Source organism: Aeromonas sp. QDB14, from assembly GCF_027707845.1.
In the GTDB taxonomy this organism is placed as follows: domain Bacteria; phylum Pseudomonadota; class Gammaproteobacteria; order Enterobacterales; family Aeromonadaceae; genus Aeromonas; species Aeromonas caviae.
This window is the reverse complement of the sequence record NZ_JAPCJD010000017.1, coordinates 1-56,594: the sequence shown is the minus strand read 5'-3', so window position 1 is coordinate 56,594 and position 56,594 is coordinate 1. Positions and strand designations below refer to the sequence as shown.

Sequence of the window (56,594 nt, the reverse complement as noted above, 5' to 3'; positions counted from 1 at the left end):
TCTGCAAGCCCTGGCCCGTTCAGGGCTTTTGTCTGATGGGTGCCCGGTGGCGCCGGGGCAAAAGGTTGCGCTGGATCCCAAAAAGCCTTTGCCCCCACGGGGGGCTGTCGTGTAAAAACGTTCGAGTCACCGATCACACACATCCATTCACGGAAAGCGTCATGAGCAAACAGATTTACAACTTCTGCGCCGGCCCCGCCATGTTGCCGGTTGAAGTCATGGAGCGCGCCCAGCGCGAATTTTGTAATTTCCAGGGGCTGGGAGCCTCGGTCATGGAGCTTTCCCATCGCGGCAAGCCCTATATGGCGGTCGCCGAGAAGGCCGAAGCGGACCTGCGCGACCTGCTGGCGGTGCCGGACAACTACAAGGTGCTCTTCATGCACGGCGGTGGCCGCGGCCAGTTCTCCGCCGTGCCCATGAACCTGCTGGGTGGCGCCAACAAGAAGGCGGATTACCTGGTGACCGGCGTCTGGGCCCAGAGCGCCGTGGATGAAGCCCAGAAATACGGTGACATCCAGACCTTCCAGGGGGTAGCCAAGAACGAGCAGGGGGTCTCCCACCTGCTGCCGACGCCGGCGTTTCGCGCGGATGCCGCCTATGTGCACTACTGCCCGAACGAAACCATCGATGGCATCGAGATGTTCGACATCCCGGCCACCGGCGATGTGCCCCTGGTGGCGGATCTCTCCTCCACCATCCTCTCCCGTCCCCTCGACGTGAGCCGCTTCGGCATCCTCTACGCCGGTGCCCAGAAGAACATAGGCCCCTCTGGTCTGGCCATCGCCATCGTGCGCGATGACCTGCTGAACCAGGCCCGCGCCGATGTGCCGTCCATCTTCGACTACCAGCTCACCGCCAAGAACGACTCCATGTTCAACACGCCCCCCACCTACGCCTGGTACCTGGCCGGTCTGGTGTTCGAGTGGCTCAAGGAGCAGGGTGGCCTGGCGGCGATGGAAGCACGCAACAAGGAGAAGGCCGACTTCCTCTACGGCTACCTCGATCAGTCGAGCTTCTATGGCAACAAGGTGGATGTGGCCTGCCGCTCCCGCATGAACGTGCCCTTCCAGCTGAAAAACGAGGCCCTGGACAAGCTGTTCCTGGCGGAGTCGGAAGCGGCCGGTCTGCTGGCTCTCAAGGGACATCGCATCGTCGGTGGCATGCGCGCCAGCCTCTACAACGCCATGCCCCTGGAAGGGGTCAAGGCCCTGGTCAGCTTTATGGATGACTTTGCCAAACGCCACGGTTGAGGCGTGTCTCCCCATTGCCAGACGCCGGGGACTCCCCGGCGTCTGTTTTTCAGACCCATCCTGACCCAGGCCGCCCTCTCCCGCGGTCGTGCCACTGTCGAACTTGCCGCGGGGGACGCGGGCTGTTAACGTCCGGTCAGGTGATTTAATTGAGATCGAACAGGAAGTCTATGAATTCGTTGCGTTTGGAACCCATTTCTAGCGTGGCCGGGGTGGTCAATCTGCCCGGCTCCAAGAGTGTCTCTAACCGGGCCCTGCTGCTGGCGGCCCTGGCCCGGGGCACCACCCGGCTGACCAACCTGCTCGACAGCGATGACATCCGCCACATGCTGGCGGCGCTGACCCAGCTTGGCGTCAAGTACAAGCTCTCCGCCGACAAGACCGAGTGCACTGTGCATGGTCTGGGTCGCAGCTTCGCGGTCTCGGCGCCGGTCAACCTGTTCCTCGGCAATGCCGGTACTGCCATGCGCCCCCTGTGCGCCGCCCTGTGCCTGGGCTCCGGCGAGTACACCCTGGGCGGCGAGCCGCGCATGGAAGAGCGCCCCATCGGCCACCTGGTGGATGCCCTGCGCGAAGCGGGTGCCCACATCCAGTACCTGAAGAAAGATGGCTATCCGCCCCTGGTGGTGGATGCCAAGGGGCTCTGGGGTGGCGATGTCCACATCGACGGCTCCGTCTCCAGCCAGTTCCTGACGGCGTTTTTGATGGCGGCCCCCATGGCGGCCGGCGACACCCGCATCCACATCAAGGGGGAGCTGGTCTCCAAGCCCTACATCGACATCACCCTGCACATCATGAAGCAGTTCGGGGTGGTCATCGAGCACGACGACTACAAGGTGTTCTACATCAAGGGCAACCAGACCTATGTCAGCCCGGGCGACTTCCTGGTGGAAGGGGATGCCTCCAGCGCCTCCTACTTCCTCGCGGCGGGTGCCATCAAGGGCAAGGTGCGGGTTACCGGCATCGGCAAGCACAGCATCCAGGGGGACATCCACTTCGCCGACGTACTGGAGAAGATGGGGGCACGCATCACCTGGGGTGATGACTTCATCGAGGCCGAGCAGGGGCCGTTGCACGGCATCGACATGGACATGAACCACATCCCGGATGCGGCCATGACCATCGCCACCACGGCGCTGTTTGCCGAGGGCACCACCACCATCCGCAACATCTACAACTGGCGGGTGAAGGAGACCGACCGCCTGCACGCCATGGCGACCGAGCTGCGCAAGCTGGGCGTGGAAGTGGAGGAGGGGCACGACTTCATCACCGTGATCCCGCCCGCACAGCTCAAACACGCGGCCATCGACACCTACAACGATCACCGCATCGCCATGTGCTTCTCCCTGGTGGCGCTCTCCGATACGCCGGTCACCATCAATGATCCGGGTTGCACCTCCAAGACCTTCCCGGACTACTTCGACAAGCTGGCCAGCGTCAGTCAGGCCTGAGCCCTTTCGGCCCGCTTCGTGCGGGCCTTTTCATCTCTGCCCCCCGCTTTTTTCATGCCTCCTAGCAGCATTATGCAAACTTGCAAGGTGCGATAATAAAATTCCTTGCCGAAGAATGTAATTTTCTATTTACACCGACCCGGCACAGGGCTAGATTGAGATCTCTTTATCGCAGTCATCTAGCAGGAAACTTGGTCATGCAGCATCAAACCGACGACGTTCGTATCAGTGAAATCAAAGAGTTATTGCCCCCGGTTGCGGTGCTTGAGAAGTTTCCGGCGACCGACACCGCCTCGGCCACCGTGTTTGAATCCCGTCAGGCCATCCACAACATCCTGGCCGGCGACGATGATCGCCTGCTGGTGGTGATCGGCCCCTGCTCCATCCACGATCCGGTCGCCGCCCTGGAATACGGCAAGCGCCTCAAGGTGCTGCGCGACGAGCTGAAAGATCAGCTGGAGATCGTGATGCGGGTCTACTTCGAAAAACCCCGTACCACAGTGGGCTGGAAGGGGCTGATCAATGACCCCTACCTCGACAACAGCTGCCAGATCAATGACGGCCTGCGCCTGGGTCGCAAGCTCTTGCTGGATCTCAACGACATGGGGCTGCCGACCGCCTCCGAGTTCCTCGACATGATCACCCCGCAATACGTGGCGGATCTGATGAGCTGGGGTGCCATCGGCGCCCGTACCACCGAATCCCAGGTACACCGCGAGCTGGCCTCCGGTCTCTCCTGCCCGGTGGGCTTCAAGAACGGCACCGACGGCACCATCAAGGTGGCCATCGACGCCATCGGCGCCGCCAGCGCCCCGCATCACTTCCTGTCGGTGACCAAGTACGGCCACTCCGCCATCGTCTCGACCGCTGGCAACCCGGACTGTCACATCATCCTGCGCGGTGGCCGCGAGCCCAACTACAGCGCCCGTCACGTGGATGAGGTGGTGAGTGGTCTGGACAAGGCCGGTCTGCCCCAGAAAGTGATGATCGACTTCAGCCACGCCAACAGCAGCAAGCAGTTCAAGAACCAGATGCTGGTGGCCGAGGACGTGGCCGGTCAGCTGCGTGCCGGCAGCAAGGCGGTGTTCGGCGTCATGGTGGAGAGTCACCTGGTGGAAGGGCGTCAGGATCTGGTGGACGGGTGCGAACTCACCTTCGGCCAGAGCATCACCGACGCCTGCATCGGCTGGGCCGATACCGAGGTGCTGCTGCGCAACCTGGCGGACGCCGTGGCCGCTCGCAACGCCCTCTGAGCTCAAGGCGCCCCGTTGGCGGGGCAATAAAAAAGCGCGACCCTGGGTCGCGCTTTTTGTTTGGCCATCTCTCGGCAGGTCGCGGTTTACTTGGCCCGCTCCTGGTGGCCGCGCAGGCGGATGTTGATCATCTCCACCACCAGCGAGAAGGCCATGGCGAAGTAGATGTAACCCTTGGGAATGTGCAGATCCAGCCCTTCGGCCATCAGCGCCACCCCGACCAGGATAAGGAAGGAGAGGGCCAGCATCTTGATGGTGGGGTGGGTATCGACGAAGTCGCCGATGGCCTTGGCGGCAAACATCATGACGCCGACGGCGATGATGATGGCCAGCACCATGACAGGGACATGATCCGCCATGCCCACGGCGGTGATGACGGAGTCCAGGCTGAAGATGATGTCGAGGATGGCGATCTGCACCAGAGTGGACAGGAAGCCCGCGGTCTTGCTCACCACACCCGCCTCTTCGGCGGCCCCTTCCAGGCTCTGGTGGATCTCGTGGGTGCTCTTGGCGATGAGGAACAGACCCCCCACCAGCAGGATGAGATCCCGTCCCGAGATGGCTTCCCCCAGCACGGTGAAGAGGGGCTCGGTGAGGCGCATCACCCAGGCCAGGGAGAGCAGCAGCAGGATGCGGGTGCCCATGGCGAGCCCCAGCCCCAGGATGCGCGCTTTCTGGCGCTGGGCTTCCGGCAGGCGACCCACCAGGATGGAGATGAAAATGATGTTGTCGATGCCGAGCACGATCTCGAGCAGGGTCAGGGTGGCGAGCGCGACCCAGGCGGAGGGGTCAGCAATCCATTCCAGCATGATTGAACCTTGGTTGAACAGTGATTGAGGTAGAAGTCGCGCATTTTAGCAGGGGGGTCATGGCTTGTCCCAGTGGCGGGAAAAGATAAAAATGGCGGCGATCCAACAGGAGGGAAACATGTTTCGATTAGGGCTCATCATCAACCCCGTCGCCGGCATCGGCGGGGACGTCGGTCTCAAGGGCAGTGACGGTATGGTCGCCGAGGCGCTGGCGCGCGGGGCCGTCCCCAAGGCCCGGGAGCGGGCCCGCCAGGCCCTGTTGCCCCTGTGCGAGCTGACCACGTCATTCGAGCTGCTGACGGTGGCCGAAGAGATGGGGGCCGACCTCGCCGCAGAGCTCGGGCTGCCCCATCGCATCGTCCATCGGCCTGCCGGGGCGCAGACGAGCGCCGAGGATACCCGGGCCGCCGCCCTGGCCCTGCGCGATGCCGGGGTGGATCTGCTGCTCTTCGCCGGTGGCGATGGCACCGCCCGTGACATCTGCGCGGCGGTGGGGGAGTCCTGCCATGTGCTCGGCATCCCGGCGGGGTGCAAAATCCACTCCGGGGTCTACGGGGTGACGCCGGCGGCAAGCGGCCGGGTGGCGGCCAGAATGATCGCAGGGGAGCTCCTGAGCCTGGTGGATGCGGAGGTGATGGACATCGACGAGGAGGCGTTTCGCGCCGGCAAGGTGCGCGCCCGCCACTACGGGCAGCTGCTGGTGCCCGGGGATCTGCGCTACGTGCAGGCGGTCAAGCAGGGGGGGCGGGAGTCCGAGGAGCTGGTGCTCGCCGATCTTGCCGCCGGTGTGGTGGAGCAGATGGAGCCCGATACCCTCTACCTGATGGGGTCGGGGAGCACGGTGGCCGCCTGCATGGGTGAGCTGGGTCTGGAAAATACCTTGCTCGGTGTGGATCTGGTGGAAAATGGCCAACTTATCGGGCAGGATCTCAGCGCCGCCGAGATCCTGACCCGGATCCGCGGCCGTCGCTGCCGTCTGATCATCACCCTGATCGGCGGTCAGGGACATCTGTTCGGGCGCGGAAATCAGCAATTGAGTCCAGACGTGATCCGGGCCGTCGGGCGCGAGCATATCCAGGTGCTCGCCACCAAAGCCAAGCTGGCGGCGCTAGAAGGCCGTCCGCTGCTGGTGGACACCGACGATCCGGCACTGAACCGGTCGTTGAGTGGTTATCTGCGCATAACCACGGGATACAAGGATCAGGTCATCTACCCGGTGGCCAACCCGGAATAGGACATCAAGGATGCGGCTGGCCTGGCGCCAGAGAGCCGCGATCAACCGGATCGCGGTTCCACTCCCCGAATTTTTTGCCGGCAACCCCGGAAATGAGGCTGCGTTAAATGACGATTCACGATTTTGAACACAAGTTGTTGGGACTGATCGACGCCATGGTCGCCACGGCCAGCGAAGACGAGCTGTTTGCGGGTGGCTATCTGCGAGGGCACATCTCCCTTGCGGTGGCGCGCGCCGAGCTGGAGGGCAAGACCCTGGTGCGGGACGTCAAGAGCTATGTGCTGCGCAGCCTGAACGAGGCCATCTTGCAGGGTGAGCTCTCCGAGCAGGACGAGGTGCTGGTGCAGGAGATGTGGAAGCGTCTGCAGGCCCAGGCGGAAGCTTGATCCCATTCGCAGTTCAAACACAAGTTTAAGTAATCTGCTTCCCTGAGTGTTATCAAAAGGTTAATAATGAGGCTCGCCTTTTGTTTCAGGGATTAAACCATGGCCTCCACCTCACGCATTGCCACCAGACTGCCGCTCGAGATGCTCTATCACTGGGAGCGGCAGTGTCCCGACCGAATCTACCTGCGTCAGACCATCCACCGCGAATACGTCGACTTCACCTGGGGTGAGGTTGCCGACGAGGCGCGGCGCATGGTGACGGCACTGCGCGCCCTGGGCCTGGTGCCCGATGACAAGGTGGCCCTGCTCTCCAAGAACTGCGCCCAGTGGTTCATCGCCGATCTGGCGATGCAGATGGGGGGATACGTGAGCGTGCCCATCTACCCCACCGCCAACGTCGACACCATCGAATACGTGCTGCGCCACAGCGAAACCAGGGCGATCTTCGTCGGCAAGCTGGACGACTGGAAGAGCCAGGAGGCGGGGGTGCCCGGGGATCTGCTGCGTATCGCCCTGCCTTACGACACCATGCCGGCCGCCCACCAGTGGGACGATCTGCTGGCGCAATACGACCCCATCCCGGACAGCCCGGTGCAGGCGCCGGATGCCCTGCTGAGCCTGGTCTACACCTCCGGCAGCACCGGCAAGCCCAAGGGGGCCATGCTGAGCGTGGAGCGCTACGCCTGGTCCTGCGAGAAGCTGGTGGAGGCGGTCTCCCTCACCGCCGAGGATCGCGGCTTCTCCTACCTGCCCCTTGCCCACATCACCGAGCGGGTCTACATCTACGGCGGCAGCCTGTTCAGCGGTGCCACCATCGCCTTCCCCGAGTCCCTCGACACCTTCATCGAGGACGTCAAGCGCTGCCGTCCCACCGTCTTCATCTCGGTGCCGCGGCTCTGGGCCATGTTCCGCATCAAGATCCACGAGAAGCTGCCCCAGAAAAAGCTGGCGCTGCTGCTCAAGATCCCCCTCGTCTCCAGCCTCATCAAGAGCAAGCTGCAAAAGGGGCTGGGGCTGGATCAGGCGCGGGTGCTGGGCTGCGGCTCGGCGCCGGTGGCCCCGGCGCTGCTGGAGTGGTACCACAGCATCGGCCTCGAGATCACCGAGGCATGGGGCATGACCGAGAACCACGCCTACTCCACCCTCAACTACCCGTTCCGGGCGGACAAGATAGGCACCGTCGGCAAGGCCGGGCCCGGGGTGACCATCAAGATCTCCGACGAGGGGGAGATCCTCTGTCGCTGCGACGGCATGATGGTGGGCTACTACAAGGATCCCGAGCACAGTGCAGAGGCCATCGACGCCGACGGCTGGCTGCACACCGGTGACATGGGTAAGCTGGACCGGGAGGGTTACCTCACCATCACCGGCCGCATGAAGGACGTCTTCAAGACTGCCAAGGGCAAGTACGTGGCCCCGGTGCCCATCGAGGGGATGCTCGGGCAGGAGCCCATCATCGAGCAGCTCTGCGTCATCGGCTACGGCATGCCGCAGCCGGTCGCCCTGGTGCAGCTCGCCGAGAGCGCCATGAAGGGGGACAAGGCCGGGGTGGAAGCCCAGCTGGAGGCCGCCCTCAACCGGGTCAACGACAAGCTGGAATCCCATGCTCGCCTGCGCGGCATCCTGGTGGTCAAGACCCCCTGGAACATCGAGAACGGGGTGCTGACCCCCACCATGAAGATCCGCCGCCACCTGCTGGAGCAGAAGTACGCGGACATCGGCGAGCGCTGGTCCGGCAGTCAGCGCATCCTGTGGGAGTCCTGACAGGGGTCGGTGCCGCCATATCGGCCACATCAATGACAGTCGGGGGAGCCAGTGGCTCCCCCGCTGTATTTCAGGGGGGAAGCAGCCGACAGGGGGCTGGGGCATTGACCCCTTCCCCGACGTTTCCCGCCGCCGTCATACCGCCCCGCGTCGAGGGAACGGCAGGGAAAGGTATTTGCAAAATCCATGGAGAGGGGTGATCCCAGTGGCTGGGCAAATGCATCTTGAGGTCACACACGGGGGCCGCAAGGGGCGGGGTGGGGCATTGGCCCCTTAACCTGGGCTTCCCGCTGCCGCAGAGGAGGTCTGCCAATAAGGTCATCGGAGGGAGACCGCCCTCACATGGGGCAGGGGGGCATCTGATGCACGGCGCCAGAGGCGCAGAGAAAGGGGGGTGAGGGGCAGGATGAGAGCCGCAGAGAGCAAGAAGGGGAGCCGCAGCTCCCCTTCCCGTTGGCGGATGCCGGGGTCAGACGGCTTTGTACTCAAGCTCGACCGAGCCCAGGGCCTTCAGGGTGGACTGGGCCGAATCCCGCTGGCTGATCTGGCCATCCTTGCTCTCCAGCAGCACGGCGCGGCGCACGGTGGCGAGATCCTCGCCACCCAGCACAGCGTGGGCGCAGGCCATCTGCATCGGCGGCAGGCTCGGGTTGAAGGCGGCGTTCTCGGCATAGCGGCCGCAGAAGATGCGCCCGTCCTCGAACTGCAGCGCCACCGCGGCATAGCCCTGGCTGTAGGGGGCATAGCTCTGGCGGGCGGCGGCGAGCGCAGCCTGCCACAGGGGGTCGTCGCTCTCGAGCACCAGCTCGTCGTGAGCCTGGGGGCTCATCAGGGCATCGGTGATCTCGAGATCGGCGGGGCCGAAGGAGTGGGGCAGGAAGGATTGCAGCTCGCTGAGATCGTCCGGCAGGGAGACCTTCAGGGTCTTGGCGGTGCTCAGCTCGTTCATGAACTGGCGGCAGTGGCCGCAGGGGGTGTAGTTCACGGTGATCTCGGAGATCCCGGTCTCGCCACCCAGCCAGGCGTTGGAGATGGCGGACTGCTCGGCGTGGACCGAGTGGAACAGCCCCTGGCCCGCGAACTCCATGTTGGCGCCAAAGTACCAGGTGCCGCTCAGGCCGCAGGCGATGGCGCCGACGAAGAACCTGGAGATGGGGGCCACCGAGCAGGCGGCCGCCAGCGGCAGCAAGGCCAGACGCAGGGCCCTGTCATCCAGCCCGGTGGCGGCTTTCAGGGTCGCGACCTGGTCCGGGGTGAAACGGGCCTGGAAATCGTCCCCCAGCATGGGCAGCAGGGCAGCCTGGAGCGGGGCGGAAAGGGTCTCGAATGGCTTGGCAAAGCGGGGATGCATACTGTGTCCTCAAAGGCCAATTGGGGGGCCATTGTAGGGAGCAAGCGCGGCGAATTGTGTGAGCGCGCTCACGCCTTGATGGGCAAAGGGGCGGGGATGGTAAAGGAAACGTTTGTCTTTCGCAATCTGTGCGCCAGCTCCCGGCATCAGGGAGGCGAGGGTATCGGATGGAAACGGTGAAAGGGCACAGAGGCCATGGCCGCAGGGGCGGCCACGGCAGCGGGGATCAGGTCAGCCAGTGGTAGAGGGCGAACAGCAGGGGGGCGATGGCCGCGGTCAGCACACCGCACACCACCATGGCCAGCGACGAGAAGGCGCCCTGGGTCACCCCCTGCTCGGCGGAGGCGGCGGTGCCGATGGCGTGGGCGCAGGCACCCATGGCGAGCCCCTGGGCCTCGGGGTCGGTGACCCGCATCAGCTTGAGCAGGGGGTAGCCCGCCAGGGCCCCCAGGATCCCCACCACCACCACCACGGCGGCGGCGATGGCGGGAATGCCGCCGAGGGACTGGCTGACGCTCATGGCGAGCGGCGTGGTGATGGACTTGGTGGCGATGGAGGCGAGCAGCGCCGGATCCGCCCCCATCAGGTGGCCGACCCCCAGGGTGGTACAGACCGAGATGAGCACCGCGGTGAGGGTGCAGGCCAGGATGGGTGTGAGCTTGTCGCGGATCTGGCGCGCCTGCTGGTACAGCGGCAGGGCCAGGGCCACCACGGCGGGTTCCAGCAGGGCGGTCAGGGGCGAGGCCCCCTGCTGGTACTGATCCAGGGGCAGATCGAGCCAGAGCAGCAGGCCGATGATGACGGCGGTGGGGATCAGCACCGGATTGATGACGGGCCAGGGCAGGCGGCGGTAGAGGGCCCGAGTCATGAAATAGAGGGCCAGGGTGAGGGGCAGGGCGAACCAGAGGATCATGGCTTGTTCATCCTTTGATAGAGGTGGCCGACCGCGCCCAGGATGAGCACGATGCCGAGCACGACGCAGAGCATGATGAGACCGAAGGATTGGCGCAGGGGCTCGAGCCAGGCCACCAGGCCCACCGCCACCGGCACGAACAGCACCCCCATGTGGCGCAGCAGCAGGCCGCCCCCCAGCTCGACCCAGGAGAAGCGGACGATCTGCAAAGAGAGCAGCACGAACAGCAGCAGCATGCCGATGATGCTGCCGGGGAAGGCGAAGGGCAGGATGGCCGCCACGGCCTTGCCTGCCAGCAGACAGGCGATGATGACCAGAAAATCACGAAGGTAGCGCAGGGTGCGTTGCAGCAGCACGGGGGCCTCATCTTGGCAAGTGTGAGCGAGGTCGCAGTTTAACAGGCACGGGGGGGAGGGAACAGGGTCAACTGGCCCGCAGGGGATACAATTGCCCGGCTTCAACCCCATTCACAAGAAGGAGTTCCCATGTCGACACCCTCTCTCCTGGCCCGGTTGCGCCAACTGCCCGCCGATCCCGCCTTCCCTGACACCCTGCTGCAAACCCGCCAGTGGGAGGGGCCGCTTTGCCGGGTGAGGCTCGACAACACCGGGAAGCAGTCCGAGGCCGTCCACCACTGGCGGCTGTTTGAGGGGGATCTCGGACTTGCGCCCGACGCGGCCATCTACGGGGAGGGGTTCCAGATGCTGGCCCAGACCGGGGGACGCTGGAATGCCCCCGAGCACCTGGGCCGCTGCCCCGATGCGTCTGTCTATCGCATCACCGCCGATCATGGCTACCACACGGTGCACAACCTGCTGCTGGTGGCGCAGGAGGGGGGTTGGCTGCTGCTGGCCTTTGCGAGCTGCCAGCGCTTTGGCGGGGAGTTTCGCCTCCATCCCGACGGGCGCCTCGAGATCGTAATGAACACCGAAGGGCGCACCCTGGCGCCGGGTGAGTACTGGCAGAGTGAGGCGCTGATCTGCCTGGAGGGGCCGGACAGGGAGGCCCTGCTCGCGACGCTGGTGCAGCATATCGCCGCCGAGCACGGCTCCCTGGTGGGGGAGGTGCCCACGCGCCCGAGCGGCTGGTGCTCCTGGTATCACTACTACGCGAACGTGAGCGCGGCGGACATTCGCGAGAACCTGGCGGTGCGGGCCGAGCGTTTCCCGGCCCTGCGCTACGTCCAGATAGATGACGGCTATCAGGCCAGGATGGGGGACTGGCTCACCCCTTCCGCCAAGTTCGAGGAGGGGGTGGCGGCCCTGGCAGGGGAGATCCGCGCCGCCGGTTGCGAGCCTGCGCTCTGGGTCGCCCCCTTTATCGCCGAGCCCGGCTCCCGAGTGTTCCAGCAGCACCCTGACTGGTTCGTGAAAGGGGAGGATGGCCTGCCGCTCCCCTCGGAGCGGGTCACCTACGGGGGCTGGCGCTGCACCCCCTGGTACGTGCTGGATGGCACCCACCCCGAGGTGCAGACGCACCTGGAGCAGGTATTTCGCACCCTGCGTACCCAGTGGGGCATCCACTACTTCAAGCTCGATGCCAACTTCTGGGGGGCCATCCACGGTGGTCGCTTCCACGACCCCGCCGCCACTAGGGTGGAGGCCTATCGGCGCGGCATGGCAGCCATCCTGCGCGGCGCCGGGGAGGGGGCCTTCCTGCTCGGCTGCAATGCACCGCTGTGGCCGAGCCTCGGCATGGTGCACGGCATGCGGGTCAGCGATGACGTGGAGCGCCAGGGCCCCCGTTTTCGCCAGATAGCGCGAGAAGCCTTTTGCCGCGCCTGGCAGCACGAGCGGCTCTGGGTGCTGGACCCCGACTGCGTCTGCCTGCGGGATATCCCGGGCCAGCATGGGAGCCGCGCCGAGTACGACTTCCACCTGGCCGCCCTGGTGGCGAGCGGTGGCATGGTGCTGGCGGGGGACAGATTGCAGGATCTGGACGAGGCGCAAGGGGCGCGCCTTGGCAAGCTGCTCGCCCTGTGCGCCGCGCGCACCCCGGCGGCCCGCTTCGAGGGGATGGCATTCGAGCGCGGGCGGGTGGCGTTGCCCGGGGGCGGCGAGCTGCTCTGCCTGTTCAACTGGGGGGAGCACGCCTGCGAGTTCCCGTTGGCGCCGGGGGGCACGGACTTCTGGGACGAGACGCCCCTGGGGAGCACCCTGGTGCTGCAAGGGGGGCAGGGGGCGGTGATCCGCTACCCCTGATGGCGTTGCACTGCAAAAAGGCTCCCTCGGGAGCCTTTTTTACGTGGCGAAATGGTCTCTAGAAGTGCCACTCCATCCCGATGGCGTAATTGGCGGAGCCATAGCCCGGGATCTCGTTGCTGGAGGCGAGCGCCTTGACGGTGAGGCGGGTTGTCAGGGGGATGCCGAGCCCCATGCCGATGGCGATCTCGTCGCTCTGATCCCCCATCATGTCCACCCGCAGGGTGCGATAGAGGGAGAGATCCTGGCTCATCTGGGCATAGATCTGGGACGACTTGTTGTAGAGCTGGCCGAACACCTCCATCTGGAAGCCGTTTTGCGGCGTGATGGCCAGGGGAATGCCGGCGAAGCGGTAGAGATCCGAGTGGTTGAAATAGCTGTTGGTGATTTGCGGGGTGAAGTCGGTCTGCTGGTAGAGGGTGCTGAAGTTGTGCTCGATGAGCCGGTAGGTCTGCTCCGGCAGGCGCAAGAGGTAGTCTGGCACCTCGAACCGGGCGCCAGCGAGGGCGGCCTGGGGCAGCAGGGCACAGACGACGAGTGTCAAAGCAGGCAGAGCTGAACGCATAAAACGAGAGTTCCCCAACAGTCGAAAGCACGGCATCCATGCCGTCAGCGCATCTAAATATTCACACTATCAGGAGCTTGGGCTCCCTGCCCATTATGTCGCGAGCTGGGGAAACGCATTGGTTTTTAACTGTGAAACGGCTCACATCTCACAGATTTTCAAGGTAGTGATAGAGACTCTTTAGAATCGCAAAGTTCCGTTCGTTCCCCTGGTTCTGTTCCGCCAGGGCTTCCAGGCGCGGCACATAATCCGGCAGGCGGCGGCTGAAGTAGTCGCTGCAGTGCAGGCGCCAGCGCTTCTGCTCCGCTTCGCTCAAGGTGTGGGGCCAGTTGCGGGCGCGGTAACGGAACAGCATTTCCGGCAGCCGTGGATCTGTGAAGGCAAACTCCCGCTCCCCCAGCAGATCCGCCGGGGTGGCGCGCACCAGATCCATGGTGGATTTGTCGCCGTGGCCGAAGAAGCCGGCGTAGAGCTGGGTATCGGGATCCGCATCGCTCTGGCCTGCAAACTCCTGGTTGAACACCTCCACCAGTTTTTCCCGCACCTCGGGGTGGGCGCGCAGCAGATCCAGGCTCTTGCGGCACTGCTCCCGATCGATGCCCAGCTCGTCGGCGCGCTCCGCCGTCAGGGTGGCGGCAGGGGCCAGCACCGGGCACTTGTTGATGTGTACCAGTTTCACCGGAATGGCCGCCAGCTCCCCCAAGTCCTCTTTCCTGGTGTAGAGGCGTTCCCTGATCTCCTCGCTGGTGAGCTCGATGAGGGGGGTGGGGTCGCGGGTCAGATCCACCATGATCACCGCGTTCTGGTTGCTCGGGTGCCAGGCGAGCGGCGACACCCAGCTCGCGCACCCCTGCCAGGGGGAGAACATGCCGGAGACGTGCACCAGGGGCTTCATGGTCACCACGTCGATGAGGGCCTTCACCTTGTTCTTGTTGCGCAGCTCAAAGAGATAGCCGAACAGCTTGGGCTGGGCCTTCTTCACCAGTTTGGCCATCTCTATAGTGGCCAGCACGTCGGAGAGCGCATCGTGGGCGTTGGCGTGGGCCACGCCGTTGGCCACCGTCAGTTTCTCCAGTCGGAAGCTCGGCTTGCCCTCCTCGTCAAAGGCCCACTCTATCCCTTCGGGGCGCAGGGCGTAGCAGGCCCGCAGCATGTCGAGGATGTCCCAGCGGGAGTTGCCGTTCTGCCAGGCGTAGGCATAGGGGTCGTAGAAGTTGCGATAGAGGGTGTAGCGGGTCACCTCGTCATCGAAGCGGATGCTGTTGTAGCCCAGCACGCAGGTGCCCGGGGTGGCGAACTCCCCGTGGATCTGGCGGATGAAGTCCGCCTCGCACAATCCGTCCTTCATCGCCTTCTGCGGCGTGATACCGGTGATGAGGCAGGCCTCCGGCTCCGGCAGATAATCCGCCGGCGGCTTGCAATAGATGACCAGGGGCTCCCCGATGACGTTGAAATCGGCGTCGGTGCGAATGCCCGCGAACTGCGCCGGCCTGTCTTTGGCCGGACTGATGCCGAAGGTCTCGTAGTCATGAAAGTAGAACGTGGGCCCGCTGGCCGGGTGCGCTGATGTGCTCATGTTGCTCGAAAGGAGTATCCGATGACGGCGGCGCCTGGCGCCTGGGTGGGGGTGCCATGCACCGCAATTGCCTGCATGGTAAACCATCGCGCTGGCAGAGCGAAGTCCGGGGCGTTCGCCTGGCGCTTTAATGGGCAGTGGGCGTTGTCCGTGAGCCTGGTCATCCCATCGGTCCGGCTCAGGGCTGGGGAAAGTGAGGAGTCAGGGTATTGAGGTCCAGCAGGGTGAAGTAGCCGCCTTCGTCTGGGTACCAGCCGCCGGTGTCGATGTAGTGGACGTTGCCAAGGCGCACCGGCACCCTCACCGGGGTGTGGCCCACCACCAGGGCGGCGAGATCCGCGACCCCGCTCTCGTCCAGCCGTTCGATACGGCGCCTTGACCAGAGGCAGACGTTCTTGATGGCCCGAAGCCGTCCGCCGCTCACCCCGGCATCGAGTTGGTCCAGCAGCCCCTGCCAGGAGGAGAAGGGGCAATCGGCGTGAAGCAGCCCGACCGGACCGGCCGGGGTGGCCACCTCGATGGCCAGGGGCAGGCTGCGGTAGAAGACGGCGAACGCCGCCTGCTCGGCAGGGGTCAGCTGCTGAAACCAGCCGCCGCCGTTTCGGACCCAGTTCTCCCGATCGCAACTCTCGTAACGGCAGACGTAGTCGTCGTGATTGCCGCAGACCGGGTGAAACCATGGCCTGGCCAACCAGTGGATCACCTCGCTGCACTCGGGCCCGCGATCCGCCAGATCCCCGACGCTGAAGAGACGGTCCCGGGCGGGATCAAAATCCAGGGTGTCGAGGGCCTGCTGCAACAGGGAGAAGTGGCCGTGGATGTCGCCGACGGCCAGATCGCGCCCCTGGGCGTTTTGGGGGAAGCGTCTTATCAGGGGAGAGGGTGTCATGGCGTCTCCTGCCTCTATCCCGGACGGGGATGTTTTGTCTGCCTGTACATAAGGTTACAGAAGAAAAGTGGCGAGCGGGCAGGGCCTGGTAAATCATGGGATTGCCCCCGTGAACGTGCGGCGTCACGCGCCGCCTGTGGGGGAGTCACTCCGGGAGGGCGCCTTGTCCGCCCGCTTTCGGAGGCTCTCTTTCTCCACGCTTTTTGACAGGAATCTTGAATGCGGCGTCAGCTGTTGATCTGGATAGGCCCCCTGTGCAGCCTGCTGCTGCTGGGGGCGGCCTTGACCGTCCTCTATCATTTGACCCACCTGTGGCACTGGCACGACATCCGCCAGGCCATCTGGTCACAACCCTTGCCGCAGTTGGGGGGCGCCCTGCTGCTCACCCTGCTCAGCTATGGTTGCCTCTGCTGCTACGATCTGCTGGCCCTGAAGGTGCTGGAAAAACGCCTGCCCTGGCAGCAGGTGGGGATGACCTCCTTCATCGCCTACACCTTCTCCAACACCCTGGGCTTTGCGCTGCTCACCGGCTCCTCGGTACGCTACCGGCTCTACTCCTCCCTGGGGCTTGGCACCGGGGAGGTGGCCAGGGTAATCCTCTTTTGCTCCATCACCTTCTTCCTTGGTCTGCTGGGCTGGGGGGGCAGTGCCCTGCTGCTGGGGCAGGGGGCGGCCCTGCTGGTGGACTGGCCCCGCTGGGCGACCGGGTTGTTGCAACTGGCGGGGGGCCTGGCCCTGCTGACGGTGCTGGCGTATCTGGTGTGGCCGGGGACAGCCCTAGTCTGGCGCGGGCACCTGCTGTTCCTGCCGCGCATCAGATACCGCCTGCTGCAACTGCTCATCGCCCTGCTCGACTGGATGGCCGCCGCCGCCGTGCTCTATGTGCTGCTGCCATCGGGCAGCGTGCCCTATCCGGTGCTGCTCAGTGCCTTCGTGCTCTCCAGCCTGCTCGGGGTGCTGGCCCATGTGCCGGGGGGCATCGGGGTCTTCGAGGCGAGCATGAGCCTGCTGCTCACCCACTATCTGCCGGTGGACAAGCTGCTCGCCTCCCTGCTTATCTACCGCTGCGTCTACTACTTCCTGCCCTTCCTCTGTGCTCTGCTGCTGTTCGCAGGTCAGGAGCTGCTGCAACAGCGGGCCCGCCTGCACCGGTTGCAGGGGGTGATGATGGCGACCCGGGAGTTCGTGCCCGCCCTGGTGAGCATGGGCACCTTCGCGGCGGGCACCCTGCTGCTCTGCTCCGGGATGATCCCGACCATGAAGGGGCGGATTGAAGCCTTCCTGCAGGTGCTGCCCCTGCACTTGCTGGAGCTCTCCCATGTGCTCGGCAGTGTCAGCGGCGTGTTGCTGCTGTTGCTGGCCCACAGCCTCTACCGCCGTCATGACGGGGCATTCAGGATCACCCAGTGGCTGCTGGGGCTTGGCATGCTGTTCTCCCTATTCAAGGGGTTTGACTGGGAGTCGGCCCTGCTGCTCGGGGGCTTCTTGCTCATCATCACCCCCTGCCGCCCTCTCTTTTATCGCAAGGGTTCCCTGCTTCACGCCCGGTTCACCCCTTCCTGGCTGATGTCGGTGGGAGCCGTGCTGCTGGGGGCCTTGTGGTTGCTGCTCTTCTCCTACCGCCATGTGGAGTACGACCCTTCCCTCTGGCTGCACGTCTCGGCCCACGGACCCGGGGCCGCTTCCCGTGCCCTGCGCGCCATGGGGAGCGTCATCGGGGTGCTGGCGGTGGTCGGGGTGGCCCATCTGCTGGCCCCCTTGCGCCTGGCCGCCGGCAAGCCGGATGCCGAGGCGCTCTCCCGTGCCCATGGGCTGGTGATGCGGGCAGGGGGAGGCCACGGCTACCTGGCCCAGCTCGGGGACAAGTCCCTGCTGTTCCACCCCAGCGGCGAGGCCTTCCTCATGTACGGGGCCGAGGGCAGCAGCTGGATAGTGATGGGGGATCCCGTCGGCCAGCCCTCCCTCGTGGAGGAGCTGCTCTGGCAGTTTCGCGAGCGCTGTGACGAGCACGACGTCAGCCCGGTCTTCTACCAGGTGTCGGCCCGATATCTGCCTGTCTATCTGGATCTCGGGCTCATCCCCTTCAAGCTGGGGGAGGAGGCCATCGTGGATCTGCCGAGCTTCGATCTCACCGGCAGTCGCCTGCGCAACCTGCGCCAGAGCCATGCCAAGGGCAAGCGGGAAGGGCTGCGCTTCGAGGTGGTGGCTCCCGGTGAGATTGCCCCCCTGCTGCCCGAGTTGAAGGGGATCTCCGACAGCTGGCTGCACAGCAAGCAGGGCAGGGAGAAGGGCTTCTCCGTGGGCAGTTTCGATCCTGCCTACCTCACCCTCAACCCGATGGCGCTGGTGCGGCGGGAGGGACAGATCGTCGGGTTTGCCAACCTCTGGACCAGCGACAAAAAGGAGAGCCTCTCCATCGATCTGATGCGCTACAGCCTGGACACGGGGGCGGCGCCCGTCATGGATTTCCTGTTTGTCGAGCTCCTGCTGTGGGGCAAGCAGGAGGGTTATGCCAGCTTCAACCTGGGGATGGCCCCCATGTCAGGCTTCAACGACAACCCCCTCGGCGGTTACTGGGCCCGCCTTGGCAACACCCTGTTCACCCGGGGCAGCCGTTTCTACAACTTCCAGGGATTGCGGCGTTACAAGGAGAAGTTCGGCCCAAGGTGGGAGCCCCGCTACCTGCTCTGTACCGGTCATCTGGTGCTGCCCCGCACCCTGACTCACCTCGTCTCCCTCATCAGTCACGGCCCCTTCGGGCTCATGAAGAAATAGGAGTTGGCCCATGAGAGCCATGTTGTTGCTGTTGATTTGCTGTTTCGTCTCCTCGTTCACCCTCCCGGCGGTGGCCGCCCAGCCGGGCCGGGTCGGTGCGGATCTGGGGCTGGTGGAGTTGCCCGTGGCACAAGCCTCGTCTTCCCCCATGGTGGTCTTCATGAGCGGGGATGGCGGCTGGGCGGCGCTGGACAAGGGGCTCAGCGCCCAGTTGCAGGCCCACGGCATGCCGGTGGTGGGCTGGAGCTCGCTCTCCTATTACTGGAAGAAGAAGACGCCGGAGCAGGCGACGGCGGATCTGGTGCGCATCCTCACCGAGTACCAGTCCCGTTGGGGGCGCCAGCGCTGGTTGCTGGTGGGTTTCTCCTTTGGTGCCGAGATAGTGCCCTTCGTCATCAATCGTCTGCCGCAGGCCTATCGCGACAGCCTGGCGGGGGCCGTGATGCTCTCCCCCTCGACGGCGTCGGATTTCGAGATCCACGTCAGCGACATGGTGGTGCACGACAAGGGGGGCCGCTATCCCACCCTGCCGGAGGTGACACGGATCCAGACTCTGCCGCTGCTCTGCGTGCAGGGCGCGGAGGATGACTCCCCGGTCAAACTCTGTCCGCGCTTGCAGCAGCCGAACGTGACGACGGTGACTCTGCCGGGCTCCCACCACTTCGACGACAACTACCAGACCCTGTACCAGCAGATTGCCGGGCACCTGGGCCTGGCCCAATAACGGCGAGAGGCCGGGAAAACGACACAGGGCGGCCAATGGCCGCCCTGTTGCCATGGCCCCTTGCAACTGTCCAGGGGGCCGACATGCCGGGATCAGAGCAGATCTTCGAGCTGGTACTTCTTGAGCAGGGTGTTGAAGGTGCCGTCGGCCTTGACGCTCTCGATGGCGGCATCGAAGCGGGCCTTGAGCTTGTCATCGTGCTTGCGAAGGGCCACCGCCACCCCTTCTCCTAGGATCTTGTCCTGGGTGCCGTTGAACTGGGGACCGACGAAGGCGAACTGCTTGCCCATCTCCTTGTCGAGGAAGCCCACCTTCAACTGCACCATGTTGCCGAAGGTGTAGTCGGCGCGGCCGGACTGCAGATCCAGCATGGGGGACTGGGCATTGACGTAGCGCTTGATCTTGGCCACCTCGCCATAGCGGGCGGTGACGAAGTTGTCCTGGGGGGTGCCCTCCTGCACCGCGATCACCTTGCCCTTGAAGTGGGCCGGATCGTCTGCAAAGTCGGCCGCCTTGTCGCTGCGCCCCACGAAGCGGTTCTGCATCATGTAGTAGACCTGGCTGAAGTCCACTTTCTGGCGCCGCTCGTCGGTGATGTTCATGGAGGACATGATGGCGTCGTACTTGCGCACCTGCAGGCCGGGCAGCAGGGCATCCCAGGGCTGGTTGATCACCTCGCACTCGGTCTTCATGGCCGCGCACAGGGCATAGGCGAGATCAACCTCGAAGCCGCCGAGCTGGCCGTTGCTGTCGACCATCTCGAAGGGGGGATAGGTGGCGTCGGTGGCGATCACCAGGGGTTTGGCGGCGGCCTGGCCGGCGGTGGCCAGGGCCATCAGCATCATCAGTGTGTTGAGTTTCATGGTCAGTCCCTTGAAGTGTGGTGTCATTCCTAGCGTGCTAAAGGGTGCCGGCCTCAAGGGCCGACGGCTATCTTGCGATGGGTGAGGGCCGGCAACTGGCTGCGCACCGTGCGCTGTGCTGCCAGATCCAGGGTGGCGATGGCCATGCCCTGACCCTCCTCTACCTGGGCCAGTATCCGGCCCCAGGGATCGATGATCATGCTGTGGCCGAAGGTGCGCCGCCCACCGGGGTGGTGTCCCCCCTGGGCACTGGCAAACACGAAGGCCAGGTTCTCTACCGCACGGGCCCGCAGCAGCAGCGCCCAGTGCGCGAGCCCGGTGGTGTGGGTGAAGGCCGCGGGCAGGGCGATGAAATCGGGGGCGGGCCCCAGGCGAAACAGCTCCGGGAAGCGCAGGTCGTAGCAGATCCCGAGGCGCAGCACGCCCCAAGGCAGGGGATGGCTCACCACCTCCCGGCCCGGGGTCATGGTCGCGGCCTCGTCATACTGCTCCTGCCCGGTGCAAAAGCCAAACAGGTGCAGCTTGTCGTAGCGGCTTGCGAGCTGCCCTTGCGGGTCGATGAGCAGGCTGCTGTTGTGCATCTTGCCGGGCTCGTGGCTGGCAAGCGGCAATGTACCGGCCAGGATCCAGACGCCGATCTCCCGGGCCAGCCCCTGTACCCAGGCAAGCAGGGGGTGATTGCCAACGGGGGCGGCCAGGGCCACCCGCGCCCGCTCATCGACCGGCATCAGGTAGAAATATTCGGGCAGCAGGGCCAGCTCGGCCCCCTCGGCCGCCGCCTGACGCAGCAACGCTTCGGCCTGGGCCAGGTTGTGGTCAAGGTCATCCCCGGAGACCATCTGAAGGACGGCAACGCGCAGTGAATCCATGGTGCCCCCTAGACGGCGCACAGGCGCTCGGCGCCCGCCAGCAGGGTGTCGTCATCCTTGGAGAAGGAGAGGCGGATGACCCGCTGATCCGTGCCGTCGTGATAGAAGGCGGAGACCGGAATGGTGGCGACCCCGTGATCGCGGATGAGCCGCTGCACGAACAGGCTGTCCGGCTCGTCGCTTACCCGCTCATAGCTCGCCAGCATGAAGAAGCTGCCCGCCGAGGGGAGCAGGGTCAGGCGCGAACCGGCCAGGGCCGAGGCGAGCAGGTCACGCTTGCGCTGGTAGAAGGCTGCCAGCCCCTGATAGTGGGCCGGTTGCTGCAACAGGTGGGCGAAGCCGTACTGCATGGGGGTGTCGGCGGCGAACATGGCGAACTGGTGCACCTTGCGGATCTCCTCCATCAGGGGACGGGGAGCCACGCAGTAGCCCACCCGCCAGCCGGTGACGTGGAAGGTCTTGCCGAAGGAGAAGACGGCGACGGAGCGCTCCACCAGCTCCGGATAGCGGATGACGCTCTGGTGCAGGGCGCCGTCGAACACCACGTGCTCGTACACCTCGTCCGAGAGGATCAGGATGTCGGTGCCGCGCACCAGGCGGGCGAGGCGCTCCTGATCCCCTGCCTGCCAGACGGTGCCGGTGGGGTTGTGGGGGGTGTTGAGCACTATCATGCGGGTGCGGGGGGTGATGCGGGCGGCCACCTCGTCCCAGGGAATGGCGAAATCCGGCGCCTTGAGGGCGATCACCACAGGGGTGGCTCCCTGCAACTGGATCATGGGGCGGTAGCTGTCAAACGCCGGCTCGAACATGATCACCTCGTCGCCGGGGTGAACCAGGGCGGTGATGGCGCAGAACAGGGCTTCGCTGGCGCTGGCGGTGATGGTGATCTCCTCGCCCGCGTCATAGTGATGGCCGTAGCTGGCTGCAATCTTGGCCACCAGTTGTTCGCGCAGGGCAGGCAGCCCCGTCATGGGGGCGTACTGGTTTTCACCGGCCAGCATGGCCTCGTGGGTCACCCGGATGAGCTCGGGATCGCAGGGGAAGCTCGGCGCCCCCTGGGAGAGGTTGATGCTGGGGTGGCGGGCGGCCAGATCCCCGATCACGGTGAAGATGGTGGTGCCCACCTGGGGCAGTTTGCTGGAAACCTGGGGGATGGACATGGGGCCGTCACCTGCGTGTGTGAAAGAGGTCCCTTTTTAGCCCCCCCAAGGCTTGCCGGACAACGGATTATTCGGCATGGTACGCATGAGTTTTTCTCAAGCATGGAGGCTTGTCATGTTGTCTACCCAGCCGCGTACTCAGTTGCCTCTCTATGGCCTGCAGGTCTTCGAGTGTTCTGCCCGCCACCTGAGTTTTACCCTGGCCGCCGACGAGCTGTGCGTGAGCCAGGGGGCGGTGAGCAAGCAGATCGCCCAGCTGGAGGCGCGCCTGGGCCACCTGTTGTTCGTGCGCGGCACCCGTTGCCTCACCTTGACCCCCGCCGCCGAGCGGCTGCTGCCTTTCGTTCGTGAAGGGCTGGCCCGCATGGGGGAGGGGCTCAGCGCCTTGCAGGCCCTGCCCCACGAACAGGCCATCAGCATCAAGGTGCCCTCCTGCGCCAGCCGCTGGCTGCTGCGGCGGTTGCAGGCGTTCGAGGGGGAGGCGGTGGAGGTGCGTGGCAGCCACAGCCATGGCATCGACTTCTCCCGGGAGCCCTTCGATCTCGCCATCGTCTACCAGCCCTGCCTGGGGCGCTATCCCCACAGCCAGCCCCTGTTTCGGGAACGGCTGACCCCGGTCTGCGCCCCGGCGTTTGCTGCCAAGCATCGTCTGTTCGAGCGCGACCTGAACGAGCTGCCCCTGCTGCCCCTCATCCATGCCAGCGCCGATAGGCGGGACTGGCGCAACTGGTTTGCCGCCTTCCTCGACATCCCCTGGCAGCCCCAGGGGGGGCAGCTGTTCGATACCCTGGACTTGGCGATGAATGCCGCCTTGCAGGGGTTTGGCCTCTCTCTCGGGGATCCCACCATAGTGGCCGAGGAGCTGGAGAGCGGCGCCCTGGTCGCTCCCTTTGCCCCCGTGCTGGAGACGGATCACGAATACGCCCTGATCGCCCGGCCCGACAGCCAGCGCCACGGGGTGCAGCGAGTCTGTCACTGGCTGCTGGAGGGGGAGGGTCATCCCTGAGGGACGCGAAATGAAACAGCCCCGCGGGCGGGGCTGTTGTCAGGTGAATACCATCTCCATACAGTCATGGTGATGGCCGCTGGCCGATTAAAGGGTCACTGGCAGATCTTGTAGTAGACCTCGTTCCAGCGCAGTTGCTCCTTGAGCGCGGGGATGCGGGTGTGCTCGTCGATGACCACAAACTCGATACCCATGATGTCGGCGAAGGTGCGCAGCTGCTCGATGTCCACCGCCTGGGTGAACACCGAGTGGTGGGCGGCGCCCGCCAGGATCCAGGCCTCGGCGCTGGTCTGCAGGTCCGGCAGGGGTTTCCACAGGGCGCTGGCCACCGGGAGTTTCGGCATGGCCTCTGGCAGGTCCACCACTTCCAGCTGATTGACCACCAGGCGGAAGCGGTTGCCGAGATCGATGAGGCTGGCGTTGACCGCCTTGCCCGCCGGGGCCGCGAACAGCAGGCGGGCCGGATCGGCCTTCTTGCCTATGCCTAAGTGCTGGGCGTCCAGCACGGGTTTGCCTGCGGCGATGGAGGGGCAGACCTCCAGCATGTGGGCCCCCAGCACCAGGTTGTTGCCCGCTTCCAGATGGTAGGTGTAGTCCTCCATGAAGGAGGCACCCCCCGCAAGGCCATATCCCATCACTTTCAGGGTGCGCAAGAGGGCCGCTGTCTTCCAGTCCCCTTCTGCCCCAAATCCGAAGCCTTGCTCCATCAGACGCTGGCAGGCGAGGCCCGGCAGCTGGTGCAGACCATAGAGATCTTCGAAGGTGGTGGTGAAAGCGCCAAAGCCGCCGTCGGTGAGGAACTTCTTCATCCCCAGCTCCTGGCGCGCCGCCTCGTACAAGGAGGCACGCAGCGGCCCACCCGCCAGCACCGCCTCGGTCAGGGTGTAGGTCGCTTCATATTCGGCCAGCAGCGCCTCGATGTCGCTCTCGGGCACGGCATCGATCACCTTGACCAGATCGCCGACCGGGTGGTAGTTCACCTGATAGCCGAACTGGATCTGGGCCTCAATCTTGTCGCCCTCGGTGACCGCCACGTTGCGCATGTTGTCGCCAAAACGGGCGATCTTGAGGTGGCGGCTGTCGTGGATGGCGGCGGCGATGCGCATCCAGTTGCCAATCTTCTGTCTGGCCTCTTCATCTTGCCAGTGACCCACCACCACGGTGCGCGGCAGCCGCAGGCGGGCCCCCATGAAGCCGAACTCGCGCCCGCCGTGGGCGGTCTGGTTCAGGTTCATGAAGTCCATGTCGATCTCGCTCCAGGGGAGATCCCGGTTGAACTGGGTGTGAAATTGCAGCAGGGGCTTTTGCAACTGGCTCAGCGCCGGGATCCACATCTTGGCGGGGGAGAAGGTGTGCATCCACACCATGAGCCCGGCGCAGCGCTCGTCGTGGTTGGCATCCCGGGCCACCGCGCTGATTTCATCCAGGGTGGTACCGGTGGGTTTGAGCACTATCTTGAGGGGCAGGTTCGCCCCCTCGTTGAGCTGGCTGGCGATGGTGTGGGCGTGATCGGCCACCTGCTTCAATGTGGTGGCGCCATACAGGTGCTGGCTGCCGACCAGGAACCACACTTCCAGCTGTTTCATCAATTCCATGAGTTTGTCCTCTTTTAGGCTTTTGTCTGGCCGTAATAGGCGTGTTTGCCATGCTTGCGCTGGTAGTGCTTCTCCAGCAGGTAATCGGGCAGGGGGCGGGCCCCTGGGTTGATCTGGCCGGTGAGCCAGGCCATGCGGGCCACCTCTTCCAGCACCACGGCGTTGTGCACTGCATCCTCGGCGCTCTTGCCCCAGCTGAAGGGGCCGTGGTTGGCCACCAGCACCCCCGGCATGGTGAGGATGGGGGTCTGCTTGAGGGTTTCGACGATGAGATGACCGGTCAGCCCCTCGTAATCCTCCTCCACTTCGCCCGGGGTGAGCAGGCGGGAGCAGGGGATCTCGCCGTGGAAGTAGTCGGCCTGGGTGGTGCCGAAAATGGGGATGGGACGCCCCGCCTGGGCCCAGGCGGTGGCATGGGTGGAGTGGGTGTGCACCACGCCGCCAAGCTCCGGATAGGCGCGATAGAGCACCAGGTGGGTGGCGGTGTCGGAGGAGGGGCGAAGGTCCCCCTCCACCTGCTTGCCCGCCAGATCCAGCACCACCATGTCCTCGACCCGCATCCGCTCATAGCTGACGCCGCTTGGCTTTATCACCACCAGATTGCGCTCTCGGTCGATGCCGCTCACGTTGCCCCAGGTGAAGGTCACCAGGCCATGGCGCGGCAGATCCAGATTGGCGGCGAGCACCTGATCCTTGAGGGTCTTGAGGTTCATGCCGGCACCCCCCGGTTGTAGAGCGGTTCGGCGGCGGCGCCCCAGGCGAGGTAGCGCTGGTAGAGGCGTTCATACTCGGCGACCCGCTCGGGGTGTGGCTGGTGGGTGCGCTCCACGGCGCTCGCCATGTGGTGCTGGGCCTTGGCCACATCGGCGTGGATCCCGGCCGCCACGGCGGCAAAGATGGCCGCCCCCAGGGCGCAGCACTGATCCGAGGCCACCACCTGGATAGGCCTGTTCATCACGTCGGCGCAGGTCTGCATCACGGTGGTGGACTTGCGGGCGATGCCGCCAAGGGCGATCACCTGCTCCACCGGCACCTGCTGACTGGTCATGCACTCCATGATGCTGCGGGCACCGAAGGCGGTGGAGGCCACCAGGGCACCGAAGAGATCGGGGGCATCGGTGCCGAGGTTGATCCCCGTGAGGGTGCCCTGCAGGCGCTGGTTGGCATAGGGGGTGCGTCGGCCGTTGAACCAGTCGAGCACCACCGGCAGGTGCGCCAGGTCGCGCTGCTGATCCCAGGCGGCGGCGAGGCTGGGTAACAGGGCCTGCTTGTGGCGCTCGATGGCGGTGCGAAGCTCCGGATACTGGGCGGCGAGGCTGTCCAGGGGCCAGCCGAGCTGGCGCTGATACCAGGCATAGATGTCACCGAACGCGGACTGTCCTGCCTCCAGCCCCACCATGCCCGGCACCACGCTGCCGTCTACCTGGCCGCAGATCCCGGCAATGGCCCGATCACCTATGGTGGCCTCATCTGCGATCAGGATGTCGCAGGTGGAGGTGCCTATCACCTTCACCAGCGCATTGTTGCCGGCCCCGGCTCCCACCGCCCCCATGTGGCAGTCAAAGGCGCCGCCGGCGATCACCACCTCGCAGGAGAGGTGCAGCCGCTCCGCCCACTCCGGGGTCAGAGTGCCGACCGGGAGATCGGCGGTCCAGCTGCCGGTAAAGAGGGGGAAGTCGAGATCCTCCGTCAGCAGGGGATCCAGGGCATTGAGGAAGTCGGCGGGCGGCAGGCCGCCCCAGCTCGGGTGCCAGAGGGACTTGTGGCCGGCGGCACAGCGCCCGCGCTTGAGGGTGGCCGGGGCCTGGGTGCCGCTCAGGACGGCGGGGACCCAGTCACACAGCTCGACCCAGTTGCAGGCGGCGGCGCGCACGGCGGCATCGGCGCGGGAGACGTGCAGGATCTTGGCCCAGAACCACTCGGAGGAGTAAATGCCGCCGATGTAGCGGCTGTAGTCGGGGAACTGGCCGCCGTGGCACAGGGCGGTGATGGCCTCCGCCTCCTCGATGGCGGTGTGATCCTTCCACAGCACGAACATGGCGTTGGGGTTGTCGGCAAACTCCGGACGCAGGGCCAGCACGCGCCCCTCTCTGTCGATGGGGGCGGGGGTGGAGCCGGTGCTGTCCACCCCGATGCCGCGCACGGCGGTGCGCTGACTCGGCGTGAGCTGGCTCACCACCGCCACCACTGCCTGCTCCATGGACTCCAGATAGTCGAGGGGGTGGTGGCGGAACTGGTTGTTGACCGGTTGGCAGTAGTGGCCTGCCTGCCAGCGCGGGTAATAGACGACATGGGTCGCCAGCTCGGCGCCGTCCTGGCAGCGCACGGCGAGTGCCCTGACCGAGTCGCTGCCGAAATCGAGTCCGATGACGATGTGCTCAGACATAAGTGCTCCTGACCATCAATGAGGGGTGACTGGGGGGAACCATAGGAGATGGGCAGGAGGGGCGGTTAGCCATTGGCTGCTGGAAATATGGATTTTAACGCTGTCAGTGCGACAGGGTGACGGCTCTCTAAAATTCAATATGTGACGAAATTGCTAATTATATAGACGAAATGGCTGCAATCTCATGGCGTGATCCTGCTCTCCATTTTTAATTGTGAAAACGATTACAACTTGGTTCGCTCAATCAGCAACAACAATAACGTCCTGTTTAAGCATGTTTTTATATGGCTGCGACTTGATTGACTCAACGAGCAGCACTGCGTGGATACATGGATTGATAGAACCGTTGGAGACATTCGCATGAACAAAATCGTTAAAGGCATGATCGCGATGGGGTTCGCCCTTGGTATGGCAAATTCTGCTTTCTCGGCCGAAGCGCTGAAGCTGGGCTACCTGGTCAAGCAGCCCGAGGAGCCCTGGTTCCAGACCGAGTGGAACTTCGCCGACAAGGCGGGCAAGGAACTGGGCTTCGAGGTGATCAAGATAGCCGTCCCCGACGGGGAGAAGACCCTCAATGCCATCGACAGTCTGGCGGCGAATGGCGCCAAGGGCTTCGTCATCTGTACCCCTGATCCCAAACTCGGTGCCGCCATCATGGCCAAGGCCAACAGCATGGATCTGAAGGTCATCACGGTGGATGACCAGTTCGTCAACGCCAAGGGCCAGCCCATGGAGCAAGTGCCCCTGGTGATGATGGCCGCCACCAAGATTGGCGAGCGTCAGGGTCAGGAGCTCTACAAGGAGATGCAAAAGCGCCAGTGGGACGTAAAGGCGACCGGGGTGCTCGCCATCACCGCCGACGAGCTCGACACCGCCCGTCGCCGGGTCGAGGGCTCCCTAGGCGCGCTCAAGGCCGCCGGTTTCCCCGAGGGCCAGATCTTCCGCGCGCCCACCAAGAGCAACGACATTCCGGGGGCGCTGGATGCCGCCAACTCCATGCTGGTGCAACACCCCGAGGTCAAGAACTGGCTCATCGTCGGCATGAATGACAACACCGTGCTCGGCGGCGTGCGCGCTACCGAAGGGCAGGGCTTCAAGGCGGAGAACGTCATCGGCATCGGTATCAACGGGGTGGATGCGGTGAACGAGCTCTCCAAGTCCAGCGCCACCGGCTTCCTCGGCTCCCTGCTGCCCAGCCCGGACGTACACGGCTACAAGAGCATCCAGATGCTCCATGACTGGGTCGTCAACGGCGCCGAGCCTGCCAAGTTCACCGAGGTGACCGACGTGGTACTCATCACCCGCGACAACTTCAAGGCCGAGCTGCAAAAGAAAGGGCTGTGATCCCCATCCCTTGATACCCATGCCGGCATGGCGGAGTGCGCCGTGCCGGCTGGCTGGAGTCATCTCATGAATCAAGTTCCATATCTGGAGTTTTGCGGCATCAGCAAGGAGTTTCCCGGCGTCAAGGCGCTGCAGAACGTCTCCTTCGCCTGCCAGCAGGGCACGGTACACGCGCTGATGGGAGAGAACGGGGCCGGCAAGTCCACCCTGCTCAAGATCCTGAGCGGTTTTCAGGCGCCCACCCGCGGGGTGGTGAAGCTGGCGGGTCAGGAGAAAGTGTTCCAAAACACGGTCGATGCCCTTGAGAGCGGGATCGCCATCATCTATCAGGAGCTGCACCTGGTCCCTGAAATGAGCGTGGCGGAGAACATCTACCTGGGGCAGTTGCCGACCCGGCGCGGCGTCATCGATCGGGAGAAGCTCTATCAGGATGCGGCCAGGCAGCTGGCACGCCTCGGCATGGACGTCTCCCCCGAGACGCCGCTCAAGTACCTGTCCCTGGGTCAGTGGCAGATGGTGGAGATCGCCAAGGCCCTGACCCGGGACGCCAGCATCATCGCCTTCGACGAGCCGACCAGCAGCCTGTCGTCCCGCGAGATTGAGCAGCTGTTTCGGGTCATCCGCCAGTTGCGGGATGAGGGCAAGGTCATTCTCTACGTCTCCCATCGCATGGACGAGATCTTCGCCCTGTGCGATGCCATCACGGTGTTCAAGGATGGCCAGTTCGTGCGCACCTTCGCCTCCATGGCCGAGGTGGACCGGGATCTGCTGGTCAAGACCATGGTGGGGCGCGAGCTGACCGACATTTATGGCTACAGCCCAAGGCCGCTTGGTGAGACGGGCCTCAAGGTGGAGCACCTGATGGGGCCCGGCCTCAAGGCGCCGGTGTCGCTCGAGGTGAAACGCGGGGAGATCCTCGGCATCTTCGGGCTGGTGGGGGCCGGGCGCAGCGAGCTGATGAAGCTTATCTTCGGCGCCGAGACACCTCGAGGGGGCGAGATAGCGGTGTTTGGCAAACAGGTGGTCATTCAGAGCCCCATCGACGCCATTCGCAGCGGCATCATGCTCTGCACCGAAGACAGGAAGGCGCTTGGCATCATCCCCATCCATTCGGTGCAGGAGAACATCAACATCAGCGCCCGCCGCCACCACGCGTGGGGAGGCTTCTGGATCAACCAGCAGTGGGAAGACGAGAACGCGAGGCTGCGGATCCGCGACATGCGGGTCAAGACCCCGTCTCCCCAGCAGGCCATCATGAACCTCTCCGGCGGCAACCAGCAGAAGGCCATTCTGGGGCGTTGGCTGTCGGAAGACATGAAAGTGATCCTGCTCGATGAACCGACCCGGGGCATCGACGTCGGGGCGAAGAACGAGATTTACAACGTGATTTACGATCTGGCCAAGGTGGGCATTGCCGTGGTGGTGGTCTCGAGCGAGCTGCCGGAGGTGCTGGGCATCGCGGATCGGATCCTGGTCATGCGGGAGGGGGAGATCGCCGGAGAGCTTTCCCATGACGAGGCCAACGAGGTCAAGGCGCTCAATCTGGCCATGCCGGCCCGTTGATCTGCTGACCGCAACGAGATAGCACCCGGAATTTTCAGGAGAAATACCATGACAACAACGACCTCGGTCGGCCAAGCCGCCAACGACACCGCGGCGAGCGGTACCCGCCTGCAACTGACCCGCATCTGGGATCAGTACGGCATGCTGGTGATCTTCGCCATCCTGTTCCTGCTCGCCTGCGTGCTGGTCCCCAACTTCGCAAGCCTTATCAACATGCGGGGGCTCGGGCTTGCCGTCTCCATGTCGGGCATGGTGGCCTGCGGCATGCTGTTCTGCCTCGCCTCCGGCGAGTTCGACATGTCGGTGGGCTCAGTGGTGGCCTGCTCCGGGGTTGCCTGTGCGGTGGGCATCAACGCCACCGAGAGCATCCCCCTCGGCATTCTGGCCGGTCTCTCGGTGGGCCTTGTCTTTGGCCTCATCAACGGTATCGTCGTTGCCAAATTCAAGATCAACGCCCTCATCACCACCCTTGCCACCATGCAGATGGCGCGCGGGGTGGGATACATCATTTCCGACGGCAAGGCAGTGGGCATCGTGGAGGAGGGCTTCTTCGAGCTTGGCAACTCCGCCCTGCTCGGCATCCCGACGCCCATCTGGCTGACGGCGGTCTGCTTCGTGTTGTTCGGTCTGCTGCTCAACAAGACCACCTTCGGGCGCAATACCCTGGCCATGGGGGGTAACGAGGAGGCGGCACGTCTGGCCGGGGTCAACGTGGTGCGCACCAAGATCATCATCTTCACCATGACCGGGCTCATCGCCTCGCTCGCCGGCATCATCCTCGCATCCCGCATGACCTCGGGTCAGCCCATGACCTCCATCGGCTTCGAGCTGGTGGTGATCTCCGCCTGCGTGCTGGGTGGGGTCTCAATGAAGGGGGGGATCGGCAAGATCTCCTACATCATCGCCGGGGTGCTGATCCTGGGGCTGATGGAGAACGCCATGAACCTGCTCAACATCTCCCCGTTTGCCCAGTACGTGGTGCGTGGCCTCATCCTGCTCGCCGCCGTGCTGTTCGACCGCTACAAGCAGGTGCGCAAAGCCCGTATCTGAGCGATGTGTTTCCTCGTCACCGGGCCGGCCTCGCGTCGGCCCGGTGTTTTCCCCGGCAAGCTGTGAGCCAGTTCAACAATTTCACAACGAACAGCTTGCGAACATAGGGGGTTCCTACGCCGGATCTCTACAATGGCCCATGTCGACTTTTTTACCGAAACCCTGTTTTCCGCCATGTCCTCGATGCAAAAAGAGAAGCCGAAACAACTCAATCCCCTGCTGCCTGGCTACGCCTTCGACGTCTTCCTGGTCTCGGGGATGACTCCCATCGAGCAAGGGAGCGCGCTGGATTTCACCATCGACAGGCCCCACGGCATGAAGGGGTTCATCGTCAATCTGACCATCAAGGGCAAGGGACAGATCTTTCAGGGGGACAAGGCCTTCACCGTGGAACCCGGCGACCTGCTGCTCTTTCCACCAGCGGCGGTGCACCATTACGGCCGGGCGCCGGATGCCCGAGAGTGGTATCACCGCTGGGTCTATTTCCGGCCGCGGGCCTATTGGGCTGACTGGCTCAAGTGGCCCCAGGTGACGGAGCAGGTGGGGCGACTGCAACTGGCGGACAACCAGCTGCTCACCGAATTCGACGCCCTCTTCCTCGACATCGAGGAGACCCACAAGCAGCTGCGGCCCATGTCGGAGCAACTGGCCATGAACCTCTTGGAGCGGTTGCTCATCCGCTGCTACGAGGCATCGTCCCAGAATGCCTATCCAGCCATCGATCACCGGGTCCACGAGGCGTGCCAGCTCCTGAGCGAGTCCCTCTCGGCTGAGATCTCGGTGGAAGCGCTGGCGGAGCAGGTGTTCTTGTCCCCCTCGCGCCTCGCGCACCTGTTTCGCGAGCAGGTGGGGGTGAGCATAGTGCGCTGGCGTGAGGATCAGCGCATCATGCGGGCCAAGCTGCTGCTGCAGACCACGCCGCTGTCGGTCGCCACCATAGGCCAGCAGGTGGGCTATGACGATCAGCTCTACTTCTCGCGGGTGTTCCGAAAGCGGGTAGGGGTCAGCCCCACCGAGTACCGCAAGTGCGCCACCCCGCTGTGAGCAGAGCCCAGAGATGACAAAGCCCTCATGACGAGGGCTTTTGTTATCCATGAGGGGCGGATGCGCAATCAGCCCTGACGAGCCTTGAACCTGGGATTGCTCTTGCAGATGACGAACAACTTGCCGCGCCGACGCACGATCTGGCAGTCCGGGTGACGCGACTTGGCGGATTTCAGGGAGGCGAGGACTTTCATTGTTTCTCTTTTCCTTTGCTGAAGAACTGACCGAATCGCTGGCCGAAGCGAGCGACCTGACCTTCCTTGCCGACCTGCTTCTGTTTGCCGGTATAGAAGGGGTGGGACGCGCTGGAGACATCCAGCGTCACATAGGGGTAGGTGTTGCCATCTTCCCACTCTCTGGTGCGATCGGTGGCCAGCGTGGAGCCGATCAGAAAGTAGGTATTGCTGGCGAGATCGCGGAACAGAACCTTGCGGTATTCAGGGTGAATATGGGGGCGCATGATTGCCTCTTTTGTTATGTTATAACAAGAGATGGATAATGCGATGGATGAGAATCAATATCAACTGTTTTTTCCATGATGACAGCGATGGGGGAAAATCGGGGCCGTTCGGCTGCACATCGTCAGCGAGAAGGTGTGAGCGGTGAGGGCCTATGTGCAGCCACCATCTTTACTTTTTAAAAGTACTGTATAAAAATACAGTAAACTATCATGGAGACGTACCTTATGCGCCTGGAAATCATCATCGACAGAAAACACCAGATCCCCACCTCGACCATGGAGGCCTTGCGCCAGGAGCTGCTCAAGCAACTGGGTGAGCGCTTTCCCGATCTGCATGTGCGGGTGGCACCGGGTAGTGCCATGGCTCTGACGGTCAGTCGCGCCAGCAAGGAAGACAAGGAGCTGGCCGAAGCCATGGTGCAGGAGGTGTGGGAAAACGCCGATAGCTGGATGCCGGAAGAAGAGGCTCTGGAGGCCTGAAGATAAGCTCTCAGCGGCAAGCATCGTCGTGATCTGCCAGGGCGCGAGGAGGAACCTCCAGTCGGGTGATGATCCCTGTACCGGCTTTGCCGAACCGCTCTTCAAAACACGCAGCCATGGGCTGCGTGTTGTGTTGATGGGGTAAGCGCATGACCATGAAGGCGAAAGGCGAAAGGCGAAAGGCGAAAGGCGAAAGGCGAAAGGCGAAAGGCGAAAGAGTAATGTCTCTGGCTGCGTTCAGAGTCCCGCCCAACGCTTGAGGCTGTCGACCTGCACCCGTTGGGTGGCCTGTGCGATGTCGCCATTGGCACGTAGTGCCTTGAGGGCGGTGGGGAGCGCCGCGCGTACCTCGTCCGCCGTCATGCCCGGTTGCAATGCCGGGTGGTAGGCAAGCCTGAGCAACACGTAATCGAGCCCGGTCAGAAAGCTGTCGATGCTGCTGTCATTGAAGATGGAGGGGAACACCTTGTCCGAGTCGTTGGGCAGCCCCATCACCTGGCTCAACTCTTCCACTACGCAATCCAGAAAACGGCCCTTTGCCCGGCTGTAATCCACCGGAATGATGATGGTGGCACGGGTGATCTCGTAGCGAGCGTTGGTGGCGAAATTGGCCAGGCAAATCCCCTCCTTGAGGGCGATGCGCACCGACTCGTCCTGGCGCATGGTGCGCGCAGCCCAGCTCGCCATCTGTTTGTGCCGGGTCATGATGAGGGTGAGATTGGGGTTGTCGCTGACAATCTCGATGGGGTGACCGGTGATCCTGCTCAGGTGACGGGTCTGTACCTTGACGACCTCGGCCTGCAGCGGCTTGTCGCCGAATTCGTTGACGAGCTTGAGACGAACAGGGCCCGGCCAGCGGGAGAAGTGCTCCTGTTGTTCATGGCCATACTCCCGTTTCATGGCGATTTCCATGAAGCTCTGGACAAGGTAGTCATCACGCTGCCAGCGTTCGGTGGCCGACAACGGCAGTGAGAAGAGCCAGAGCATCAGCCCCGGGAGCAACCAGTGCCCATGGCGAACGGGCTGGAGAGGTGTGTGCCATGGGCGCATCTTGCCTCCTTGCAAGGGGATCAGCGGGCGGTACGCTCGATATCACGCCAGGTGAGCCAGAGCCTGAGATCGAACTCCAGTTGATGATAGTCCGGTTCCATGTGCTGGCAGAGCTGGTAGAAAGCCTTGTTGTGATCCTTCTCCTTCAGGTGGGCCAGCTCATGCACCACTATCATCTTGAGAAAGGCGGGATGGGCCTCCTTGAACAGGGCGGCGATACGGATCTCGTTCTTGGCCTTGAGCTTGCTGCCTTGCACCCGGCTGACATAGGTGTGCAGTCCCAGGGCATCCTTGATCACGTTGATCTTGCCGTCGAAGATCACCTTGGAAAGCGGCGCGGAGCTTTTCAGGTAGCGGTTCTTCAGCTCCATGGTATAGGCGAGCAGCGCCTTGTCGCTCTGGACGAGGTGGGTTTGCGGGTAGCGTTTGGCCAGCATCTCGCCGAGTTTGCCCGCCGCAATCAACTGCTGTACCTGAGCCTTGAGTGGCTCCGGATAGCCCCCCAGATAAGTCAGCTCCGCCATGATTCTTTCCTCTGCCGCGAAAAAGAGCGCCATTGTAGTCAGGATGGGGCGCCTTGAACATGGTCGGCCCCCTCTTTATGACGGCAACGAAAAGGGGCCATCACCAGGATGGCCCCTTCTGTGTGCCTGATTAGCGGCGCCGGTACAGGCCCGGATCCACCTCTTCATACTGGTCTGTCAGATACTGGTAGAAGGCAAGGTGGGAGGGGGAGGTCGGAGTCTTGAGCTCCTGTGCCACCCGCTCCGGTTTGGCGATGATGAATTTGGGGTGTTGGCGCTGGATGTCAGCCAGCACCCGCTCGCGCACATCGTAGGGCGGGTTGACGTTGGCAAAGAACAGATAGGCGGAGGCCGGCTGGCGATCGGTCCAGAGGTAGTATTGCGGCTGGATGCCATCGACCCAGATCTTGTCGGTGGGGGTCGTCTCGGCCAGGATACGATCGACCCTGACCTGGGCGGGTGGATTGAACGGCCTGCCCTTGAGATTGCCTTCCCAGGCGTTGTTGACCAGCAGTACCAGCATGGCCAGCGAGGCGAGCCAGGGGGTGGCGCTTCGCACGTCCCAGGCGCGCCAGAGCGGGACCAGAATGAGCACTGGCAAGGCCCACAGCAGGCTGTTGCCGAGCACCTCGCGCACCCGCTCCAGAGACCACTCCTTGGTGCTCCAGCCGTAGCCGAGCTGCTGGGCCAGCAGCCAGCTGGCGGTCAGCACCACCAGGGAGATGCAAAGTAGCCCCAGGGCATCGGATCGCTGCTCGCTTCTGTCCAGCAGGCAGGCGAGCGGCAGCAGGCCAAGCTGCAGATAGAGCACGTCATAGTGATCGAACACATGACCGGAGACCGAGTTGGCGATCAGGGTGAACAGCACCCCCAGCAGGGTGGCGCACAGCGCGGGGAGATACCACTCCTGGCGGCGCCCGAGCATCAGCACGAGGAAGGCGGGCAGCAGCATGATGAGGCCGGTGCGCAGCAGACCGACGGCGCCCACCTCAGGAGAGAAGCCGTTGCCGTAGCTCCCTTCAAAGAAGATGCCGAAGGCGTAGTATTTGAACTCGGTCAGCACGTCGTGGTGCTGGAAGTAGGCATAGAGCGGGCCGCCGACGAGGGCCAGTCCAAGCAGGCTGGAAAAGAGCAGGGCAAAGGCGCAGCGCCACTGCTCACGCAGACACCAGTGACAGAAGAGCACCAGATACCAGGCCCCCCAGAAGGCGCCGTTGTTGGTGCGCATCCAGGCCACGATGGCGAAGGTGAGTGCGGCGACCAGGGCAGGTCCCCAGCTGAATCGCTTGTCCAGCAGCATGGTGATGAAAGCCCACTGGGCGATGAGGGCCAGATGGAATGTCCAGTCCTCTGTCATGTTGCCGTAGTAGTAGCGAGTGCTGTAGAGCGCCAGCAGGGCCAGCATGCTGCCAAGTCGCGCCCGCACCGAGAGCCCGAGCTGCGAAAAAGCCTGCCAGCTCGCCATGAGGCCCAGCCAGCAGAGCACCCACTCCAGCAGCCAGATCCCGAAGAAGCCACCAAGGCCATAGCCCAGTGCATCGAGGGCGAAGATCATGGGACCCTTGATGTCGATCATGTCCCGATAGAGTACGCCCCCCTCGCTCCACATCTTGCCCATCACCGCAAACAGGGAGGCATCAAATCCCGGGGCCATGCCGTGGAACAGCGGATTGCGCAGACAGAACAGCAGAGCCATCAGGGCGGTGAGCAAGATGACCGACGGCCTGATCCCGGGATTGTGGCGGTGCGGGGTAAAGCGGATGGCATGATTCATGGGTGACCTGTTCCTGCGGGAAAGACTGAAAAAGCGGGCTTATCTTGCCGAGCCGGGCTGCACGATGCAATGGAAGAAGTGTAGGCACCTGAAATAATTCGTAAAAGTATCGTTTTCACGCCTCTGGCTGCAGTGGCAGGCCCCATAACAAGACAGGGCTGGCGCAGTCGGGCGTCACAGCCTGAGGTTGCATGGTAGGGGGCCTGCGCCTGGGAGCGGATCAGGATTCCCCTATGCGGTGGAAAGGCGGCACCGACCCGGGATGGGCCGGTGTCAGATTCACTGGCCGTGATACTCCACCAGGGCCGGCAGAGGGCTGAGTTCCGGCAGGTGGCGTGCCCAGCGCAGGAAGGCATCCGCCAGGGTGATGCCGAGCTCCTGATTGTGCTGGGTCAGGGTGCGGGCAAGGGCCGTGTAGCCCTCCTTGCCGGAGGCGGTATAGGCACTGGAGACCCCGCGATAGATGGCATCCGGCTCGACGTGCTGCCACTGACCCGGGCTGGCTTCCCATTCCAGGCGAGTGATCCTCTCCCCTTTGGACCTGTCGGCCTGATAGCAGAAGCGCACCCCGGCGGTATAGGGGAAGCTGCCGCTGCCATTGCCCGTCACCCCGTTGTTGGTGGCGTTGTCGATGGCCCCCTCCAGCGCCTCGGCCAGTTCATGGCCGTGCACCCGGTAGAAGGTGAGGGGAATGGCAAAGGGCAGCAGGCGTCCGGCAACGTCTGCTTCGGTCAGGGGGCCGGGCTCGAGGGAGCAGCGCACGCCCCCGGCATTGTGCAGGGCAAAGTCCACCTGACCCACCTGTTCGCGGGCACTGGCCAGCATGGCACTCGCTACCAGGGGGGCGACCTGGCTGCCGGCGGGCAGGCTGGCATCGGGCAGGCGCTGGTGATGGAGCGGGTCGGCGAGCCGGGTCACCACGCGCCGGGCCATGGTTTCGAGCTCGGGGCGATAGCGTCTGGCCAGATGCTGCTCGAGCTCGGGGGCCGGTTCGCAGAAGTGCAGCCCCGCAGGAGGCGGGGAAGCAAAGGGCCAGGGATCCCAGGGTAACCACTCCAGCTGGCCGCGGCTTTGGCACACGCGTCCCTGCTCGTCGAAGGTGAGTTCGCACACCCCGAGACAGAGGGCGCTGTGGGCGGCGTGCAGGATGGCCACCCCGTTCACCATGAGGGGATAGCTGCCTTCGCTGTCGAGCCCGAGCGGCGCCAGATCCCCCAGCAGGCTGTGGGTGTGCCCGCCGACGATGAGGCTGAGCTCGGGGAAGCGGGTCGCCAGTCGCTTGTCCTGCGCCAGACCCAGGTGGCTCAGCAATATGATGTGGTTGATCCCCTCGGCCTTGATCTCGCAGAGGGCACGGCTCAAGGTCTCTTCGATACCGTGGAAACGGGTGTGGGGATCGGGGCTCGCGATGGCGGCCATCTGCGGCAGCGTGATGCCAAGCAGGGCGAAGGGCACGTCGTCGATGACGCGCTTGTACCAGGGGCGGCTCGCGTCAAACAGCTGCGGCAGCCCCTGCAGCCGCAGCGGGGCATCGGCGGGCTCCTGACGGTTGTCGATGTTGGCGGCGAGCACCGGGAAATCGAGCTGGCGCAAAAACTCCACCAGCGGCCCGTTGCCCAGATCGAATTCGTGGTTGCCGATCACCATGGCATCCGGTCGCAAGAGGGCCAGCAGGTCCGCATTGGCCCGCCCTTTGAAGCGGTTGAAGTAAAGTGACCCCTGGAAGGTATCGCCGCCATGCAGCAGCAGGCAGGTCTGGCCGGCTGCCTCGGCCTGTTGGCGCAGGGCGGTGAGCCGGGTCAGGATGCGGCCATAGCCGCCGCACTGGGGGCGCCATTCGGACTCGCCATCGGGGGAGAAGCGCATGGGGGCGCCATCGAAATGGGAGTGGCAGTCGCTGAAATGGGCAAGTTGAACCGTCATACTCAAGGCTCGGTCCTCCTTAGGAAAAAAAGAGCACCGAGTCTACTGCATGGGGTGGGGGGGATACCAGCCCGGCGGCAGCCGGGCCGGTAAAGAGTCAGGCGGGAACCATGATCTGGGTGGCGAGGATCACTACCAGCAGGCCGACGGCCACCGGCAGCGAGGTACGTTTGACCACCTCGAACGGAGAGAGATTGCCCATCCCCGCACAGGCGACCACCACCCCGGAGACCGGCGAGATGGTGCGGCCGAGGTTAGATGCCTGCAGCATGGGGATCACCAGATAGGCCGGGTTGACGCCGAGGCTGGTGGCCAAATGGGGGATGAGCTCCACGAAGGCGTAGAAGGGGGCGTTGCCGGAACCCGTGGTGAAGGCCGCCAGGGTGGTGATGACCACCAGCACCAGCATGATGACGATGCCGCCGGTACCGAAGCTCTGGGCCAGATCCAGGAGGTTGGCGATGAAACCGAGCCCCATCAGACCCTGGGCAAAGACCCCGGCACCCACCAGCAGCATCACCACACCGGCGAAGGCGTCGGCCATGTTGCGCCAGCACACCTGCAGCCCGTCCAGCAGCTCGCGGCCGTTGCGCTTGCGCACCAGCTCCAGCAGGGCGGCCAGCACCAGGCAGATGACGATGATGGTGACGATGTCGAGCTTGGGCCCCAGTTTGCCGTCAAACAGCAGCACACCGATGATGGGGGTGAAGGGCAGGATGGCGTAGAAACCGGGGGCGTCGGTGACGAGATCGCTCGGGGCGACCGCGGCGTTGTGCTCCCCGGCCTTCTGATCCAGATAACGCTGCCAGAAGAAGTGGGTCACCGCCATGGCGGCGATGGCCACCAGGGAAATAGGCAGGGTCAGCTTGAAGGCAAACTCGATGAGCTCCATGTTCGCGGCCTGGGCGGCCATCACCACGTCCCCCGAGGTGGGGGAGAGGATGATGGCGGCCGGCGAGGCGCACACCGCCGCCGCCGCGCCACGTGAGATCCCCATGTTGACCATCAGCGGGAAGAGGGTGGCCATCAGCAGAACCCCGAGGCCGGTTGCGGAGCTCACCGCCAGCGACATGGCGCAGGCGACCAGATAGGCGGCCACCAGCAGGATGTAGGGGGACTTGATGACACCGAGGGGCTTGCTCGCGAGCTTCACCAGTATGGTGTTGGCACCGATGTGGCTCATGTAGCCAGCAAAGCCGCACAGCACCATGATGAGCATGCCGAGGCCACCCCCCCTGTCGACCAGCAGGAAGCGCACGTATTCGAAGATGTCGGTGGCCATGTGGCCGGTGGAGGGGACGCTCGCCGGCAGCACCGCCTTGCCCATCAGGGCGGTGATCGCCAGCAGCAGCAGGCCGCCGCTGAGCAGTACCCCGGTGGCGGAGTAGCCCTTGAAGATGTAGCGACCCACGGCCAGGGTGACCAGGGTGCCGATCAGGAGTTCTATCATAAAACCTTCCCAAGAGTTGAAGTGAGGGGGTGGCCTGCCAGGGCTCACCAGAGGGTTGCGCTGGACTATCCGGTATCGGCCAACAAAAACACTGCGGATATTACCCACTAAGGAGTATTTCACCATCCATTCGATGGCAGCTTGTGATCTCGACTGCAAATCCCCGCCTGAGCCGGGGTGATGACTCGCACGTTTGCAGCAACCGGGTGCCAAGAGCGGATGACAGGGGGCTGGATCAGGGGTAATCTCCCAATCGGGTTATTAATTCATTGATTATTAATTGAAATTAAGCCGGGACTCACAAGGAGCAAAGCCGCGGACAGATGGGACTCTTCAGCAAGACAGGGGTGACGGTGGCCCTCATTTATGCCGCCTCAATCGGTGCTGTACCTTCCCACTATGCCGGTGTGAAGGTCGCCCCCGATATCAAGGTCGACTTCCAGTTCTATCGGGTCTCCGGGGCCGATGTGGGGGCCGTGATGCGCCAGATCACCGCCTTGTCGCCCACCCAGGCGGACGGGCACATCGGCAAGGCCAGTTATCAGCTCTCCTGGCAGTTGCAGACGAAGGCGACGGCGGCGCGCTGCGAGCTGGAGCAGGCCAGCGTCCGTGCCCGCATCCAGGTCAGGGTGCCCAACTGGATGGACAAGGCCCGTGCGCCCGCGAAGGAGCGCCAGAAGTGGGACAAGCTGGTGGCCGCCATGTTTGACTACGAGAGCCGTCACAAGGACATCCTGCTGGAGAGCGTGAGCCAGCTTGGCACGCGCCTCGCCCAGTTGCCGGTGACCCGGGATTGCCCAACCCTGGAGCATCAGGGCTGGCAGGCAGGGCAGGCGGTGCTGGAGGCCACCCGGGCGCGGTTCGACACCCTGGCCAGCCAGACCGATCAGGGGCGCAAGCTGGGGGTCGTCTGGCCCAGGGCTGGCTGATGACACGTGTACAGGCCCATGGACGCTCATGGAAAACATAAAAAACGGGCTGATTGAGCCCGTTTTTTATTGGTGCGCCCAATGGTGTGGAGGCGGGCAGCCCCGGCTCCTGGGGAGTTAGTCGCGCAGTGGCTTGCCCCTGCGCAGCCTTCGCACCCAGTAGCGGGCGGGATGGAGCGCCTCCAGCAGATCGGCGGCCAGCGGCAGGGGATCGCCGCAGATCTCGCTGGCGACCAGTTCGCCGCACAGGGGCGCCGAGCACAGACCCCGGGAGCCGAGCGCCCCCAGCACGTAGAGGCCGGCGTGCAGGGGTAGTGCGCTCTGCTGATCCGCGGGGGCGTGGACGTCATGATCCGCCAGCGCCGCCAACCGGGCGACGGGCCCGGCGACCGGCAGGTGATCCCGGCTGGCGCAGCGCACCCCGATGCGGGCCTGAGCGCCGCTCACATCCACCTCGGCGGGCCAGCGCTGCTGGGGCACACAGGCTTGCAGCCGCGCCCTGTTCTGGTCCTGCTCGTCGGCGCGGTAGGCAAGGTCGGTCTGGTTGCGGCCATAGCTGGCCCCGATACAGTGCGCACCGTTGTGGGCCGGGGTGAGGTAGCCATCGTAGCAGAGCACGGTCTTGAGCTGGCTCAAGCTCGCCGTGGTCGGCACATGGCTCACCTGGCCGCGCACCGGATAGAGGGGAAGCTCGGCAAAGGGGAGAAGGGTTGGCAACTGATGCCCGGCCGCCACCACCAGATTGGGGGCGTGCCACTGGCGGCCATCCCGGCTCTCCAGGTGCCAGCCACCGTCCTCTTCGGCAATGCGGGTTACAGCGGCATTGAACACCACTTCCAGCCGCCTGCTGGCCTGCGCCTCCCTGATGGCGGCGCGGGTGAGATCCGCCGGACAGAGCCAGCCCCCCAGGGGATAGCTCACACCATCCGCATCGCAGGGCAGGCCGACCACCTGCTCAACCTCCGCTGCCGAGAGTGGGTGCATCAGCTCGGGGGGGAAGGGGCCCTGGCTCATCTTGGCAAGCTTGGCGGCGGATTTGTCGTCGTAGCCGAGTTGGGTGACGCCACACAGCGAGAAGGCGACGGGGTGGTGCTTTGCCAGGGCCAGCAGCCGGTTTCTGGCAAAGCCAAAGGCCAGCGAATAGAAGCGCGACAGGGCATCGTGCTCGCCGTTGAGCAGGGGGTAGAGGGCTCCTTGTCGATTGCCGGAGGCACCGCTGGCCGGTTCGCCATTTTCGCACAGCAAGGTGACGTGCCGACCCCGCTCCACCAGAGAGAGCGCCGTCATGGCGGAAGCGATGCCGCCACCGATGATGAGCACCTCTCCCTCCCGCCCTGCGGGGCGGGCATACCAGGGGGCGATGCTCTGCTGCGGCACTTTGCCTTCCCGAACACCCGCCAGCATCTCCCGCTTGCTGCCATGGCCCTTCACCTTCTTCATGGCAAAGCCGGCGGCAATCAGCCCCCGTCGCACGAAACCGGCGCAGGTAAAGGTCGAGAGGGTGGCATCGGGGCGGGCGAGGCGAGCGAGATTGTCGAAGAGCTCCTGGGTCCACATCTCTGGGTTCTTGGCAGGGGAGAAACCGTCCAGATACCAAGCGTCCACCAGACCGGTTGCCGGATGGGGCACGTGAGGCAGCATCTCCTTGATGTCGCCAAACCAGAGATCGAGGCGGATGCGGCCATCGGCAAAGAGCAGGCGATGGCAGCCGGAGACCGGCAACGGCCACTGGTCGATGAGAGGCTGGCTCAAGGGGGCGAGCTCGGGCCAGGCGGCCAGGGCCTTGCGCAGATCGGCCTGGGTAAGGGGGTATTTCTCGACGCTGATGAAGTGCAGCCGGGATCCGTTGCCGGACAGGGGGGCCTGTTCCAGAAAGACGGCCATTGTGGCCAGAAAGTTAAGTCCTGTACCGAAACCTGTTTCACCAATCACGAAACTGTCACTATCGTGATGCGAAAATCGCTCTGGCAGTCGATTTTGCTGCAAAAAGACGTAGCGGGTTTCACTTAGACCGTTATCATTGGAAAAGTACACATCCCCGAACTCACTGGAGACTGGAGTTCCCGCTTCGTTCCAGTCCAATCGGGCATGATGTAAGGATGTTTGACTCACGTTTTCCTCGGCTCGCGTCACAAAATCGCGGGCATTCTACGTGAAAGCAGACCAGTTTGGCAGCCGAAAGCGGGTAGACTCGGTGCCAGTTTTTCCAGACGAGATGAATTAATGAGAAGAGCAGTGATCACCGGTATCGGCGTCATCTCCAGTATCGGCAACAACAAGGAAGAGGTGCTGGCCTCCCTGAAAGCAGGTAAATCCGGCATCACCTATTCCGAGCAGTTCGAGCAGTACAACCTGCGCAGCCGTGTCTGGGGTAACATCAAACTCGATCCGTCTGAACTGATCGACCGTAAAGTCATGCGTTTCATGGGTGACGCCGCGGCCTACGCCTACCTCTCCATGCAGCAGGCCATCGAAGATGCCGGCCTGCCGGAAGAGATGGTCTCCAACGAGCGTACCGGCATCGTGACCGGTTCCGGCGGCGCCTCCGGCAAGAACACCTCCGAATCTGCCGATATCGCCCGTGAAAAGGGCGTCAAGCGGGTGGGTCCCTACATGGTGCCGCGTACTATGTCCTCCACCACCTCCGCCTGTCTTGCCACCCCGTTCAAGATAAAAGGTGTCAACTACACCATCAGCTCCGCCTGTGCGACCTCTGCCCACTGCATCGGTCACGCCTTGGAACTGATCCAGCTTGGCAAGCAGGACATCATCTTTGCCGGTGGCGGCGAGGAGCTGGACTGGTCTTCCACCATCCAGTTCGACGCCATGGGTGCGCTCTCCACCAAGTACAACGACAACCCGGAAAAAGCGTCCCGCACCTATGATGCGGACCGCGACGGCTTCGTCATCTCCGGTGGTGGCGGCATACTGGTGGTCGAGGAGCTGGAACACGCCCTGGCCCGTGGTGCCCACATCTACGCCGAAATCACCGGTTACGGTGCGACCTCCGACGGCTACGACATGGTGGCCCCGAGTGGTGAAGGCGCCGTGCGTTGCATGAAGATGGCGATGCAGGGTGTCGGCAAGGTGGACTACATCAACACTCACGGTACCTCTACTCCGGTTGGTGACACCAAGGAGCTGGAAGCCATTCAGACCCTGTTTGGCAGCAATGCACCCAAGCTCTCCGCCACCAAGGCGATGACCGGCCATGCCCTGGGCGCCGCCGGCGTGCACGAGGCCGTCTACTCCCTGCTGATGATGGAACACGGCTTCATCGCCCCCAGCATCAACATCGAGAACCTGGACGAGAAAGCCGTGGGCCTGCCCATCGTGCGTGAATACGAAGCGGCGGATCTCAATACCGTCATGTCCAACAGCTTCGGCTTTGGCGGTACCAACGCCTCTCTGGTGTTCAGCAAGTTCAAGGCTTGATCTCCCTGTGGGGAGCGCAACGCGAAATAGAAAAAGGCGCCGAAAGGCGCCTTTTTTATTGAACTCTTTTTATTGAATTCTGCTGATGGTTCCCGGTTTGGGACCGCTGTCAGCCAGGGGCAACCGCATATAGACTGCCCCGTCACCATACTCCACCAGCGATTTGCCGGTGTCGGCGGGCACAAACCCCTGCTTGCGCCAGAAGGCGGGGGCATCCTGAACCGCCACCAGGCCTGCATGGCGATATCCTGCATGGCTCGCGAAAGCGAGCGCCCTTGCCAGCAGTCGCTGTCCGACACCCAGGCCGCGTGCCTTGCTCGAGACAGCGAGATCGTGCAGATAGAACTCGTCGTGGCCGGCCAGCGCCTTCATCGGCACCGAGAGGGGCGGGGGCTGGTGGGCACGCCAGGGGTGGCAGAGCAGGTAACCCAGCACTTTGCCCTGACGCTCGGCCACCCAGCAGGAGGCGGGGGCCAGCTCGGTTTTGTTCTGCATCACCTCGAGGGGCTCGGGTTCGAACTGGTGATAACACTCGTGCTGGATGGCCATGATGGCGGGCCAGTCTGGCGTGCGGATGGTGCGGATGGTGATCATGATGCGGGTCGGGTCCGTACTCAAACCGTGGCAAAAAGGGGTGACAGCATACCCCAGAGAGCACACAAACGAAACCGGGTCACCTGTCAGCGACTCGTCAGCGAACCGGCTCCTTGCTCACGATCTTGATCAGCTGGTAGCGCAAGGAAGGGGCATCGGCCGGCACATCGGCAAGTTGCTCCTTGCTCACTTCGAGTTGATAGCGAAAGCCCGGTTCAAAGGTGAAGCCTTCGATCTGCTGATAGAAGAGACTCCAGCTCTCGCCCGGCTGACTGCGCACCTGCATGCACTTCATGGGGGCGACACCGACGCAGTCTGCCAGCTTGTCCTGGATATAGAGGGTTTCGGTGGTCGGGGCGCTCTGGCAGGCGCTGAGCAGGAGGGCGGAGCTGAGGAGCAGGGGAGATTTCATGATGAGTGTCCTTGGCGTAAAAGGGCGCGATTAAACCTGCAAAAGAAAAGGCGGTCAATGACCGCCTTTGTAACAAACCATGACAGATCGGGCTCAGCGCTGGTCGAGGGGCACGAACTCGCGCAGGGGCTGACCGGTGTAGAGCTGACGGGGACGGCCGATCTTCTGATCCGGGTCTGAGTGCATCTCGTTCCAGTGGGCAATCCAGCCGATGGTACGGGAGATGGCGAAGATCACGGTGAACATGGACATGGGGATACCGATGGCCTTCATGATGATGCCGGAGTAGAAGTCCACGTTCGGGTAGAGCTTCTTCTCGATGAAGTAGGGGTCGGACAGCGCGATGCGTTCCAGCTCCATGGCCACGTCCAGCAGCGGATCCTTGATCTGCAGCTCAGTAAGCACCTCGTGACAGGTTTCGCGCATCACGGTGGCACGGGGATCGTGGTTCTTGTAGACCCGGTGACCGAAGCCCATCAGACGGAACGGATCGTTCTTGTCCTTGGCGCGGCCGATGTACTCGGGAATGCGATCCACGGAGCCAATCTCTTCGAGCATCTTGAGGCAGGCTTCGTTGGCACCACCGTGGGCCGGGCCCCACAGGGAGGCGATCCCCGCAGCGATACAGGCAAACGGGTTGGCACCGGAAGAACCGGCCAGACGCACGGTGGAGGTGGAGGCGTTTTGCTCATGGTCCGCATGCAGGGTGAAGATGCGGTCCATGGCGCGCTCGACGATGGGGTTGACCTTGTATTCTTCGGTCGGCACGCCAAACATCATGTGCAGGAAGTTGCCTGCATAGGAGAGGGCGTTGCGCGGCTGCATGAAGGGCTGGCCGATGGAGTACTTGTAACACATGGCGGCCAGGGTCGGCATCTTGGAGAGCAGACGGAAGGCACAGATCTCGCGATGCTCCTCGTTGTTGATGTCAAGGGCGTCATGATAGAAGGCGGACAGTGCGCTGACCACGCCGCACATGACGGCCATGGGGTGGGCGTCGCGGCGGAAGCCGCGGAAGAAGAAGGCGATCTGCTCGTGCACCATGGTGTGGCGGGTGACCAGACGTTCAAATTCCGCATATTGGGTCTTGGTGGGGGCCTCGCCGTACAGCAGGATGTAGCAGACTTCGAGGTAGCTGGCCTGGGTGGCCAACTGGGCGATGGGGTAACCGCGGTGCAGCAAGACACCCTGGTCGCCATCGATGTAGGTGATGGAAGATTTGCAAGAACCGGTGGCCATGAAGCCGGGGTCGAAGGTGAAATATCCTTGCGTGCCCAGCTTTCTGACATCGATCACATCGGGTCCAACGGTACCGGAGAGGATCGGCAATTCAACCGGCTCTTTTCCGGGCAGATGTAGGGTGGCTATCTTATCAGCCATAGCACGTCTCCTTTGCTCTTTTATAATTTGGTTCCAGCCCTACTTTATTACGACTGTTATGACGCTGGCAAAGGTTCTTACCCGTACCACGGCGGCTGGAGCGCCTTATTTGAACCAGAGAACCATGTCTTTGTCAATTTTGCTGGATGATCATTAATGACTTGTTAAAGCTGTTGTGAGATCTGGTTTACGGTTTTGGATTTTCTGTGTAGCTATTTGATTGTCATTGGTTAAGGCCGCCGATATACTGCGCCACGTGGGTGATGGTCGTCGGTGTTTGAAACGCTTTCGCAAAGCCAGATGTGATATCGAAAATGTTATTTTTGGCTTTCCTGAGTTGTTTTGGTAACAAAAACCTAACAAATGCCACTCCTCGCCCTCAAAGCGTGTGAAAACAATAACTAACGTGCTCAATGGAGCTGAGTGGGCAAAGCCGTGAAAAACAAACAGAGACCTGTAAACCTCGACCTACAGACGATCAGCTTTCCTGTCACCGCCATCGCTTCCATCTTGCATCGTGTCTCAGGGGTCATCACCTTTGTGGCATTGGCCATCTTGCTGTGGATGCTTGGTACTTCACTCGCCTCTCCCGAAGGATTTGAATCGGTCGTTGCCATCATGGACAACTTCCTGGTCAAGTTCGTGCTGTGGGGGATCCTGACCGCGCTGGCTTACCACATCGTGGGCGGTCTGCGGCACCTGGTCATGGACATGGGCTATTGGGAAGAGCTGGAATCCGGTAATCAGAGTGCCCGTGTGGCCTTCGTGATCACCGCGGTTTTGGCGGTATTGGCGGGGGTACTGGTATGGTAACCAATTCTGCAACTTTCGGGCGCAGCGGTGTTCATGATTACATCCTGATCCGCGCCACCGCCCTCATCATGACGTGCTACGTCCTCTATCTGGTTGGCTTTGTCGCGTTCAACGACATCACCTACGAGGTGTGGACCGGCTTCTTCTCCAACACCTTCACCAAGGTCTTCACCCTGCTGACACTCGTATGCGTCTTGATCCACGCCTGGATCGGTCTGTGGCAGGTGCTGACCGACTATATCAAGCCGGTCGGACTGCGCGGTGCGCTGCAGTTTGTGCTGGTGGTGGTGCTGTTTGTCTATGTGATGACGGGTTTCGTCGTGCTGTGGGGTGTGTAAGGTGACTATTCCAACTCGTGAATTTGATGCGGTCGTGATCGGTGCCGGTGGCGCCGGTATGCGCGCCGCGCTGCAGATTGCCCAGTCCGGCAAGAGCTGCGCCCTGTTATCCAAGGTTTTCCCGACCCGTTCCCACACGGTCTCCGCCCAGGGCGGGATCACGGTCGCCTTGGGCAATGCCCACGACGACAACTGGCAGTGGCACATGTATGACACCGTCAAGGGCTCCGATTACATCGGTGATCAGGAAGCCATCGAATACATGTGCAAGACCGGCCCCGAGGCCATCTATGAGCTGGAGAACATGGGCTTGCCTTTCTCCCGCTTTGATAACGGTACCGTCTACCAGCGTCCGTTCGGCGGTCAGTCCAAGAACTTCGGCGGCGAGCAGGCTGCCCGCACCGCGGCGGCAGCCGACCGCACCGGTCACGCCCTGCTGCACACCCTGTATCAACAAAACGTCAAGAACAAGACCACCGTCTTCTCCGAGTGGTATGCCCTGGATCTGGTGAAGAACCAGGATGGTCATATCGTTGGCTGTACCGCCATCGACATGGAGAGCGGTGAAGTCGTCTACTTCAAGGCCAAGGCCACCGTGCTCGCCACTGGCGGCGCCGGTCGCATCTACCAGTCCACCACCAACGCACACATCAACACCGGTGACGGCGTCGGCATGGCGCTGCGTGCCGGGGTCGGCGTGCAGGACATGGAGTTCTGGCAGTTCCACCCGACCGGCATCGCCGGGGCAGGGGTACTGGTGACCGAAGGTTGCCGCGGTGAAGGCGGCTACCTGCTGAACAAGGACGGCGAGCGCTTCATGGAGCGTTATGCGCCGAACGCCAAGGACCTGGCCGGTCGCGACGTGGTGGCCCGTTCCATCATGATCGAGATCCGCGAAGGCCGTGGCTGCGACGGTCCCTGGGGCCCGCACATCAAGCTCAAGCTGGATCACCTCGGCAAAGAGGTGCTGGAATCCCGTCTGCCGGGCATCTGCGAGCTCTCTCGCACCTTCGCCCACGTGGATCCGGTCAAAGAGCCCATCCCCATCATCCCGACCTGCCACTACATGATGGGCGGCGTGCCGACCAGCGTGAACGGCCAGTGCCTGACCCAGGACAAGGATGGCAACGACGTGCCGGTGGTCGGTCTGTTCGCGGTGGGCGAGATCGCCTGCGTCTCCGTGCACGGTGCCAACCGTTTAGGTGGCAACTCCCTGCTGGATCTGGTGGTGTTCGGTCGTGCTGCCGGCATGCACCTGGTGGAGACCCTTGGTTCGATGGAGCACGGTGTGGAAGCCACCGACGCCGACATCGCCAAGGCGCTGGAGCGCTTCAACCGCTGGGAAAACAACCGTGACGGGGAAGACCCGGCCCAGATCCGCAAGGATCTGCAGCGCTGCATGCAGAACAACTTCTCCGTGTTCCGGGAAGGGGATGCCATGGCAGAAGGGCTGGCCGAGCTGAAACTCATCCGCGAGCGTCTCAAGAACGCCCGTCTGGACGACACCTCCAAGGAGTTCAATACCCAGCGCATCGAGTGCCTGGAGCTGGACAACCTGATGGAGACCGCCTATGCCACCGCGGTGGCGGCGAACTTCCGTACCGAGAGTCGTGGCGCCCACAGCCGCTTCGACTTCCCGGAGCGTGACGATGAGAGCTGGCTGTGCCACAGCCTCTATCATCCGGACACCGAGTCCATGACCCGTCGCGCTGTCAACATGTCACCCAAGACCCGTGAGGCGTTCCCGCCCAAGGTCCGGACTTACTGATTGCGGAGCCAAGCACAATGAACGTCACATTCTCTGTCTACAGATACAATCCGGACGTTGATAACGTCCCGTATATGAAGGATTATCGTCTTGATATTCCTGAAGGTTCCGACATGATGGTGCTCGACGCACTGATCCAGCTCAAGGAGCTGGATCCCACGCTCGCCTTCCGCCGCTCCTGCCGCGAAGGGGTATGTGGATCTGACGGTCTCAACATGAATGGCAAGAACGGTCTGGCCTGCATCACGCCGCTCTCCGATCTCTTGAAGAAGGGCAGCAAGGTCGTCATTCGGCCCTTGCCCGGTCTGCCGGTGATCCGGGATCTGGTGATCGACATGACCCAGTTCTACACCCAGTGGGAGAAGGTCAAACCCTTCCTCATCAACGACGAAAAACTGCCGCCCGTGCGTGAGCACCTGCAATCCCCCGAAGAGCGCGCCAAGCTGGATGGCCTGTACGAGTGCATACTCTGTGCCTGCTGCTCCACCTCTTGCCCCTCCTTCTGGTGGAACCCGGACAAGTTCATCGGTCCGGCCGGCCTGCTCGCCGCCTATCGCTGGCTGGCGGACAGCCGCGATACTGCGGCCAGTGAGCGACTGGGCAACCTGGATGACGCCTTCAGCGTGTTCCGCTGCCACGGCATCATGAACTGCGTGAACGTCTGTCCCAAGGGCTTGAACCCGACCAAGGCCATCGGTCAGATCAAGTCGATGTTGCTCAACCGGGCCGTGTAGTATCGGGGCCAGGGCGCCTTGCGCCGGGCCCGACCTCTGGATAGCCATCCCGCCCCGGGATGGCTATGACCCTACAAGCTGCAGTGCAGCGAACAAGATGTACAAGGGATAGAAATGCATAACGGCGTGATGAAGGCCTGGTTGGAGTCATCTCACCTGGCTGGTGCGAATGCAAGCTACATTGAGGATTTGTACGAATCCTTCCTGGAAAACCCCGACTCCGTTGCCGACGAATGGCGCAGCCTGTTCCAGTCGCTGCCCCAGGTCAACGGACATGCAGTAGAACAACCCCACTCCCAGGTTCGCGACTATTTCCGCCGCCTGGCCAAGGACTCCTCCCGTTACAGCGCTCCCGTCTCCGATCCCCAGGTGGATGCCAAACAGGTTCGCGTACTGCAACTGATCAACGCCTTCCGCTTCCGCGGTCACCAGAACGCCAACCTGGACCCCCTGGGTCTGTGGCAGCGCGAGCCGGTCGCCGAGCTGGATCCGGCCTTCCACAACCTGCAAGGTGCAGACATGGAGGCCACCTTCAATGTGGGCTCCTACGCCATCGGTCGCGAGACCATGGTGCTCTCCGATCTGTATGCCTCGCTCAAGAAGACCTATTGCGGCAGCATCGGCGCCGACTACATGCACCTCACCTCCACCGAGGAGAAGCGCTGGCTGCAAGACAGGCTGGAATCCATCGAAGGGAAGGGCAACTATACCCTCGAAGAGAAGACCCGCTTCCTCGAGAGCCTGACCGCCGCCGAAGGGCTGGAAAAATACCTGGGTGCCAAGTTCCCGGGGGCCAAGCGTTTCTCCCTGGAAGGGGGCGATGCCATGGTGCCCATGCTCAAAGAGCTTATTCGCCGCGCCGGTGAGCAGGGTTGCAAGGAAGCCGTCATCGGCATGGCCCACCGTGGTCGCCTCAACGTGCTCATCAACGTGCTGGGCAAGCGCGCCCAGGACCTGTTCGACGAGTTTGCCGGCAAGCACGGCGAATCTTGGGGCACAGGGGACGTGAAGTACCACATGGGCTTCTCCTCCGACTTCGCCACCCCGGGCGGCAACGTCCACCTGGCGCTCGCCTTCAACCCGTCTCACCTCGAGATCGTCAACCCCGTGGTCATCGGCTCCGTGCGTGCCCGTATGGACCGTCGCGGTGACAAGGACGGCTCCAGCGTCCTGCCCATCACCATCCACGGTGACTCCGCCATCGCGGGGCAGGGGGTCGTTGCCGAGACCTTCAACATGTCCCAGACCCGTGCCTATGGCGTGGGCGGCACGGTGCGCATCGTCATCAACAACCAGGTGGGCTTCACCACCTCCTATATCCGTGACCTGCGCTCCACCGAATATTGCACCGACATCGCCAAGGCGGTGCAGGCCCCTGTGCTGCACGTCAACGGGGATGACCCGGAAGCCGTGGTGCTGGTGACCCAGATTGCCCTGGATTACCGCAACACCTTCAAGCGCGACGTGGTGATCGAGCTGGTCTGCTACCGTCGTCACGGCCACAACGAGGCTGACGAGCCGAGCGCGACCCAGCCCCTGATGTACCAGAAGATCAAGCAGCACTCGACCCCGCGCAAGATCTACGCCGATCAGCTGATCGCCGAAGGAGCCATCGCGCCGGAGCTGGCCACCACGCTAGTCAACGACTATCGCGACACCCTGGATCGGGGCGAGCGGGTGAGCAAGGAGTGGCGCCCCATGGAGCTGCACTCCGTGGACTGGACGCCGTATCTGGGTCACGACTGGGCCATGGCCTATGACAGCACTGTGCCCATGGATCATCTGAAGGCCCTGGGTGAGCGCATCAGCCAGTACCCGGCGACCCATGTGCTGCAACGTCAGGTCGAGAAGATCTACGAAGACCGTCGCTTGATGGCCGCCGGTGAGAAGCTGGTGGACTGGGGCTTCGCCGAGACTCTGGCCTACGCCACCCTGGTGGACAAGGGATCCCGCATTCGCTTTACCGGGGAAGACTCCGGCCGCGGTACCTTCTTCCATCGCCACGCCGTGCTGCACAGTCAGACCGATGCCAGCACCTACACTCCGCTGTGCAACCTGCATGACGAGCAGGGCCCGTTCGAGGTGTACGACTCCGTGCTGACCGAGAACGCGGTCCTGGCGTTCGAGTATGGCTACGCCAGCGCGGAGCCGGCCGGTCTCACCATCTGGGAAGCCCAGTTCGGTGACTTCGCCAACTGCGCCCAGGTGGTGGTGGATCAGTTCCTCTCCTCCGGCGAGCAGAAGTGGGGCCGGATGTGTGGCCTGACCATGCTGCTGCCCCACGGTTACGAGGGTCAGGGCCCGGAGCACTCTTCCGCCCGTCTGGAGCGTTACCTGCAGATGTGCGCCCAGCACAACATGCAGGTGTGCGTGCCCTCCACCCCGGCGCAGGTGTTCCACATGCTGCGTCGCCAGGTAGTGCGCCCCATGCGCCGTCCGCTCATCGTGATGACGCCCAAATCCCTGCTGCGCCACCCGCTGGCGGTGAGCAAGCTCGAAGAGCTGGCAGAGGGCACCTTCCAGAACGCCATCGGCGAAATCGATGCGCTGGATCCCAAAGGCGTCAAGCGCGTGGTCTTCTGCTCCGGCAAGGTCTACTACGACCTGCTCGATGCCCGTCGCAAGGCCGAGCAGCAGGACGTGGCCCTGGTACGGATCGAGCAGCTCTACCCCTTCCCGGAAGAGGAAGTGCGCGCCATCCTGGCCGATTACAGCCATGTCACCGACTTCGTCTGGTGTCAGGAAGAGCCGCAGAACCAGGGCGCCTGGTACAGCACCCGTCATCACTACGACAGCGTGCTGCCAAGCCATGCCCGTCTGCGTTATGCCGGTCGCCCGGCGTCGGCCTCACCGGCCGTCGGTTACATGTCCGTCCACGCCAAGCAGCAAAAAGCCCTGGTGGAAGACGCCCTTACCCTGGAATAACGAGTTGTGGATGAGAGGGCCCGTGTCGGGACCCTCTCTGACCTGGAACAAGCCTGCTGGCCAAGAAGTAACAAGGAACTGATTACATGACTATCGAGATCAAGGTACCGGACCTGCCGGAATCAGTGGCGGATGCCACCATCGCGACCTGGCACAAGAAACCGGGTGATCTGGTTGCCCGTGACGAAGTGCTGGTTGACATCGAAACCGATAAAGTCGTGCTGGAAGTGCCCGCGCCGGAAGCCGGCGTACTGGGCGACATCCTGCAGAGCGAAGGGGCAACCGTGCTCTCCCGCCAGCTGATCGCCATGCTCAAGCCGGCCCCCGTTGCCGGTGAAGCGACCAGCGAGAAGCCGGTGGAAGCCGTGGCCGATGACGCTGCCGATGGCCTGAGCCCTTCCGTGCGCCGCATGGTGGCCGAGCACGACATCGACGTCGCCAAGCTGACCGGCACCGGCAAGGGTGGTCGTGTCACCAAGGAAGACGTGGAAGCCTTCATCAAGAATCTGGGCAAGGCTCCGGTGGCTGCGCCGACTGCTGCCGCTCCCGTGGCTGCCGCACCGGTCGCGCCGCTGGCCGGTCGCACCGAGAAGCGTGTGCCCATGACCCGTCTGCGCAAGCGCATCGCCGAGCGTCTGCTGGAGGCCAAGAACACCACCGCCATGCTGACCACTTTCAACGAGATCAACATGGCGCCCATCATGAAGCTGCGCAAGCAGTACGGCGAGATCTTCGAGAAGAAGCACGGCATCAAGCTCGGCTTCATGTCCTTCTATGTGAAGGCCGTGGTCGAATCCCTCAAGCGCTACCCGGAAGTGAACGCCGCGCTGGATGGTGACGACATCGTCTACCACAACTACTTCGACGTCAGCATCGCCGTCTCCACCCCCCGTGGTCTGGTGACCCCGGTGCTGCGTGACTGCGACAACATGAGCCTGGCGGACATCGAGAAGGCCATCAAGGATCTGGCGGGCAAGGGCCGTGACGGCAAGCTGACCGTGGATGAACTGACTGGTGGCAACTTCACCATCACCAACGGTGGCGTGTTCGGCTCCCTGATGTCCACCCCCATCATCAACCCGCCCCAGAGCGCCATTCTGGGCATGCACAAGATCCAGGACCGCCCCATGGCCGTCGACGGCAAGGTCGAGATCCTGCCGATGATGTACCTGGCGCTCTCCTACGATCACCGCATCATCGACGGCCGCGAGTCCGTGGGCTTCCTGGTCTCCATCAAGGAGCTGCTGGAAGACCCGACTCGTCTGCTGCTGGATGTCTGAGCAAGCGTGACTGAAAGATAACGAGGGGCCGCCCAGGCCCCCATTCACAGGGGATTGAGAAACACGAGCCCCGGACGGAAATACCTACAACACGGATAGAGCATCTATGAATCTGCATGAATATCAGGCAAAACAGCTGTTTGCCGAGTATGGCCTGCCGGTCTCCGAAGGTTATGCCTGTGCCACCCCACAGGAAGCGGCCGAAGCGGCCGACAAGATTGGCGGCAACACCTGGGTCGTCAAGTGCCAGGTCCACGCCGGTGGCCGCGGCAAGGCGGGCGGCGTCAAGCTGGCCAAGAGCAAGGACGAGATCCGCGCCTTCGCCCAGAACTGGCTCGGCAAGAATCTGGTGACCTATCAGACTGACGCCAACGGTCAGCCGGTTACCAAGATCCTGGTGGAGTCCTGCACCGACATCGCCAAGGAACTGTACCTGGGCGCCGTGGTCGACCGTGGCTCTCGCCGCGTGGTCTTCATGGCTTCCACCGAAGGTGGCGTGGAGATTGAGAAAGTCGCCCACGAAACCCCGGAACTCATTCACAAGGCTGCCATCGATCCCCTGGTAGGCCCGCAGCCTTATCAGGCCCGCGAGCTGGCCTTCAAGCTGGGTCTGGTCGGCGATCAGATCAAGCAGTTCACCAAGATCTTCATGGGCCTGGGCCAGATGTTCCTGGACTGCGACTTCGCCCTGCTGGAAATCAACCCCCTGGTCATCACCGACAAGGGCAACCTGCACTGCCTGGACGGCAAGATCAACATCGACGCCAACGCCCTGTATCGCCAGCCCAAGCTGCGCGAGATGCACGATCCGTCCCAGGATGACCCCCGCGAAGCGCACGCCGCCCAGTGGGAGCTGAACTATGTGGCGCTCGATGGCAACATCGGCTGCATGGTCAACGGCGCCGGCCTGGCCATGGGTACCATGGACATCGTCAACCTGCACGGCGGTTCCCCTGCCAACTTCCTGGACGTCGGCGGCGGCGCCACCAAGGAGCGCGTGACCGAGGCCTTCAAGATCATCCTCTCCGACAGCAAGGTACAAGCCGTGCTGGTCAACATCTTTGGCGGCATCGTGCGCTGCGACATGATCGCGGAAGGCATCATCGGCGCCGTCAAGGAAGTGGGTGTGAAAGTGCCCGTGGTGGTGCGTCTGGAAGGCAACAACGCCGAACTGGGTGCCCGTAAACTGGCCGACAGCGGCCTCAATATCATCGCCGCAACGAGTCTGACTGACGCAGCTCAGCAAGTGGTAAAAGCAGCGGAGGCCAAATAATGAGCGTTCTGATCAACAAAGACACCAAGGTGATCTGCCAGGGCTTTACCGGCGGTCAGGGTACCTTCCACTCCGAACAGGCCATTGCCTACGGTACCCAGATGGTCGGCGGCGTCTCCCCGGGCAAGGGCGGCACCACCCACCTGGGCCTGCCGGTGTTCAACACCGTCCGTGACGCCGTGGAAGCCACCGGCGCCACCGCCTCCGTCATCTATGTGCCGGCGCCGTTCTGCAAGGACGCCATCCTGGAAGCCATCGATGCCGGCATCAAGCTCATCGTCACCATCACCGAAGGCATCCCGACCCTGGACATGCTGGACGTCAAGGTGAAGCTGCAGGAAACCGGCGTGCGGATGATCGGCCCCAACTGCCCGGGTGTCATCACCCCGAGTGAGTGCAAGATTGGCATCATGCCGGGCCACATCCACAAGCCGGGCAAGGTGGGCATCGTCTCCCGCTCCGGCACCCTGACCTACGAAGCGGTCAAGCAGACCACGGACGAGGGCTTCGGCCAGTCCACCTGCGTCGGTATCGGTGGCGACCCCATCCCGGGCTCCAACTTCATCGACATTCTGGAGATGTTCCAGAATGACCCGCAGACCGAAGCCATCGTGATGATCGGCGAGATCGGCGGCAACGCCGAGGAAGACGCGGCGGCCTACATCAAGGCCCACGTCACCAAGCCGGTGGTCTCCTACATCGCGGGCGTCACCGCCCCGGCTGGCAAGCGCATGGGTCATGCGGGCGCCATCATCGCCGGTGGTAAAGGCACCGCGGCCGAGAAATTTGCCGCCCTGGAAGATGCCGGCGTGAAAACCGTGCGCTCCTTGGCCGATATCGGCAAGGCCCTGCGTGAAGTGACCGGCTGGTAAGTTAGCCTGTTATCTCTGATACAGAAATGCCGCCCGAGGGCGGCATTTTTTATGTTGTTTTTCATTTAATTTAACACCAGTCCGCGAATTCAACTTCGAAGTGCGACACTCGCCTATGCCGCCTGACAGTACTCTTCGAATACCTTGACAGGCTGCCTG

General features: G+C 63.3%; 49 protein-coding genes. 25 read left to right on the top strand and 24 right to left on the bottom strand.

Annotated features, from left to right (window positions below):
• The first annotated feature begins 161 nt into the window (after positions 1–161).
• The 3 genes from serC (at position 162) to aroG (ending at position 3,954) form a co-directional block, all read left to right on the top strand.
• A complete protein-coding gene (gene serC / locus PG887_RS08085; protein ID WP_010674452.1) occupies positions 162–1,250 on the top strand; it encodes a 3-phosphoserine/phosphohydroxythreonine transaminase in 1,089 nt (362 codons plus the stop codon).
• A 170-nt stretch (positions 1,251–1,420) separates the two neighbouring features.
• Positions 1,421–2,701 (top strand): 3-phosphoshikimate 1-carboxyvinyltransferase, encoded by a 1,281-nt coding sequence (aroA, locus tag PG887_RS08080; RefSeq protein WP_049636217.1) that lies wholly within the window; start codon positions 1,421–1,423, stop codon positions 2,699–2,701.
• A gap of 197 nt (positions 2,702–2,898) precedes the next feature.
• The gene (aroG, locus tag PG887_RS08075) at positions 2,899–3,954 is read left to right on the top strand and encodes a 3-deoxy-7-phosphoheptulonate synthase AroG (RefSeq protein ID WP_041212942.1); all 1,056 of its coding nucleotides are present in this window, start codon (positions 2,899–2,901) and stop codon (positions 3,952–3,954) included.
• Between the two features lie 86 nt (positions 3,955–4,040).
• On the opposite strand, the gene PG887_RS08070 is transcribed toward aroG, so the two are convergent.
• Positions 4,041–4,763, bottom strand: a complete 723-nt coding sequence (locus PG887_RS08070) for a TerC family protein (RefSeq protein WP_010674455.1) — start codon at positions 4,761–4,763, stop codon at positions 4,041–4,043.
• 118 nt (positions 4,764–4,881) lie between these two features.
• On the opposite strand from PG887_RS08070, the gene PG887_RS08065 reads away from it, so the two are divergent.
• The 3 genes from PG887_RS08065 to PG887_RS08055 all read left to right on the top strand — a co-directional run bounded on the left by PG887_RS08065 (position 4,882) and on the right by PG887_RS08055 (position 8,147).
• Positions 4,882–5,997 (top strand): ATP-NAD kinase family protein, encoded by a 1,116-nt coding sequence (locus PG887_RS08065; protein WP_104455811.1) that lies wholly within the window; start codon positions 4,882–4,884, stop codon positions 5,995–5,997.
• Between the two features lie 107 nt (positions 5,998–6,104).
• Positions 6,105–6,383, top strand: coding sequence for a YfcL family protein (locus PG887_RS08060; RefSeq protein WP_010674457.1), 279 nt, complete (start codon positions 6,105–6,107; stop codon positions 6,381–6,383).
• A gap of 99 nt (positions 6,384–6,482) precedes the next feature.
• Entirely contained in the window at positions 6,483–8,147 is a 1,665-nt protein-coding gene (locus tag PG887_RS08055) for an AMP-binding protein (protein ID WP_270821445.1), read from the top strand.
• A 469-nt stretch (positions 8,148–8,616) separates the two neighbouring features.
• On the opposite strand, the gene cdd is transcribed toward PG887_RS08055, so the two are convergent.
• The 3 genes from cdd to PG887_RS08040 all read right to left on the bottom strand — a co-directional run bounded on the left by cdd (position 8,617) and on the right by PG887_RS08040 (position 10,767).
• Entirely contained in the window at positions 8,617–9,498 is an 882-nt protein-coding gene (gene cdd, locus PG887_RS08050; protein ID WP_010674459.1) for a cytidine deaminase, read from the bottom strand.
• Positions 9,499–9,724: 226 nt separating this feature from the next.
• The gene (locus PG887_RS08045) at positions 9,725–10,411 is read right to left on the bottom strand and encodes an LrgB family protein (protein ID WP_041212945.1); all 687 of its coding nucleotides are present in this window, start codon (positions 10,409–10,411) and stop codon (positions 9,725–9,727) included.
• The gene (locus PG887_RS08040) at positions 10,408–10,767 is read right to left on the bottom strand and encodes a CidA/LrgA family protein (RefSeq protein ID WP_010674461.1); all 360 of its coding nucleotides are present in this window, start codon (positions 10,765–10,767) and stop codon (positions 10,408–10,410) included. Before PG887_RS08040 ends, PG887_RS08045 begins: the two co-directional genes overlap by 4 nt.
• Before the next feature lie 129 nt (positions 10,768–10,896).
• Here PG887_RS08040 and PG887_RS08035 point away from each other — a divergent pair, with 129 nt between their 5' ends.
• The gene (locus PG887_RS08035) at positions 10,897–12,612 is read left to right on the top strand and encodes a glycoside hydrolase family 36 protein (protein ID WP_270821444.1); all 1,716 of its coding nucleotides are present in this window, start codon (positions 10,897–10,899) and stop codon (positions 12,610–12,612) included.
• A 58-nt stretch (positions 12,613–12,670) separates the two neighbouring features.
• On the opposite strand, the gene PG887_RS08030 is transcribed toward PG887_RS08035, so the two are convergent.
• From PG887_RS08030 to PG887_RS08020, 3 genes are all read right to left on the bottom strand, one after another.
• Positions 12,671–13,177 carry a hypothetical protein gene (locus tag PG887_RS08030; RefSeq protein ID WP_266141363.1) on the bottom strand — a complete coding sequence of 169 codons (507 nt, stop codon included), beginning with the start codon at positions 13,175–13,177 and terminating at the stop codon, positions 12,671–12,673.
• Positions 13,178–13,325: 148 nt separating this feature from the next.
• Entirely contained in the window at positions 13,326–14,753 is a 1,428-nt protein-coding gene (gene sbcB / locus PG887_RS08025) for an exodeoxyribonuclease I (protein ID WP_270821443.1), read from the bottom strand.
• Between the two features lie 178 nt (positions 14,754–14,931).
• Positions 14,932–15,642 (bottom strand): metallophosphoesterase, encoded by a 711-nt coding sequence (locus tag PG887_RS08020; protein ID WP_270821442.1) that lies wholly within the window; start codon positions 15,640–15,642, stop codon positions 14,932–14,934.
• Between the two features lie 219 nt (positions 15,643–15,861).
• Between PG887_RS08020 and mprF the strand changes: the two genes are divergently transcribed.
• On the top strand, positions 15,862–18,417 hold the full coding sequence (mprF, locus tag PG887_RS08015) for a bifunctional lysylphosphatidylglycerol flippase/synthetase MprF (RefSeq protein WP_270821441.1): 2,556 nt from the start codon (positions 15,862–15,864) through the stop codon (positions 18,415–18,417).
• Positions 18,418–18,427: 10 nt separating this feature from the next.
• On the top strand, positions 18,428–19,141 hold the full coding sequence (locus tag PG887_RS08010; protein WP_270821440.1) for an AcvB/VirJ family lysyl-phosphatidylglycerol hydrolase: 714 nt from the start codon (positions 18,428–18,430) through the stop codon (positions 19,139–19,141).
• 92 nt (positions 19,142–19,233) lie between these two features.
• Here PG887_RS08010 and PG887_RS08005 read toward each other — a convergent pair whose 3' ends face one another.
• Genes PG887_RS08005 through PG887_RS07995 form a run of 3 tightly spaced genes read right to left on the bottom strand, consistent with a single transcriptional unit; the run spans position 19,234 to position 22,033 of the window.
• Complete coding sequence (locus tag PG887_RS08005; RefSeq protein WP_041211345.1) at positions 19,234–20,004, bottom strand: ABC transporter substrate-binding protein; 771 nt, start codon at positions 20,002–20,004, stop codon at positions 19,234–19,236.
• Positions 20,005–20,057: 53 nt separating this feature from the next.
• Complete coding sequence (locus tag PG887_RS08000) at positions 20,058–20,873, bottom strand: carbon-nitrogen hydrolase family protein (RefSeq protein WP_270821439.1); 816 nt, start codon at positions 20,871–20,873, stop codon at positions 20,058–20,060.
• A gap of 8 nt (positions 20,874–20,881) precedes the next feature.
• Complete coding sequence (locus PG887_RS07995; RefSeq protein ID WP_270821438.1) at positions 20,882–22,033, bottom strand: methionine aminotransferase; 1,152 nt, start codon at positions 22,031–22,033, stop codon at positions 20,882–20,884.
• A gap of 115 nt (positions 22,034–22,148) precedes the next feature.
• Here PG887_RS07995 and PG887_RS07990 point away from each other — a divergent pair, with 115 nt between their 5' ends.
• Entirely contained in the window at positions 22,149–23,039 is an 891-nt protein-coding gene (locus PG887_RS07990) for a LysR family transcriptional regulator (RefSeq protein WP_103254854.1), read from the top strand.
• A gap of 95 nt (positions 23,040–23,134) precedes the next feature.
• Here PG887_RS07990 and araA read toward each other — a convergent pair whose 3' ends face one another.
• From araA to PG887_RS07975, 3 genes are read right to left on the bottom strand one after another with little or no spacing between them, the layout of a single operon-like run.
• On the bottom strand, positions 23,135–24,634 hold the full coding sequence (gene araA / locus PG887_RS07985) for an L-arabinose isomerase (protein ID WP_010674472.1): 1,500 nt from the start codon (positions 24,632–24,634) through the stop codon (positions 23,135–23,137).
• 14 nt (positions 24,635–24,648) lie between these two features.
• Entirely contained in the window at positions 24,649–25,347 is a 699-nt protein-coding gene (locus tag PG887_RS07980; RefSeq protein WP_010674473.1) for an L-ribulose-5-phosphate 4-epimerase, read from the bottom strand.
• Positions 25,344–27,020 (bottom strand): ribulokinase, encoded by a 1,677-nt coding sequence (locus PG887_RS07975; protein ID WP_010674474.1) that lies wholly within the window; start codon positions 27,018–27,020, stop codon positions 25,344–25,346. The genes PG887_RS07980 and PG887_RS07975 overlap by 4 nt, the downstream gene beginning before the upstream one ends.
• A 360-nt stretch (positions 27,021–27,380) precedes the next feature.
• Between PG887_RS07975 and PG887_RS07970 the strand changes: the two genes are divergently transcribed.
• From PG887_RS07970 to araC, 4 genes are all read left to right on the top strand, one after another.
• Entirely contained in the window at positions 27,381–28,364 is a 984-nt protein-coding gene (locus PG887_RS07970) for an arabinose ABC transporter substrate-binding protein (protein WP_010674475.1), read from the top strand.
• Positions 28,365–28,430: 66 nt separating this feature from the next.
• Positions 28,431–29,927 carry an L-arabinose ABC transporter ATP-binding protein AraG gene (gene araG, locus PG887_RS07965; protein WP_104455820.1) on the top strand — a complete coding sequence of 499 codons (1,497 nt, stop codon included), beginning with the start codon at positions 28,431–28,433 and terminating at the stop codon, positions 29,925–29,927.
• A gap of 48 nt (positions 29,928–29,975) precedes the next feature.
• Complete coding sequence (gene araH, locus PG887_RS07960; protein WP_010674477.1) at positions 29,976–30,977, top strand: L-arabinose ABC transporter permease AraH; 1,002 nt, start codon at positions 29,976–29,978, stop codon at positions 30,975–30,977.
• A 132-nt stretch (positions 30,978–31,109) separates the two neighbouring features.
• Positions 31,110–32,021 (top strand): arabinose operon transcriptional regulator AraC, encoded by a 912-nt coding sequence (araC, locus tag PG887_RS07955; protein ID WP_104455821.1) that lies wholly within the window; start codon positions 31,110–31,112, stop codon positions 32,019–32,021.
• Between the two features lie 68 nt (positions 32,022–32,089).
• Here araC and ykgO read toward each other — a convergent pair whose 3' ends face one another.
• Together ykgO and PG887_RS07945 are read right to left on the bottom strand one after the other, a co-directional pair.
• Positions 32,090–32,215 (bottom strand): type B 50S ribosomal protein L36, encoded by a 126-nt coding sequence (ykgO, locus tag PG887_RS07950; RefSeq protein WP_010674479.1) that lies wholly within the window; start codon positions 32,213–32,215, stop codon positions 32,090–32,092.
• A complete protein-coding gene (locus tag PG887_RS07945) occupies positions 32,212–32,481 on the bottom strand; it encodes a type B 50S ribosomal protein L31 (RefSeq protein ID WP_010674480.1) in 270 nt (89 codons plus the stop codon). Before PG887_RS07945 ends, ykgO begins: the two co-directional genes overlap by 4 nt.
• 225 nt (positions 32,482–32,706) lie before the next feature.
• On the opposite strand from PG887_RS07945, the gene PG887_RS07940 reads away from it, so the two are divergent.
• Positions 32,707–32,961, top strand: a complete 255-nt coding sequence (locus tag PG887_RS07940; protein ID WP_010674481.1) for a DinI family protein — start codon at positions 32,707–32,709, stop codon at positions 32,959–32,961.
• A 237-nt stretch (positions 32,962–33,198) separates the two neighbouring features.
• Here PG887_RS07940 and PG887_RS07935 read toward each other — a convergent pair whose 3' ends face one another.
• The 5 genes from PG887_RS07935 to dcuC form a co-directional block, all read right to left on the bottom strand.
• Positions 33,199–34,011, bottom strand: coding sequence for a DUF2927 domain-containing protein (locus tag PG887_RS07935; RefSeq protein ID WP_223952833.1), 813 nt, complete (start codon positions 34,009–34,011; stop codon positions 33,199–33,201).
• A 20-nt stretch (positions 34,012–34,031) separates the two neighbouring features.
• Complete coding sequence (locus tag PG887_RS07930; protein ID WP_010674483.1) at positions 34,032–34,535, bottom strand: M48 family metallopeptidase; 504 nt, start codon at positions 34,533–34,535, stop codon at positions 34,032–34,034.
• Positions 34,536–34,665: 130 nt separating this feature from the next.
• Positions 34,666–36,309: a hypothetical protein gene (locus PG887_RS07925; RefSeq protein ID WP_223952837.1), complete on the bottom strand. Its 1,644-nt coding sequence runs from the start codon at positions 36,307–36,309 to the stop codon at positions 34,666–34,668.
• A gap of 279 nt (positions 36,310–36,588) precedes the next feature.
• Positions 36,589–38,238 (bottom strand): bifunctional metallophosphatase/5'-nucleotidase, encoded by a 1,650-nt coding sequence (locus PG887_RS07920; RefSeq protein WP_270821437.1) that lies wholly within the window; start codon positions 38,236–38,238, stop codon positions 36,589–36,591.
• 91 nt (positions 38,239–38,329) lie between these two features.
• Positions 38,330–39,682 carry an anaerobic C4-dicarboxylate transporter DcuC gene (gene dcuC / locus PG887_RS07915; RefSeq protein WP_010674486.1) on the bottom strand — a complete coding sequence of 451 codons (1,353 nt, stop codon included), beginning with the start codon at positions 39,680–39,682 and terminating at the stop codon, positions 38,330–38,332.
• 323 nt (positions 39,683–40,005) lie between these two features.
• Here dcuC and PG887_RS07910 point away from each other — a divergent pair, with 323 nt between their 5' ends.
• A complete protein-coding gene (locus PG887_RS07910; RefSeq protein WP_010674487.1) occupies positions 40,006–40,611 on the top strand; it encodes a DUF922 domain-containing protein in 606 nt (201 codons plus the stop codon).
• 117 nt (positions 40,612–40,728) lie between these two features.
• On the opposite strand, the gene mnmC is transcribed toward PG887_RS07910, so the two are convergent.
• Positions 40,729–42,744, bottom strand: coding sequence for a bifunctional tRNA (5-methylaminomethyl-2-thiouridine)(34)-methyltransferase MnmD/FAD-dependent 5-carboxymethylaminomethyl-2-thiouridine(34) oxidoreductase MnmC (mnmC, locus tag PG887_RS07905; protein WP_199769627.1), 2,016 nt, complete (start codon positions 42,742–42,744; stop codon positions 40,729–40,731).
• A 90-nt stretch (positions 42,745–42,834) separates the two neighbouring features.
• On the opposite strand from mnmC, the gene fabB reads away from it, so the two are divergent.
• Complete coding sequence (fabB, locus tag PG887_RS07900) at positions 42,835–44,046, top strand: beta-ketoacyl-ACP synthase I (protein WP_029314417.1); 1,212 nt, start codon at positions 42,835–42,837, stop codon at positions 44,044–44,046.
• Positions 44,047–44,115: 69 nt separating this feature from the next.
• On the opposite strand, the gene PG887_RS07895 is transcribed toward fabB, so the two are convergent.
• From PG887_RS07895 to PG887_RS07885, 3 genes are all read right to left on the bottom strand, one after another.
• Positions 44,116–44,640 (bottom strand): GNAT family N-acetyltransferase, encoded by a 525-nt coding sequence (locus PG887_RS07895; protein ID WP_010674490.1) that lies wholly within the window; start codon positions 44,638–44,640, stop codon positions 44,116–44,118.
• A 97-nt stretch (positions 44,641–44,737) separates the two neighbouring features.
• Positions 44,738–45,052 carry a DUF4377 domain-containing protein gene (locus PG887_RS07890; RefSeq protein ID WP_104455825.1) on the bottom strand — a complete coding sequence of 105 codons (315 nt, stop codon included), beginning with the start codon at positions 45,050–45,052 and terminating at the stop codon, positions 44,738–44,740.
• A gap of 93 nt (positions 45,053–45,145) precedes the next feature.
• Entirely contained in the window at positions 45,146–46,432 is a 1,287-nt protein-coding gene (locus PG887_RS07885) for a citrate synthase (protein ID WP_010674492.1), read from the bottom strand.
• Positions 46,433–46,855: 423 nt separating this feature from the next.
• Between PG887_RS07885 and sdhC the strand changes: the two genes are divergently transcribed.
• The 8 genes from sdhC (at position 46,856) to sucD (ending at position 56,435) form a co-directional block, all read left to right on the top strand.
• Entirely contained in the window at positions 46,856–47,245 is a 390-nt protein-coding gene (gene sdhC / locus PG887_RS07880; protein ID WP_029314418.1) for a succinate dehydrogenase cytochrome b556 subunit, read from the top strand.
• Positions 47,239–47,583, top strand: coding sequence for a succinate dehydrogenase, hydrophobic membrane anchor protein (sdhD, locus tag PG887_RS07875; protein WP_010674495.1), 345 nt, complete (start codon positions 47,239–47,241; stop codon positions 47,581–47,583). The genes sdhC and sdhD overlap by 7 nt, the downstream gene beginning before the upstream one ends.
• Before the next feature lies 1 nt (position 47,584).
• Positions 47,585–49,351: a succinate dehydrogenase flavoprotein subunit gene (gene sdhA / locus PG887_RS07870; RefSeq protein ID WP_029314421.1), complete on the top strand. Its 1,767-nt coding sequence runs from the start codon at positions 47,585–47,587 to the stop codon at positions 49,349–49,351.
• 17 nt (positions 49,352–49,368) lie between these two features.
• Complete coding sequence (locus PG887_RS07865; protein WP_010674497.1) at positions 49,369–50,085, top strand: succinate dehydrogenase iron-sulfur subunit; 717 nt, start codon at positions 49,369–49,371, stop codon at positions 50,083–50,085.
• A gap of 114 nt (positions 50,086–50,199) precedes the next feature.
• Positions 50,200–53,010 (top strand): 2-oxoglutarate dehydrogenase E1 component, encoded by a 2,811-nt coding sequence (gene sucA, locus PG887_RS07860; RefSeq protein ID WP_270821436.1) that lies wholly within the window; start codon positions 50,200–50,202, stop codon positions 53,008–53,010.
• A gap of 86 nt (positions 53,011–53,096) precedes the next feature.
• Positions 53,097–54,290: a 2-oxoglutarate dehydrogenase complex dihydrolipoyllysine-residue succinyltransferase gene (gene odhB / locus PG887_RS07855; protein ID WP_042863770.1), complete on the top strand. Its 1,194-nt coding sequence runs from the start codon at positions 53,097–53,099 to the stop codon at positions 54,288–54,290.
• A gap of 106 nt (positions 54,291–54,396) precedes the next feature.
• Entirely contained in the window at positions 54,397–55,563 is a 1,167-nt protein-coding gene (sucC, locus tag PG887_RS07850) for an ADP-forming succinate--CoA ligase subunit beta (protein WP_005300220.1), read from the top strand.
• Entirely contained in the window at positions 55,563–56,435 is an 873-nt protein-coding gene (sucD, locus tag PG887_RS07845; RefSeq protein ID WP_270821435.1) for a succinate--CoA ligase subunit alpha, read from the top strand. The genes sucC and sucD overlap by 1 nt, the downstream gene beginning before the upstream one ends.
• Positions 56,436–56,594: the final 159 nt, after the last annotated feature.

What these genes read in the sequence shown, in the direction of transcription:
- serC (WP_010674452.1), top strand. Translation starts at nt 162, where the DNA reads ATGAGCAAACAGATTTACAACTTCTGCGCCGGCCCCGCCATGTTGCCG.
- aroA (WP_049636217.1), top strand. Translation starts at nt 1,421, where the DNA reads ATGAATTCGTTGCGTTTGGAACCCATTTCTAGCGTGGCCGGGGTGGTC.
- aroG (WP_041212942.1), top strand. Translation starts at nt 2,899, where the DNA reads ATGCAGCATCAAACCGACGACGTTCGTATCAGTGAAATCAAAGAGTTA.
- PG887_RS08070 (WP_010674455.1), bottom strand. Translation starts at nt 4,763, where the DNA reads ATGCTGGAATGGATTGCTGACCCCTCCGCCTGGGTCGCGCTCGCCACC.
- PG887_RS08065 (WP_104455811.1), top strand. Translation starts at nt 4,882, where the DNA reads ATGTTTCGATTAGGGCTCATCATCAACCCCGTCGCCGGCATCGGCGGG.
- PG887_RS08060 (WP_010674457.1), top strand. Translation starts at nt 6,105, where the DNA reads ATGACGATTCACGATTTTGAACACAAGTTGTTGGGACTGATCGACGCC.
- PG887_RS08055 (WP_270821445.1), top strand. Translation starts at nt 6,483, where the DNA reads ATGGCCTCCACCTCACGCATTGCCACCAGACTGCCGCTCGAGATGCTC.
- cdd (WP_010674459.1), bottom strand. Translation starts at nt 9,498, where the DNA reads ATGCATCCCCGCTTTGCCAAGCCATTCGAGACCCTTTCCGCCCCGCTC.
- PG887_RS08045 (WP_041212945.1), bottom strand. Translation starts at nt 10,411, where the DNA reads ATGATCCTCTGGTTCGCCCTGCCCCTCACCCTGGCCCTCTATTTCATG.
- PG887_RS08035 (WP_270821444.1), top strand. Translation starts at nt 10,897, where the DNA reads ATGTCGACACCCTCTCTCCTGGCCCGGTTGCGCCAACTGCCCGCCGAT.
- PG887_RS08030 (WP_266141363.1), bottom strand. Translation starts at nt 13,177, where the DNA reads ATGCGTTCAGCTCTGCCTGCTTTGACACTCGTCGTCTGTGCCCTGCTG.
- sbcB (WP_270821443.1), bottom strand. Translation starts at nt 14,753, where the DNA reads ATGAGCACATCAGCGCACCCGGCCAGCGGGCCCACGTTCTACTTTCAT.
- PG887_RS08020 (WP_270821442.1), bottom strand. Translation starts at nt 15,642, where the DNA reads ATGACACCCTCTCCCCTGATAAGACGCTTCCCCCAAAACGCCCAGGGG.
- mprF (WP_270821441.1), top strand. Translation starts at nt 15,862, where the DNA reads ATGCGGCGTCAGCTGTTGATCTGGATAGGCCCCCTGTGCAGCCTGCTG.
- PG887_RS08010 (WP_270821440.1), top strand. Translation starts at nt 18,428, where the DNA reads ATGAGAGCCATGTTGTTGCTGTTGATTTGCTGTTTCGTCTCCTCGTTC.
- PG887_RS08005 (WP_041211345.1), bottom strand. Translation starts at nt 20,004, where the DNA reads ATGAAACTCAACACACTGATGATGCTGATGGCCCTGGCCACCGCCGGC.
- PG887_RS08000 (WP_270821439.1), bottom strand. Translation starts at nt 20,873, where the DNA reads ATGGATTCACTGCGCGTTGCCGTCCTTCAGATGGTCTCCGGGGATGAC.
- PG887_RS07995 (WP_270821438.1), bottom strand. Translation starts at nt 22,033, where the DNA reads ATGTCCATCCCCCAGGTTTCCAGCAAACTGCCCCAGGTGGGCACCACC.
- PG887_RS07990 (WP_103254854.1), top strand. Translation starts at nt 22,149, where the DNA reads ATGTTGTCTACCCAGCCGCGTACTCAGTTGCCTCTCTATGGCCTGCAG.
- araA (WP_010674472.1), bottom strand. Translation starts at nt 24,634, where the DNA reads ATGGAATTGATGAAACAGCTGGAAGTGTGGTTCCTGGTCGGCAGCCAG.
- PG887_RS07980 (WP_010674473.1), bottom strand. Translation starts at nt 25,347, where the DNA reads ATGAACCTCAAGACCCTCAAGGATCAGGTGCTCGCCGCCAATCTGGAT.
- PG887_RS07975 (WP_010674474.1), bottom strand. Translation starts at nt 27,020, where the DNA reads ATGTCTGAGCACATCGTCATCGGACTCGATTTCGGCAGCGACTCGGTC.
- PG887_RS07970 (WP_010674475.1), top strand. Translation starts at nt 27,381, where the DNA reads ATGAACAAAATCGTTAAAGGCATGATCGCGATGGGGTTCGCCCTTGGT.
- araG (WP_104455820.1), top strand. Translation starts at nt 28,431, where the DNA reads ATGAATCAAGTTCCATATCTGGAGTTTTGCGGCATCAGCAAGGAGTTT.
- araH (WP_010674477.1), top strand. Translation starts at nt 29,976, where the DNA reads ATGACAACAACGACCTCGGTCGGCCAAGCCGCCAACGACACCGCGGCG.
- araC (WP_104455821.1), top strand. Translation starts at nt 31,110, where the DNA reads ATGGCCCATGTCGACTTTTTTACCGAAACCCTGTTTTCCGCCATGTCC.
- ykgO (WP_010674479.1), bottom strand. Translation starts at nt 32,215, where the DNA reads ATGAAAGTCCTCGCCTCCCTGAAATCCGCCAAGTCGCGTCACCCGGAC.
- PG887_RS07945 (WP_010674480.1), bottom strand. Translation starts at nt 32,481, where the DNA reads ATGCGCCCCCATATTCACCCTGAATACCGCAAGGTTCTGTTCCGCGAT.
- PG887_RS07940 (WP_010674481.1), top strand. Translation starts at nt 32,707, where the DNA reads ATGCGCCTGGAAATCATCATCGACAGAAAACACCAGATCCCCACCTCG.
- PG887_RS07935 (WP_223952833.1), bottom strand. Translation starts at nt 34,011, where the DNA reads ATGCGCCCATGGCACACACCTCTCCAGCCCGTTCGCCATGGGCACTGG.
- PG887_RS07930 (WP_010674483.1), bottom strand. Translation starts at nt 34,535, where the DNA reads ATGGCGGAGCTGACTTATCTGGGGGGCTATCCGGAGCCACTCAAGGCT.
- PG887_RS07925 (WP_223952837.1), bottom strand. Translation starts at nt 36,309, where the DNA reads ATGAATCATGCCATCCGCTTTACCCCGCACCGCCACAATCCCGGGATC.
- dcuC (WP_010674486.1), bottom strand. Translation starts at nt 39,682, where the DNA reads ATGATAGAACTCCTGATCGGCACCCTGGTCACCCTGGCCGTGGGTCGC.
- PG887_RS07910 (WP_010674487.1), top strand. Translation starts at nt 40,006, where the DNA reads ATGGGACTCTTCAGCAAGACAGGGGTGACGGTGGCCCTCATTTATGCC.
- fabB (WP_029314417.1), top strand. Translation starts at nt 42,835, where the DNA reads ATGAGAAGAGCAGTGATCACCGGTATCGGCGTCATCTCCAGTATCGGC.
- PG887_RS07895 (WP_010674490.1), bottom strand. Translation starts at nt 44,640, where the DNA reads ATGATCACCATCCGCACCATCCGCACGCCAGACTGGCCCGCCATCATG.
- PG887_RS07890 (WP_104455825.1), bottom strand. Translation starts at nt 45,052, where the DNA reads ATGAAATCTCCCCTGCTCCTCAGCTCCGCCCTCCTGCTCAGCGCCTGC.
- PG887_RS07885 (WP_010674492.1), bottom strand. Translation starts at nt 46,432, where the DNA reads ATGGCTGATAAGATAGCCACCCTACATCTGCCCGGAAAAGAGCCGGTT.
- sdhD (WP_010674495.1), top strand. Translation starts at nt 47,239, where the DNA reads ATGGTAACCAATTCTGCAACTTTCGGGCGCAGCGGTGTTCATGATTAC.
- PG887_RS07865 (WP_010674497.1), top strand. Translation starts at nt 49,369, where the DNA reads ATGAACGTCACATTCTCTGTCTACAGATACAATCCGGACGTTGATAAC.
- sucA (WP_270821436.1), top strand. Translation starts at nt 50,200, where the DNA reads ATGCATAACGGCGTGATGAAGGCCTGGTTGGAGTCATCTCACCTGGCT.
- odhB (WP_042863770.1), top strand. Translation starts at nt 53,097, where the DNA reads ATGACTATCGAGATCAAGGTACCGGACCTGCCGGAATCAGTGGCGGAT.
- sucC (WP_005300220.1), top strand. Translation starts at nt 54,397, where the DNA reads ATGAATCTGCATGAATATCAGGCAAAACAGCTGTTTGCCGAGTATGGC.
- sucD (WP_270821435.1), top strand. Translation starts at nt 55,563, where the DNA reads ATGAGCGTTCTGATCAACAAAGACACCAAGGTGATCTGCCAGGGCTTT.